The 46,402-nt window shown below is 70.5% G+C and carries 44 protein-coding genes and 2 pseudogenes; 27 read left to right on the forward strand and 19 right to left on the reverse strand.

All coding sequences use genetic code 11. The features are described 5' to 3' along the window. Together SD626R_RS09130 and SD626R_RS09135 are read right to left on the reverse strand one after the other, a co-directional pair. Positions 1 to 184: pseudogene (locus SD626R_RS09130) on the reverse strand (dihydroxy-acid dehydratase); the annotation flags it as partial. A 107-nt stretch (positions 185 to 291) separates the two neighbouring features. Next, positions 292 to 684, reverse strand: coding sequence for a VOC family protein (locus SD626R_RS09135; RefSeq protein WP_092565896.1), 393 nt, complete (start codon positions 682 to 684; stop codon positions 292 to 294). A gap of 97 nt (positions 685 to 781) precedes the next feature. Here SD626R_RS09135 and SD626R_RS17060 point away from each other — a divergent pair, with 97 nt between their 5' ends. Next, positions 782 to 1,231, forward strand: coding sequence for an SHOCT domain-containing protein (locus SD626R_RS17060; RefSeq protein WP_241996706.1), 450 nt, complete (start codon positions 782 to 784; stop codon positions 1,229 to 1,231). Positions 1,232 to 1,256: 25 nt separating this feature from the next. Here SD626R_RS17060 and purQ read toward each other — a convergent pair whose 3' ends face one another. Continuing rightward, positions 1,257 to 1,934 (reverse strand): phosphoribosylformylglycinamidine synthase I, encoded by a 678-nt coding sequence (gene purQ / locus SD626R_RS09145; RefSeq protein ID WP_092565898.1) that lies wholly within the window; start codon positions 1,932 to 1,934, stop codon positions 1,257 to 1,259. Next, positions 1,931 to 2,182, reverse strand: coding sequence for a phosphoribosylformylglycinamidine synthase subunit PurS (gene purS, locus SD626R_RS09150; protein WP_092565900.1), 252 nt, complete (start codon positions 2,180 to 2,182; stop codon positions 1,931 to 1,933). Before purS ends, purQ begins: the two co-directional genes overlap by 4 nt. Positions 2,183 to 2,363: 181 nt before the next feature. Here purS and SD626R_RS09155 point away from each other — a divergent pair, with 181 nt between their 5' ends. Together SD626R_RS09155 and SD626R_RS09160 are read left to right on the forward strand one after the other, a co-directional pair. Next, entirely contained in the window at positions 2,364 to 3,347 is a 984-nt protein-coding gene (locus tag SD626R_RS09155) for a formyltetrahydrofolate deformylase (protein ID WP_092565902.1), read from the forward strand. 101 nt (positions 3,348 to 3,448) lie between these two features. Further along, positions 3,449 to 3,637 (forward strand): hypothetical protein, encoded by a 189-nt coding sequence (locus tag SD626R_RS09160; protein ID WP_092565904.1) that lies wholly within the window; start codon positions 3,449 to 3,451, stop codon positions 3,635 to 3,637. A gap of 25 nt (positions 3,638 to 3,662) precedes the next feature. Here the strand turns inward: SD626R_RS09160 and SD626R_RS09165 are convergent, their stop codons facing one another. Continuing rightward, positions 3,663 to 6,494 carry an ATP-dependent helicase gene (locus tag SD626R_RS09165; RefSeq protein WP_092565906.1) on the reverse strand — a complete coding sequence of 944 codons (2,832 nt, stop codon included), beginning with the start codon at positions 6,492 to 6,494 and terminating at the stop codon, positions 3,663 to 3,665. A gap of 120 nt (positions 6,495 to 6,614) precedes the next feature. Between SD626R_RS09165 and cmk the strand changes: the two genes are divergently transcribed. Next, positions 6,615 to 7,229 (forward strand): (d)CMP kinase, encoded by a 615-nt coding sequence (gene cmk, locus SD626R_RS09170; RefSeq protein ID WP_092565908.1) that lies wholly within the window; start codon positions 6,615 to 6,617, stop codon positions 7,227 to 7,229. A gap of 7 nt (positions 7,230 to 7,236) precedes the next feature. Here the strand turns inward: cmk and SD626R_RS09175 are convergent, their stop codons facing one another. The 5 genes from SD626R_RS09175 to SD626R_RS09195 all read right to left on the reverse strand — a co-directional run bounded on the left by SD626R_RS09175 (position 7,237) and on the right by SD626R_RS09195 (position 12,396). Next, the gene (locus tag SD626R_RS09175; protein ID WP_092565910.1) at positions 7,237 to 8,253 is read right to left on the reverse strand and encodes a hypothetical protein; all 1,017 of its coding nucleotides are present in this window, start codon (positions 8,251 to 8,253) and stop codon (positions 7,237 to 7,239) included. A 145-nt stretch (positions 8,254 to 8,398) separates the two neighbouring features. Further along, positions 8,399 to 8,782, reverse strand: coding sequence for a SaoD/DsrE family protein (locus SD626R_RS09180; RefSeq protein WP_092565912.1), 384 nt, complete (start codon positions 8,780 to 8,782; stop codon positions 8,399 to 8,401). Between the two features lie 118 nt (positions 8,783 to 8,900). After that, on the reverse strand, positions 8,901 to 9,923 hold the full coding sequence (locus tag SD626R_RS09185) for a YncE family protein (protein ID WP_092565914.1): 1,023 nt from the start codon (positions 9,921 to 9,923) through the stop codon (positions 8,901 to 8,903). Continuing rightward, positions 9,920 to 11,047 (reverse strand): sulfurtransferase, encoded by a 1,128-nt coding sequence (locus tag SD626R_RS09190; RefSeq protein ID WP_241996708.1) that lies wholly within the window; start codon positions 11,045 to 11,047, stop codon positions 9,920 to 9,922. The genes SD626R_RS09185 and SD626R_RS09190 overlap by 4 nt, the downstream gene beginning before the upstream one ends. Next, the gene (locus SD626R_RS09195; protein WP_092565918.1) at positions 11,017 to 12,396 is read right to left on the reverse strand and encodes a beta-propeller fold lactonase family protein; all 1,380 of its coding nucleotides are present in this window, start codon (positions 12,394 to 12,396) and stop codon (positions 11,017 to 11,019) included. The genes SD626R_RS09190 and SD626R_RS09195 overlap by 31 nt, the downstream gene beginning before the upstream one ends. Positions 12,397 to 12,550: 154 nt before the next feature. Between SD626R_RS09195 and SD626R_RS09200 the strand changes: the two genes are divergently transcribed. Continuing rightward, positions 12,551 to 13,759, forward strand: a complete 1,209-nt coding sequence (locus SD626R_RS09200) for a YeeE/YedE family protein (RefSeq protein ID WP_092565920.1) — start codon at positions 12,551 to 12,553, stop codon at positions 13,757 to 13,759. 431 nt (positions 13,760 to 14,190) lie between these two features. On the opposite strand, the gene SD626R_RS09205 is transcribed toward SD626R_RS09200, so the two are convergent. Continuing rightward, positions 14,191 to 14,526 (reverse strand): rhodanese-like domain-containing protein, encoded by a 336-nt coding sequence (locus SD626R_RS09205; protein ID WP_092565922.1) that lies wholly within the window; start codon positions 14,524 to 14,526, stop codon positions 14,191 to 14,193. A 2-nt stretch (positions 14,527 to 14,528) separates the two neighbouring features. Continuing rightward, positions 14,529 to 14,828 carry a sulfurtransferase TusA family protein gene (locus SD626R_RS09210; RefSeq protein WP_092565923.1) on the reverse strand — a complete coding sequence of 100 codons (300 nt, stop codon included), beginning with the start codon at positions 14,826 to 14,828 and terminating at the stop codon, positions 14,529 to 14,531. 150 nt (positions 14,829 to 14,978) lie between these two features. Between SD626R_RS09210 and SD626R_RS09215 the strand changes: the two genes are divergently transcribed. After that, a complete protein-coding gene (locus SD626R_RS09215) occupies positions 14,979 to 15,998 on the forward strand; it encodes a PLP-dependent cysteine synthase family protein (protein ID WP_092565925.1) in 1,020 nt (339 codons plus the stop codon). Positions 15,999 to 16,032: 34 nt separating this feature from the next. Here the strand turns inward: SD626R_RS09215 and SD626R_RS09220 are convergent, their stop codons facing one another. Beyond that, positions 16,033 to 16,296 carry a MoaD/ThiS family protein gene (locus SD626R_RS09220; RefSeq protein WP_092565927.1) on the reverse strand — a complete coding sequence of 88 codons (264 nt, stop codon included), beginning with the start codon at positions 16,294 to 16,296 and terminating at the stop codon, positions 16,033 to 16,035. A 252-nt stretch (positions 16,297 to 16,548) separates the two neighbouring features. Here SD626R_RS09220 and SD626R_RS09225 point away from each other — a divergent pair, with 252 nt between their 5' ends. The 3 genes from SD626R_RS09225 to SD626R_RS09235 all read left to right on the forward strand — a co-directional run bounded on the left by SD626R_RS09225 (position 16,549) and on the right by SD626R_RS09235 (position 19,748). After that, positions 16,549 to 17,409, forward strand: coding sequence for an SAMP-activating enzyme E1 (locus SD626R_RS09225; RefSeq protein WP_092565929.1), 861 nt, complete (start codon positions 16,549 to 16,551; stop codon positions 17,407 to 17,409). A gap of 78 nt (positions 17,410 to 17,487) precedes the next feature. Beyond that, positions 17,488 to 18,912, forward strand: coding sequence for an APC family permease (locus tag SD626R_RS09230; protein WP_092565931.1), 1,425 nt, complete (start codon positions 17,488 to 17,490; stop codon positions 18,910 to 18,912). Further along, positions 18,912 to 19,748: a universal stress protein UspA gene (locus SD626R_RS09235; protein ID WP_092565933.1), complete on the forward strand. Its 837-nt coding sequence runs from the start codon at positions 18,912 to 18,914 to the stop codon at positions 19,746 to 19,748. Before SD626R_RS09230 ends, SD626R_RS09235 begins: the two co-directional genes overlap by 1 nt. Positions 19,749 to 19,776: 28 nt before the next feature. Here SD626R_RS09235 and SD626R_RS09240 read toward each other — a convergent pair whose 3' ends face one another. After that, positions 19,777 to 20,205, reverse strand: a complete 429-nt coding sequence (locus tag SD626R_RS09240) for a desampylase (RefSeq protein ID WP_092565935.1) — start codon at positions 20,203 to 20,205, stop codon at positions 19,777 to 19,779. Between the two features lie 126 nt (positions 20,206 to 20,331). Here SD626R_RS09240 and SD626R_RS09245 point away from each other — a divergent pair, with 126 nt between their 5' ends. After that, complete coding sequence (locus SD626R_RS09245; RefSeq protein WP_092565937.1) at positions 20,332 to 20,808, forward strand: DUF302 domain-containing protein; 477 nt, start codon at positions 20,332 to 20,334, stop codon at positions 20,806 to 20,808. A gap of 48 nt (positions 20,809 to 20,856) precedes the next feature. Here SD626R_RS09245 and SD626R_RS09250 read toward each other — a convergent pair whose 3' ends face one another. After that, positions 20,857 to 21,321 carry an MGMT family protein gene (locus tag SD626R_RS09250; protein WP_092565939.1) on the reverse strand — a complete coding sequence of 155 codons (465 nt, stop codon included), beginning with the start codon at positions 21,319 to 21,321 and terminating at the stop codon, positions 20,857 to 20,859. Between the two features lie 135 nt (positions 21,322 to 21,456). Between SD626R_RS09250 and trpC the strand changes: the two are divergent. The 4 genes and pseudogenes from trpC to SD626R_RS09270 all read left to right on the forward strand — a co-directional run bounded on the left by trpC (position 21,457) and on the right by SD626R_RS09270 (position 25,335). Further along, positions 21,457 to 22,263, forward strand: a pseudogene (trpC, locus tag SD626R_RS09255) (indole-3-glycerol phosphate synthase). Further along, the gene (gene trpB / locus SD626R_RS09260) at positions 22,260 to 23,564 is read left to right on the forward strand and encodes a tryptophan synthase subunit beta (protein WP_092565941.1); all 1,305 of its coding nucleotides are present in this window, start codon (positions 22,260 to 22,262) and stop codon (positions 23,562 to 23,564) included. The pseudogene trpC and the gene trpB overlap by 4 nt, the downstream one beginning before the upstream one ends. Further along, complete coding sequence (trpA, locus tag SD626R_RS09265) at positions 23,565 to 24,461, forward strand: tryptophan synthase subunit alpha (protein ID WP_092565943.1); 897 nt, start codon at positions 23,565 to 23,567, stop codon at positions 24,459 to 24,461. Positions 24,462 to 24,543: 82 nt separating this feature from the next. Continuing rightward, a complete protein-coding gene (locus SD626R_RS09270; RefSeq protein ID WP_092565945.1) occupies positions 24,544 to 25,335 on the forward strand; it encodes a 2-amino-3,7-dideoxy-D-threo-hept-6-ulosonate synthase in 792 nt (263 codons plus the stop codon). Positions 25,336 to 25,381: 46 nt separating this feature from the next. On the opposite strand, the gene SD626R_RS09275 is transcribed toward SD626R_RS09270, so the two are convergent. Next, the gene (locus SD626R_RS09275) at positions 25,382 to 26,953 is read right to left on the reverse strand and encodes an HTTM domain-containing protein (protein ID WP_092565947.1); all 1,572 of its coding nucleotides are present in this window, start codon (positions 26,951 to 26,953) and stop codon (positions 25,382 to 25,384) included. 125 nt (positions 26,954 to 27,078) lie between these two features. Here SD626R_RS09275 and SD626R_RS09280 point away from each other — a divergent pair, with 125 nt between their 5' ends. Next, positions 27,079 to 28,251 carry a 3-dehydroquinate synthase II gene (locus SD626R_RS09280; RefSeq protein ID WP_092565949.1) on the forward strand — a complete coding sequence of 391 codons (1,173 nt, stop codon included), beginning with the start codon at positions 27,079 to 27,081 and terminating at the stop codon, positions 28,249 to 28,251. 114 nt (positions 28,252 to 28,365) lie between these two features. After that, complete coding sequence (locus tag SD626R_RS09285) at positions 28,366 to 28,983, forward strand: hypothetical protein (protein ID WP_092565951.1); 618 nt, start codon at positions 28,366 to 28,368, stop codon at positions 28,981 to 28,983. A 1-nt stretch (position 28,984) separates the two neighbouring features. On the opposite strand, the gene SD626R_RS09290 is transcribed toward SD626R_RS09285, so the two are convergent. Then, positions 28,985 to 30,511 carry a carboxypeptidase M32 gene (locus tag SD626R_RS09290; RefSeq protein ID WP_092565953.1) on the reverse strand — a complete coding sequence of 509 codons (1,527 nt, stop codon included), beginning with the start codon at positions 30,509 to 30,511 and terminating at the stop codon, positions 28,985 to 28,987. A 97-nt stretch (positions 30,512 to 30,608) separates the two neighbouring features. Here SD626R_RS09290 and SD626R_RS09295 point away from each other — a divergent pair, with 97 nt between their 5' ends. The 9 genes from SD626R_RS09295 (at position 30,609) to SD626R_RS09335 (ending at position 42,529) form a co-directional block, all read left to right on the forward strand. Then, positions 30,609 to 31,658, forward strand: a complete 1,050-nt coding sequence (locus SD626R_RS09295; protein ID WP_092565955.1) for a threonine aldolase family protein — start codon at positions 30,609 to 30,611, stop codon at positions 31,656 to 31,658. 97 nt (positions 31,659 to 31,755) lie between these two features. After that, entirely contained in the window at positions 31,756 to 33,111 is a 1,356-nt protein-coding gene (gene hflX, locus SD626R_RS09300; protein WP_092565957.1) for a GTPase HflX, read from the forward strand. Positions 33,112 to 33,195: 84 nt separating this feature from the next. Beyond that, entirely contained in the window at positions 33,196 to 35,154 is a 1,959-nt protein-coding gene (acs, locus tag SD626R_RS09305) for an acetate--CoA ligase (protein WP_092565959.1), read from the forward strand. Between the two features lie 301 nt (positions 35,155 to 35,455). Next, positions 35,456 to 37,204 carry a bacterio-opsin activator domain-containing protein gene (locus SD626R_RS09310; RefSeq protein WP_092565961.1) on the forward strand — a complete coding sequence of 583 codons (1,749 nt, stop codon included), beginning with the start codon at positions 35,456 to 35,458 and terminating at the stop codon, positions 37,202 to 37,204. A 140-nt stretch (positions 37,205 to 37,344) separates the two neighbouring features. After that, entirely contained in the window at positions 37,345 to 39,339 is a 1,995-nt protein-coding gene (gene acs / locus SD626R_RS09315; protein ID WP_092565963.1) for an acetate--CoA ligase, read from the forward strand. A 113-nt stretch (positions 39,340 to 39,452) separates the two neighbouring features. Next, positions 39,453 to 39,956 carry a DUF4212 domain-containing protein gene (locus tag SD626R_RS09320; RefSeq protein WP_092565965.1) on the forward strand — a complete coding sequence of 168 codons (504 nt, stop codon included), beginning with the start codon at positions 39,453 to 39,455 and terminating at the stop codon, positions 39,954 to 39,956. Further along, positions 39,953 to 41,710, forward strand: coding sequence for a VC_2705 family sodium/solute symporter (locus SD626R_RS09325; protein ID WP_092565967.1), 1,758 nt, complete (start codon positions 39,953 to 39,955; stop codon positions 41,708 to 41,710). The genes SD626R_RS09320 and SD626R_RS09325 overlap by 4 nt, the downstream gene beginning before the upstream one ends. Positions 41,711 to 41,713: 3 nt before the next feature. After that, on the forward strand, positions 41,714 to 42,175 hold the full coding sequence (locus SD626R_RS09330) for a universal stress protein (RefSeq protein WP_092565969.1): 462 nt from the start codon (positions 41,714 to 41,716) through the stop codon (positions 42,173 to 42,175). A 96-nt stretch (positions 42,176 to 42,271) separates the two neighbouring features. After that, entirely contained in the window at positions 42,272 to 42,529 is a 258-nt protein-coding gene (locus SD626R_RS09335) for a DUF8119 family protein (protein WP_092565971.1), read from the forward strand. A 32-nt stretch (positions 42,530 to 42,561) separates the two neighbouring features. Here SD626R_RS09335 and SD626R_RS09340 read toward each other — a convergent pair whose 3' ends face one another. Next, on the reverse strand, positions 42,562 to 44,064 hold the full coding sequence (locus SD626R_RS09340) for an MATE family efflux transporter (RefSeq protein ID WP_092565978.1): 1,503 nt from the start codon (positions 44,062 to 44,064) through the stop codon (positions 42,562 to 42,564). A gap of 217 nt (positions 44,065 to 44,281) precedes the next feature. Between SD626R_RS09340 and SD626R_RS09345 the strand changes: the two genes are divergently transcribed. Together SD626R_RS09345 and SD626R_RS09350 are read left to right on the forward strand one after the other, a co-directional pair. Beyond that, positions 44,282 to 44,476 (forward strand): cold-shock protein, encoded by a 195-nt coding sequence (locus SD626R_RS09345; RefSeq protein ID WP_092565973.1) that lies wholly within the window; start codon positions 44,282 to 44,284, stop codon positions 44,474 to 44,476. 117 nt (positions 44,477 to 44,593) lie between these two features. Continuing rightward, complete coding sequence (locus tag SD626R_RS09350; RefSeq protein WP_092565975.1) at positions 44,594 to 45,154, forward strand: hypothetical protein; 561 nt, start codon at positions 44,594 to 44,596, stop codon at positions 45,152 to 45,154. Between the two features lie 14 nt (positions 45,155 to 45,168). Here the strand turns inward: SD626R_RS09350 and SD626R_RS09355 are convergent, their stop codons facing one another. After that, entirely contained in the window at positions 45,169 to 46,146 is a 978-nt protein-coding gene (locus tag SD626R_RS09355) for an oxidoreductase (protein WP_092565977.1), read from the reverse strand. Positions 46,147 to 46,402 lie beyond the last annotated feature (256 nt).

A 46,402-nucleotide genomic window follows, 5' to 3' on the forward strand; every position in this document is an offset into this window, starting at 1 on the left:
AGGAGAGGTCCTCGTCGTCGAACCCCATCGCCCGGAACATCGAGCGGTGCGGGGCGCGCTCGACGCCCTCGGTCACGTCCCTGCTCCGCAGGTCCTCGTCCTTCTCGCCGGCGAACCGGTCCGTGTCGCCCCCGCGTCGACGGGGGGACTCCCCCTCGTCGGATCGTGGCTGCTGTTCGCTCATACCCCTCCCTGTCGCTCGGGGGTCTTAAACGGCCGCAACGGGGCGAGGGTTGCTCGGGGCGGCGAACGGGTTCGGTCGGCGCCCGGGTCCGCGCGCTCCGGGCGGACTCACACCCGCGTCTTCAGCTCCACCCGATAGCCGAACGGATCCCTGACGTACACCGCTCCGGCCTCCCCGGTCGCGCCGAGCGGCGAGTCGAGCGTCTTCTCGACCTCGACGTCCGCCGCGTCCAGTTCGGCCTCGATCTCGTCGGCGGACTCCTCGACGACGACGGCGACGTGGTCGTAGTTCGTCGCCGTCGGCGGCTCGAACTCGTCGGTCGGCCAGCAGTGGATCACCGCCGTCGCCGACAGCCGCACGTCGAAGAACGGCTTCTCGCCGGCCGCGTACAGCGCGTCTTCGATGCCAAAGCCGAGCCGCTCGCCGTAGAACGCCCGCGCGTCGTCGGCGCCGTCCTCGGGGATCCGGAGGTTGACGTGGTCGATGTGGCGTGCCCGCATGGGATCCGATTCGGTGCGGGAGCGCAAAAGTCGACGGGAATCTTCGGGCGTGAGATCGGTCGCGTGGCATATACGGATAGAAGTGTCTGTATCACGCATGACCAAGCTCGATCGGTCTGCACGCGTCGCCGCCGTCGTCGGCATCGCCGCGCTCGCGGCCGTCGCGTTCCTCGCGCTCGTCGTCGGGTTCCCGGCCTCGAACGCGGCCGGTGGCACGGGGATGATGGGCGGCGCCGGGATGATGGCCGGGTCGGGGCTCCTCCCGTTCGTCTTCTTCCCGCTCACATTCCTCGCGTTCGCGGGCCTCCTCGCGCTCGGTTACGTCGGGGTTCGCGCGGTCGCGAGCGCGGGCGAGGACGGGGACGACCGGGTCGACGAGGGCGCAGGACGCGACCCGATCGCCCGACTCCAGCGTCGGTACGCCGAGGGGGAACTCACCGAGGCCGAGTTCGAGCGGGCGCTGGATCGCGAACTCGCCGACGAGACGGTCGACGGGGACGGGGCGCCCGAGGGCGCGGAGCGCTCGGCGTCGCTGCGAGAACGGTAGCGGAACGTCGTCCGGACGAGGCCGGTCAGGCGAACGCTTTCAGGATCCCCGCGCCGTCGGTGCTCCGGCCGAGGTCCGGGAGCGTGGCGCGCTCGGGGTGGGGCATGAGGACGGCCACCGTCTCGCGCTCGCCGAGGACCCCGGCGACGCCGTCTGTGGAGCCGTTCGGGTTGGCCGCGTCGGTGACGTTCCCGTCGGCGTCGCAGTAGCGGAAGAGCACGCGGTCGTCGGCGACGAGGTCGGCGTGGGCGTCCTCGCCGATCTCGAAGCGCCCCTCGCCGTGCGCGATGGGAACCTCGATCACGTCGCCCGCGTCGTAGGCGACGGTCCAGGGCGTGTCCGCGCGTTCGACGCGCAGGTGGACCGGCTCGCACTGGAAGCGCGCGGAGGCGTTGGTGGTGAACGCGCCGGGGGTGAGCCCGGACTCGGAGCCGATCTGCGCGCCGTTACAGACGCCGATCACCGGGACGCCGTCCTCGGCGGCCTCGCGGACCTCGCCCATGATCGGGGCGCGGGCGGCCATCGCGCCGGCGCGGAGGTAGTCGCCGTACGAGAAGCCGCCGGGGAGGACGACCCCCTCGGTGTCGTCCGGGAGCCCGTCCTCGTGCCAGACGCGCTCGGCGTCGATCCCGAGGTAGTCGAGCGCCCGGACCGCGTCGCGGTCGCAGTTGGAGCCGCCGAACTGGACGACGGCGACCGTCATCGCTCGGCGACCGCGACGTCGTAGTCGTGGATGGTCGGGTTCGCGAGGAGCCGCTCGGCCATCTCGTCGGCGCGGTCGGCGGCCTCGTCGGCGTCGCCCGCCTCCAGATCTACCTCGAACCGGTCGGCCGACCGCAGGTCCGACAGCTCGAACCCGAGTCGTTCGAGGGCCCGCTGGGTCGTCTCGGCCTCCGGGTCGAGGACGCCCCGCTTCAGGCGGACCGTCACCGTCGCGGTGTATGCCGTCATGGCCGGTACTGCGGAGTCGTGTGTAAAAACCGTTTTGGAACGCCTCTTCTATCCACGTGCGTGGATACATATCGGTCGATCGTGGGGGTGGCGTGGTCGGCGCGGAGCGAAAGGGGCAAACCCCTCCGTGACTTGGTGACGGGTGTATGCAGCCGCTCGAACCATCGGAGGTGATCGTCGCATGACCCGCGAACTGACCGAGATCACTGTCGTCGGAGGAGACAAGACCGGACTCATCGCGCGGGTCACCTCCCTGCTGTTCGAGCGGGGAATCAACATCGAGGACCTCGACCAGGCGGTCCGCGAGGGCGTCTTCCGGATGACGACCCGCGTGGACGCCTCCGAGATGGAGACCTCGCGGGGCGAACTCCGGCGCGCGCTCGCGGAGCTCGGCCGCGAGCTCGACGTCGACATCCAGGTGCGGTTCCCGAGCGACCGCGACGCCCGCCGGATCGCGCTCCTCGTCACGAAGGAGACCCACGCCCCCGAGGCGCTGTTGGAGGCCGAGGCCAACAACGAGCTCGCCGACGACGGCGAGGAGGCCGAGATACCGGTCGTCATCGGCAACCGCGGCGATCTCCGGTCGCTCGCGGAGCGCTACGACAAGCCGTTCTACGACGTGGGCGACGGGAGCGGGAACACCGACGAGGAGCGCCTGCTCGACCTGCTGGCCGAGTACGACGTGGACCTGATCGCGCTGGCCCGCTACATGCGGATCCTCTCGCCCGAGGTCGTCTTCCGGTACGAGGGCCGGATCATCAACGTCCACCCCTCGCTGCTGCCGGCGTTCCCCGGCGCGGAGGCGTACCGGCAGGCGAAAGACGCCGGCGTCCGCATCGCCGGCGTCACCGCCCACTACGTGACGACCGACCTCGACCAGGGGCCCGTGATCGCCCAGCGCGCCTTCGACGTGCCCGCCGGCGCCGAGGTCTCGGAGATCAAGCGCCGCGGGCAGCCGCTGGAGGCCGACGTGCTGCTCGACGCGGTCCGGCTCCACCTCGCCGACGCGATCGCGATCCACCGCGGCACGGTCCACGTCCGCGAGGACGCCGACGTCGACGCCCAGCTCGGGCTCAGCGAGGCCGCGATCGACGCTAACCCCGACGAACCGGTCGACGGCGAGCCGCTGTCGCGCTCCGAGACGCCGCCGGTCGAGAGCGACTGACCGGCGCCGGGCGGGAGCGCGGCGACCGAAATCGCGACGACCGGAAGCGGCCCACCGTCCCGTGCGACCCTTTTAAACCGCCGAGCGCGTAGGAACCGTCGATGCCGACGACCGGTCCCCCCTCGCGGTTCGCCGCCGATGCCCGCGCCGCCGTCGGGCGCGACGAGCGCCTGATCCTCCTGTCTCTCCTGTTGCTCTCCCTCGCGGCGCTCGCGGTCTTCCTCCACTACACGACGCTGATCCTCGGCGGCCTTCCGGACGTAATCCCCTCGGTAATTCCGGGGCCGTGAGGGCGTCGCAGCCGCGGGCGCCCGCTCACGACTCGTCGCCGTCGTCGCTCTCCTCACTCTCCTCGATCGACTCCGTGACGCGGGCGTGGAACTCTTGAAGCACCGCCGACTCGTCCTCGGCGAGCACCGTGTCGGAGTCGACGAGCGTCGCGAGCCCGAACGAGAGCGGCGTCGGCGAGTCGACGGCGTGGTGAACGATTTCGATGTCGCCGTCCGCGACCTCGCCGAGCACCTCCTGGATCCCGGCGACGTCGAGCCGGTCCTCTAACAGCTCCCGGTACGTCTCCTCGGCGACGGCGAACTCGTCGAGTTCGTCCGCGAACGAGAGCAGCATCTCGGCCGACACCTGCTGTTCGGCCGCGGTCTTCTCGTACCCCTTGTACCGCTTCAGGATGAGCAGCGACCGGGCCGCGTCGATCCGGAAGTAGCGCTGGTGGAGGTCCGTCCCCCGCACCGCCTCGCGGAGGTCCTCCCGGACCGTCTCGGGGTCGAGCCCGCGGAGGATCGCGGCGACGTCGACCTTGCGGTTCAGCGGGAGCGCGAGCGAGAAGCCCCGGTCCGCGACCGCGACGGCGACGTTCGCGTCCGTGCGGTCCGCGACCGCGGCGGCGACGAGCCGCGAGAGGCCGTCGTTGAATCGCCGGCCGTAGTTGGAGTGGACGTAGAATCTGCGCTTGTACTCGGCGCGGTCGAGCTCTTCCTCGACGACCAGCCGCGAGGGGGTCGGGACGCTCTCGGTGCCCGCGTACGCGACCTGCTCGTCGTAGGTCCGGGCGATCGCCCTGACCGCGTTCCCGTCGAGAGGGAACTCGCGGAGCCACGCGCGGACCGCGGGCGGTCCGCCCTCGGCGAGCCGGTCGAGCAGCTCGCCCTGGAACGCCAACACCTCCCGCGCGAGGTCGTACGAGAGGGGCAGCCGCTCGGAGTACCAGGAGGGAACGGTCGGGCGCTCGCTCGTCCGGTCGACGTACACCTTCGAGCCGCGCCGGTACCGGAAGGCGAACCGCTCGCCGCCGAGCGAGAACACGTCCCCCGACTCCAGCGTGTCGAGGTAGCTCTCGTCGAGCGTCCCGACCGGCTCCCCGTCGCGCGTGAGCACCTGACAGCTGAACGAGTCCGGGATGGTGCCGATGTTCGTCATGTAGATGACCCGCGCGAGCCGGCCGCGCTTCCCGACGAGGCGCTCGCCGACCGGGTGGCCCTCGTGGTGGTGCTCCCCGCCCGGCGGGTCGTTCTCGTCGCGCCACACCTTCGGGTAGACGTTCCTGTCGGCGAGCCCCTCGTAGTCGGCCGTGAGGTACCGCATCAGCCGCTCGTACTCGTCCTCGCCGAAGTCGCGGTACGGGTGGGCGCGCCGGAGCGTCTCGCGGACCTCTCGGTCGGGACGGATCCGGTTTATCGCCATTCCGTAGACGTGCTGGGCGGCCACGTCGTAGGCGCCCTCGGGGAGGAAGACGCGGTCGACGAAGCCGTCCTCGGCGCGGGCGAGCATCGCCGCGCACTCGACCAGCTCGTCGCGGTCGAGCGCGAACACCCGCCCCTCGACCGTCTCGCCGGGGCTGTGGCCCGCGCGACCGACGCGCTGGAGCAGCGCCGCGACCGACTTCGGCGACCCCACCTGTACGACCAGGTCGAGGTGCGGCATGTCGATGCCGAGCTCCAGGCTCGTCGACGTGGTCACCACGTCGAGCTCGCCCGCCTTCAGCCCCTCCTCGATCCGGGTGCGCTGGCCCTCGCCGAGGCTCCCGTGGTGACAGCCGGAATCCGACTCGTCGTAGCCGAAGCGCTCGCGGAGCTCTTGGAGGGTGCGCTCCGCACCCGAGCGGGAGTTCGTGAACACCAGCGTGTTCTCGTGGCCCTCGATCAGCTCGCGGAGGGACTCGTAGAACCGGTCGGTGACGACCGACCGGGAGGTGTGGATCAGGTCGGCCGCCGGCGTCCGGAGCTCCAGGTCGAACTCCCGGACGAACCGCGCGTCCACCAGCTCGTACGGCCGGGGTTCGAGTCCGGACTCGCCGCCGACCTCCCCGGAAACCCGTTCGCGCCCGACGAGGAACTCGGCGACCTCGTCGAGCGGCTCGACCGTCGCCGAGCAGCCGATCCGGGTCGGCGAGCCGTCCGCCAGCTCCGTGAGCCGCTCCAGCGAGACGGCGAGGTGCGCGCCGCGCTTGTTCGCCGCCAGCGAGTGGATCTCGTCGACGATCACGTACTCGACGGTCCGGAGCTTCTCCTTGAACTTCGGGGAGTTGAGCAGGATGGCCAGCGTCTCCGGCGTGGTGTTGAGCACGTGCGGCGTCTCCTCCAGCATCGCCTGCCGGTCGGCCTTGCTCGTGTCGCCGTGGCGGATCGCCTGGCGGACGCCGGGGTCGGCGTCGTCGCCCGGTTCGCCGGCCGCCGACAGCTCCGCCGCGATCCCCTCGATCGGAGCCTCCAGGTTGCGCTTGATGTCGTTCGCGAGCGACTTCAGCGGCGAGACGTATAGGCAGTACACCGAGTTCTCCAGCTCTCCCGCCCGCTCGCGGGCGAAGAGGTCGTCGAGCACGGCGGTGAAGGAGGCGAGCGTCTTCCCGCTGCCGGTCGGCGCGGCGACGAGGCAGTTCCGCCCCTCGTCGACGTGCGGGATCGCCTCGCGCTGCGGCGGGGTGAAGAAGCCCCCGTTCTCGCCGACGTACGCGCCGAACTCCGAGACCCACCACCGCCGGACCGGCGGCGAGAGCCGGTCGAGCACGCCGGCGTCCGGGAGCGGGACCGACTCCGGGTCGAACTCGACGGAGGGGGCGTCGCGTCCGGCGAGCGCCTCGCGGAGGAGCGCCCGCGCCGACGGGCGCTCCGCGCCGCGGTCCGTGAGTTCCGTCACTGTCGCGTACGTGGGCGCGCGCAGGGATATCGGTTGCGTCGGTGGCCGCGCGCTCGCTCGCGTCGGCGGCCGTACGCGAACCGCCTCGTTTATCCGCGGTCCGTCCGTGGCGCCGCACGTATGAGTGGAACCTCGCCGGCGACGGAGCGGGAGATAGACCGCAACCTGTTCGTCACCGTCTCGGGGCCGCCGGGGTGCGGGGCGACGACGCTGGTCGAGGGGCTCGCCGAGGCGCTCGACTGCGGCTACGTCTCCGGGGGCGAGCTGTTCCGCGAGATCGCCGCCGAGCGCGACATGAGCCTCTCGCAGCTGATCGCGAAGACCGGCGAGTCGGAGGAGATCGACCGCGCGCTCGACCGGCGGCTCCGCCGGATCGCCGAGAAGTGGGGGGCCGCGAACAAGGCGTTCATCTTGGAGTCGCGCCTCGCCGGGTGGATCGCCGGGAACCGCGCCGACGTCCGGATCTGGCTCGACGCGCCCGACGAGGTGCGCGCCGACCGGACGCTCGACCGCGAGGAGATGACCTCCGAGATGCAGGTCCGCGAGGTGATAGAGGAGAAGCGCTACAAGTCGTACTACGGGATCGACCTCTCCGACCGCTCCATCTACGACCTCGCGATCAACACGGGTCGGTGGAACGTCGAGACGACGCTCGACGTCGCGCTCACCGCCATCGAGGGGTACGACGTCGAGGCCGACGAGGGCGCGTTCGACACGCCCGACTTCGAGATCTGAGACGCCCCTACGCGTCGAACGCGAAGACCGCGCTGAAGTGGTTGACGTGCCAGGGGCCGGGGTAGACGCCCCATGTCTGGTCGTCGTAGTGGTAGGCGCCGACGAAGTGGATCTCGTCCTCCTCGCGCAGATCGTTGTCGATCCGGATCAGATCCTCGGCGTTCTGCTCGTAGTCGTCCGCCTCGCCGACGAACGGGACCGGACCGTCCTCGACCGGGTCGTCGATGTCCTCGCCCTTGAGCGGTCGGAACCCGGGGACACCGCTCAGCTCGCCGCCCTCCTGGAAGAGCTTGATCTCTCCGTCGCCGTCACCGTCGACGGTGAAGTCGTTCTCGGACTCGCCGTCGCTGTCGAACTTCGGCCCGAGGTTGTGGAAGCCGACGAGGGCGTTCCCCCGCGGCGTCACGAACGGGTCGTCCGGATCGAGGTCGCTGTCCTCGGCGAGGGCCGAGAACTTGACTACCCAGATCGTGTACTGCCCGTTCGGGATGCCGTCTTCGACCTTGATATTGACGCGCGTTCCCTTGTTCGGATTCGTCCCGCCGACGATGGCGTGACCGCCGACCTCACTGTACTCCCCCCAGGTTATCGGCTTCCAGCCCTCGTCGTAGCCGTCGTCGCGGTCGTACCCCTCGGGCGGCTCGACGATCTGGTGTTTCCCGTCGTTCAGCGGGCGGTTGAGTATCGCGTCGTACTCCTCGTTCTCCGCGATGATCTCGTTGAGCGGGACCGAGACCGGACCCGGATCGTACAGTTCGGTGTCGTCGCCGAACGGCGCCGCGTCGTCGGCGGCGTTCGTGATGAAGTTCGGGTTCGTCAGGACGTTGATGTGCGCCTTGTTCTTGGCGTCGCCGGCGTCGCCGTTCCCGCCGTTCTCGCCGTTTCCGTTCCCGTTGCTCGCGCTCGCCGCAGCGCTCGAGAGCCCGGCGAACCCCGCGGTGCCGAGGAAGCCGAGCGCGGCCCGCCGCGACGTCTGTCCGAACGCTGCTCCGTCTCGCTTGGATGGATGTGTCTCGTCGGTCATGGAATTCCGTCGGATACCGCATATGGACTGCGGAACCGGCGGATATTAGCTCTGGTTCAGTCGTGTGTCCGTAATAAACGATAGCGATCGATTTATGTTTCAACTCACCTGAATTAAAACTCCGCCAGCGGCCGGGAGAAACCGTTCACAGCGTGATCACGTGGTCGACGCCGACCTCGCCGAGCGCCGCGTAGAGGTCGGGGAAGCAGCCGACCGTCGCGCCCTCGACCGTGTTCGTCGGCTCGTAACGGTCCCGCCCGTGCTCGTCGGTGCGGTCGAACTCGGCGAGCCCGCGGCGGGTCGCGCACTGGTCGCACAGCATGAGGAGGATGTCCCGCTCGTCCGCCACGTCGGCGAGCCGCTGTCCCAGCGGGTCGTCCTCGCGGAGGGCGTACGTGTTGTCGTGGAAGAAGAACATGCCGACCACGTCGGCGCCGTGGGCCTCGGCCTCCAGCTGCGGGAGGATCATGTCCCCGAGCACGTAGTCGATGGTCTGTCCGGCCGTCGCGAAGACGTAGGCGACTTTCATACGTCGGGGACGACGGGAGAGGGGATTGCTCCGCGGGCACCGGCAGGGTTCCCCGCCGTCTGTGACGAGTGTCGACCGCGGCTGCGGAGCGTCGACCGCGGCGGAAGCGAGTCCGCCGTCAGACGACGACGGAGCCGAACGGATACCTTCCCGTCTCCGCCGTCCACACCGTCCCGTCCGCGATGTCGACCAGTGAGATCAGGTCGTCGTCGTAGTGCGAGACGACCAATCGGTCGCCGACCCGGGTCGCGACGAGTCCCGGCGCCGATGTCTCGACGACGCCGCCAGACAGCGACCGGAGCCCGGCGGCGGCCGCGTCGAGCACCCACCGCTCCCCGCCGATCTCGAACAGGTCGACTGGGCGATCGAACCCCTCGTGGACCGCGACGAGCCCGAGGTCGCTGTCGAACTCGTGGACGACGCCGTCCCCGCGGCCGGGAACGAAGACGCGGTCGGCGGTGACGACGAGATCGTACGGGTCCGCGCCGACCGCGGCCGCGCCGATGACGGGGTCGTCGGTCGGGGCGTCCGCCCCGTCGCGTCCGACGCAATCCTCGCTCGCATCGAACGCGACGACCCGATCGCCCGCCTGGTCGACGGCGTACCCGCGGTCGCCGTCGGGGCCGACCGCGACGCCCTGCACCCGGGCGCCGGCGCCGATGTCGACGGCGCCGGGTCGGTCGCGGGCGACGGGGTCCACGACGTCGACGACGCCCGCTCGTCGACTGCCGGCGTAGAGCCGGCCCTCGTCGGGGGAAACCGCGACCTCGTGGGGCTCGGCGCCGACCCCGATCCGGGTGACGAGCGTCAGCGACTCGGGGTCGACCACGGCGAGCGCGTCGCCAGCGGTACAGGAGACGAACAGCTCGCCGTTCGCGCTCGCGAAGTGGGATGGACCGAGCACGCCGGTCTCGATCCGCGAGACGGCACCGTCCGGGTCGACCGCGGTGACCGCCCGCTCGCCCATCGTCGTGACGAAGGTCCGACCCGCGGCGGTCGTCGCGTGAACCGGGTGGCTGCCGACCGGGACCTCGCCCAGCGGCTCCCCGTCGGCGAGCGCGAACAGCGCGAGGACGTCGTCGCCCTCGCAGGGGACGGCGACGAGACGGTCGGAACGTGGCTCGGAGCCGCCCTCGGTCATCCCGTACAGGAGAAGTCGCCGCTGCCGTCGTCGCCGCCGACGCTCCCCTCCGCCTCGATCACGACGCTCGTCGCGGTCTCGACGGGGTACCGGCCGCGGTCGCCCTCGACGTTCGCCCACTCGCCGAAGCCGCCGTCGTACACGCGCACGTCTTCGAAGCCGACCGCCCGGAGCGTCAGCCACGTCGACGTGGGATCGACGTTGTCGTCGCCGTAGACCACGACCGTGCCCGCGCGGTCCAGCTCCGCCTCGCCCTCGTACAGCTGCACGAGGCGCCCGGGCTCGGTCATCCGCCGGCCGGCGACGTTGCCGACCCAGTGGACGCCGATCGCGCCCGGGAGGTGGCCGTGGCGGTCGTTGTCGAGGTTCAGGGCGTCGGCGGCGGGCGCGCCGAGGTACGCCTCCGGGGCGCGAACGTCGACGAGGCCGGGGCCCTCACCGTTGAACGTCCCGACGCGCTCGGCGAGCCACTCGCGGGTGACCCACGCCGACTCGGCGGGGTCGGGCGCGTACTCGGTCGGCGTGACCCGGTCCCGAGAGCCCGTCCCGAGCCGGCCGTTCCAGCCGGAGAGGCCCCCGTTGAGGACGCGGATCGAGCCCTCGTGGCCCAGCGCCGCGAGCGCGAACGCGGTGCGCGTCACCCGCGACCCGACGCTCGCGCCGTAGACGAGGACATCGTCGTCGGGAGACACGCCGACCTCGCCGAACGCGGCCGCGATCGCCTCGACGTCCGGGACCAGGCCGGTGTCGGTCGACTCCCGGCTCGTGATCGCGTCGAACGGGACGCGTCTGGCGCCGTATATCCGCTCCTCGCGGAAGCGCTCGGCGTTTCGCGCGTCGAGGACGACGACGTCGTCGCGGTTGTCGGCGAGCCAGCTCGGCCCGACGAAGTGGGCGACGTTCCCGGTCACCTCGTTCCGCGCGGCGACGTCGGCGGGGGTCGTGACGCCGAGGCAGCCCGCCGTGCTCGCCGCGCCGGCGACCGTCGCGCCCGCCGCGGCTCGGAGGAGCCCGCGACGGGTCGACGCCGGGTCCGGCTCGCGCTCGTCGGGGTCGTCATCGGCATTCCCGTCATCGGGCGCGTCGTCGGGGATCATCCGCAGTAGCAGTGGTCGTCCATGCACCACGACGCCTCCATCTCGCCGAACGTGATGCCGAGCGAGGCGAGCGAGGCCTGCACCCGCGACACCGCGTCCTCCTCCGGACGGACGGTGCCGGCGACCGCGCCGGTGGGCGCCTCGCCGGCCTCGACCGTCGCGACGACCTCGCGGCTCGCGTGGTCGATCACGGCGACCTGGTTCGCGTCCTGCACGGGGACGTACAGCTTCTCGCGGTTCGGTCCCCACGCGCCGGCGATGCTGCTGCCGCCGACGTCGAGGGTCGTCTCGTACTCGTTCGCCTCCAGGTCGATCACGCCGACGCCCTCGCCGGGGATGAAGAGGTACGCGGCGGTGTTGTCCGGCGCGACCTCGCTCGTGATCGGCGCGCCCGGGAGCCCGTCGTCGCGGGTGACCTTCGCGACCTCCTCCGGGTTCTCCGGGTCGGAGATGTCCCAGACGCTCTCGGAGCCCTCGCGGGGCACCTCGGGGTCGCCGCCGAGCGTCCCCTCGCCGTTCTCGACGAGGAGGAGCTCCCCGTCGAAGGAGGCGGTACACATGAACGGGAGGACGTTCCCCTCGGTCACGGGCTCGCCGGCGTCGACGCGGTTCACCGTCTCGAACGGGTCGACGCTCAGCACGCGGATCGCCTCGTCGGCGACGTCGACGACGAAGGCGTAGTCGCCGTTCGGCCCGAGCGTCATGTCACAGGGGCCGACGTAGCCGGTCTCGATCTCGGCGGTCACCTCCCCGAAGGTGTCGCTGTCGCGGTTCGCGTCGACGCGGAAGATGGCGTGGTTCGCGTCCCCCTCGGGCTCCATCCCGGTCGTCCCGCCGGAGGCGATCAGGAGGTGTTCGCCGTCGGGGGTCACGTTCGGGTAGTTCGGGCCGTACCCCGTCTCGACGAAGGCGAGCTCCTCCAGCGTGCGCTGGTCGAACGCCCGGACGCCGCCCGAGACGTTCAGCCAGAGCACGTCGTGCTCGTCGTCGATTCCCGTGGAGTACTGGTTGGCCGGGAAGGAGGCTGTCGTGCCGAGGAACGCGGTCGTGAGCAGCTCGTCGCTCTCGGTGTCGATGACGCTCAGCGTCCGGTCGCCGTTGTTGAAGACGAACATCGTCGGCGCGGCCTCGTCTCCGGTCCCGCCGTCGCTTCCCCCGGAACAGCCGGCCAGCGCCGTCGTCGCGCCGACGGCGCCGGAGGCCTGCAGGAGGCGTCGTCGGTCGATCCCGTCGGCGAAGGGATTCCGCCGGTCGTCGTTGGCCAGCTCGCTCCCCTTCGCGGGACGCGGTCCCGCGCCGCCCGACGCGCCGGTCGCCCCGTCGGCCGGGGCGCCCGGCGTCGCGTCGTTCGATCCGCAGCCGCAGTCGTCGCTCATACCGTCACGACGCGGCTCGCGCGTAAAGGGCTCTCGGACGCGCGCTTCGTTGCCCCGTGTGTGATATAAGAGCAAATGTTGCTCGTTCCTCAGACCGGTGCGCACCGTTACCGTCTTCAGCGACGTTTTAGGTGCGGGCACACTCCCCCCGGTAATGATGCTCTCGCCCGTCGCTTACGTCGGGATATCGATCGCGGTCGGGCTCTCGTTCGGGGTGCTCTTACAGAAGGCGCGGTTCTGCTTCGTCAGCGCGTTCCGGGACTTCGTCGCGTTCAAAGACACCCGCGTGCTGAAGGGATTACTCGCCGGTATCGCCGTGATGACCGTCTTCTGGAGCGTTCAGGCGACGTTCGGCTACTTCCGCGGCTTCTGGACGCCCGCCTGGGGGCTCGGGTCGCTGTTCGGCGGCTTCGTCTTCGGGCTCGGCATGACCCTCGCCGGCGGCTGCGCCTCCGGGACCCTCTACCGCGCCGGGCAGGGATACCTCCAGTTCTGGCTCGTCCTCCTCTTCATGTTCGTCGGCTACGTCCTCTTCGCGTTCGCGTTCCCGGTCGCGGAGACGTACTACTTCCAGACGCTGAACCCGTTCGAGGGGCAGACGCTGTACCTCTCACTCCCGTTCTCGCCGGCGGTCACGGGCGCGCTGGCGGTCGCCGTCGGCACCCTCGCGTACGCGTTCGTGAAGGGAAAAAGCGCCCTCCCGGACGACCCGTCCGGCGGCACCGGCGTGGGGGCCGACACCCGCGCGCAGGCCGCGCTCGGCGCCTCCCGGACGGTCTCGGCTGTCTCGGTCGGCCTGCGCGGCATCGCCGACGGCACGGTCGAGTACGTCCGCGCGCTGTTCAACGACGACCGGCCGCTGAAAGCCCGGCTCCGCGACTCGTGGGACGCGCGGACCGCGGGCGTGGCGATGGCGCTCGTCGCGAGCCTCTGGTTCTACGTCCACGGCCACTGGGCGATCACCGGCAGCGAGGCGCGCTGGGCCGGCTACCTGCTCGCGGGCGCCGGCTTCGACGTGGCGAGCGTCGAGTACTGGGGGTCGATCCTGTTCCGCGACGGCGACATCTCGCTGACCATCGACATGGTGATGATCGCGTCGCTGATCGTCGGCTCCTTCCTCGCCGCGTACGCCTCCGGCGACTTCCGGGTCCGAAAGCCGAAGCTGAATCGCGTGCCGAACTACGCCGTCGGCGGGCTCCTCATGGGCGTCGGCTCGCGGCTCGCCGCCGGCTGCAACATCGCGAACCTCTTCTCCGGCATCGCGCTGCTCTCGGTCCACTCCTTCCTCGCCGGCGCGGGGATCATCCTCGGCGTCTACGTGATGACCCACTACATGTACCGCGAGGTCGGCTGCGCGATTTAAATGGGGTTCTCGATCGAATTCGGGTTCGGCAATTAGTACGGTAGCGGATCGATTTCCCGGTGCACAACTGCTGGTGGATCGTCAACGGACACCTCCAAAGCCCCAGCCGTGAGGGCGACGCACGCTCGCTGTGCTCCTCGGTCGCTCACTCCGTTCGCTCCCTGCGGTGCTTGGCGTCGCCTGCGTCGCCCTCACGGCTGCCCCTTTGAGTCCCGCCCCCGCACCGCTCCGCACAGCACCTCACGCCTCCCCAGCCTCGTCGCTCACTTCGTTCGCGACTCCCTCGCACGCGCTGATTCGCGGCCGCCGGGGGCGGCCGCTCGCAGGCGCGCGCCACCGCACCGGATAGTGAGTACCGAATCGGCGTCGACGACTCTCGGCCGTGAAGCCTCTCAAAGGCGAGAATAGCAGCAAAAACCTCGACCGCCGGCTCAGGCGTCAGCCGCCGCGCCGGTCTCCAGGTCGAAGTCCCACTCCTCGTAGCCGCCGGCCATGCTGGCGACGAGCACGCCGTCCTCGACGCCCTCGTAGCTCTGTATCAGCATCGCGGCCTGCTTCGACGACTGGCCGACCGGACACGCGCAGACCACGTCGGTGTCGTCCCAGTCGATGTCGGGGACGCGGGCGGGGAGCTCGCCCAGCGGCACGTTGATCGCGCCGGGGATGTGACCCTGCTCGTACTGTTCGGGCGGCCGCGTGTCGATGACGCGGACGTCGCCCTTCTGGACGCGCTCGTTGACTTCCTCGGGGGTGAGTTCCTCGACCATGATTACTCCTTCCGCATGAAGATGCGGTAGCGGCCGTCGCCCGACTTCCACACCTTGGCGGTGGCGTCGTCGCCGACCGCCTTCGGGACGTTCTCGGTGCTCGGGACGTGGTCGGTCTTCTGGACCAGCACGTCGCCGGGCGAGAGCCCCGCGATGGCCTTCTTCGCCTCAACCTGCGGGTACGGACAGACCTCGCCGGTCATGTCCTGTACCTCGGTCGCGTCCGCCAAGAGCGACTCGGCGGTCTCGTCGTCGAGTTCGTCGGGCATCTCGACGACGTCGTCCCATGATGGTTGGCTCATACGGGCCGATACGCGTCTCGCCCGGTAACCCCTTTCGTGTGCGGCAGGCTTCTCCCGTATCTCGGACGGGCGATCGCGGCGCACGACCGCGATAGGCGTCGAGACGACCGTTTCCGTCGGACTCTTATCGGGGAGCGATCTACGGGACCCATGAGCGAGTACGTCGTCGACGAGTCGACGATCTTCGAGACGCCCCTCGTGGGGCTCGACCTCGACATCGAGGCCGACGCGGACGTGTACGCGAAGGCGGAGTGGTTCAACCTCTACGACGCCCCGCACGGCGGCGGGTCGATCAAGTCCCGGATCGCGAAGGGGATGCTCGACGGCGCCGAGGGGCGCGGCGAGCTGGAACCCGGCGTCACCGTGATCGAGCCGACCTCGGGCAACACCGGCAGCGAGGTGGCGCGGCTCGCGGCCGCTCGCGGCTACGACGTGGAGATCGTCATGCCCGACAACGCGGCCGGCGGGAAGGTGGAAGCCGTCCGGGACGCCGGCGCGGAGATCCACTTCGTCGACGCCAACCTCGGCTACGACGCCGTCATCGAGCGCTGCGAGGAGATCATCGCCGCCGACCCCGACGCGTATTTCCGCCCGAACCAGTACGAGAACCCCGACAATCCGGGTACCCACGAGCGGACGACCGCCCGGGAGATCTACGAGGCGACCGACGGCGACGTGACCCACTTCGTCGCCGGCGTCGGCACGGGCGGGACGATCACCGGGACCGGACGCGGCCTGACCGACCTGAGCGACGGCGCGGTCGAGGTCGTCGGCTTCGAGCCGGACGAGCAGCTCCACGCCATCGACGGTCTGAAGTTCCTCAAAACGGGCGACCACTACCACCCGGAGACGTACGACGAGTCGGTGCTCGACCGGACGGAGTACGTCACCACCTCGGACGCCTACGACCGGGCGCGGGCCCTCCGGGAGCGCTACCTCGACGATCCGGTGCCGATCGCCGACCTCGGCCGGCACGACGAGGCGACGGTGCGTGAGCACCTCCGCGTCGACGAACAGTTCGTCGTGGGCACGTCCGCTGGCGCGGGCGCCGCGGTGGTGGCGAACCTCGACGCGGCCGGCGACCTCGCGGACGACGACGTGGTCGTCTTCATGCTGTGCGACCGCGGCGACAAGTACGCGGACATCCCGCTCTGGGAGGATTACTTATAAACCGACGGTCGTTGCGAGGACGGAAACGGAACCGTTATCGACCGCCGCTGGCGGCCGGGATGACGCGGACCTGCGCGTCGGCCGGGACCTCGGCGTCGACGCCGTCGACGGGCGTCCCCTCGACGTAGACGTTAATGAACTCCTTGATCTCGCCGTCGTCGAGCACGCTGTCCCGGAGCTCCGGGCCGTGCTCGTCGGCGTGGTTGTCGAACAGTTCCCGGACGGTGTCGCCCTCGACCTCGACCTCCGAGGTCGCGGACCCGCCGACGAGAACGGCCGGCAGCTTGATCGTTGCCATACGTCGCGTTCGCGTCCCAGTGCAAAAAGGGACGCGTCGACGGCAACCGCGGCCACGGTCTAACACGACCGACGAGCCGGATCGATCCGACCGCGACGGCTCCCGTCGGACGGTCTCCCCGTCGCCGACGAGACGAGCGTCGGTGCCGTCGGAGCCGTCGCCGGTCGTGCGGACGGGACGCACCTCCGAGATGCCGGCAGGACGCGCCGGTGGGCGGCCGGCTTATGCGTTCGTAGCGACAAGCAAGTGCGAATGAGTGACCTCGATCTCGACCCGACGCAGCTCGACCGCTACTCCAGACACATCATCATGGACGACGTCGGCCCCGAGGGGCAGAAGGCCCTGCTCGACGCCGAGGTGCTCGTCCTCGGCGCGGGCGGGCTCGGCGCGCCGATCATCCAGTACCTCGCCGCCGCGGGCGTGGGCACGCTCGGTATCGCCGACGACGACGAGGTCGAGCTGTCGAACCTCCAGCGCCAGGTGATCCACGGGAACGACGACGTCGGCCGCAAGAAGGTCGACTCCGCCGCCGACTTCGTCGAGCAGCTGAACCCCGACATCGACGTCCGCAAGCACGAGCTCCGGGTCACCTCGGACAACATCGAGGAACTCATCGACGGCTACGACTTCGTCGTCGACGGCACGGACAACTTCGCGACGCGGTACCTCGTCAACGACGCCTGCACGCTCGCCGGGATCCCCTTCTCGCACGGCTCCATCTTCAAGTTCGAGGGACAGGTGACGACGTTCGCCGGCGACGACGACTCGCCGTGTTACCGCTGTCTGTTCCCCGAGGCGCCGCCGGCCGGGATGGTTCCGAACTGCGCCACCGCCGGCGTCCTCGGCGTCCTCCCGGGCACCGTCGGCTGCCTGCAGGCGACCGAGACGGTGAAACACATCATCGGCGAGGGCGAGTCGCTCGACGGCTCGATGCTGTTCTTCGACGCGCTCGACATGGAGTTCGACAAGGTCGAGATCCCCAAGCAGGACGACTGCCCGGTGTGCGGCGACGACCCCGCCATCGAGTCGGTCCGGGACGTCGAGTACAACGCCTCCTGCGCCATCGACGTCGGCGGCGACGACGCCGAGCCGGAGATCGAAGCGGACGACTGACCGGCCGGGACCCGCGCCGACCCCCGAACCGGATCGCCTCCCCACACTTATCCGCCGGTCGTTCGTACCCGTCGTCACATGCCCGACGAGCCGAGCGGCCGCAACCTCGACGGCGACGCGCCGGTCGCGGAGGCCGTCGTCGAGACCGAGGAGGCGACGATCACCGGGGACGCCGAGCTCGAACGCACCATCGGGCTGACGGGCGGCCTCGCCATCGGAATCGGGACGATGATCGGCGCCGGGATCTTCGTGTTCCCGGGGCTCGCCGGCGGGGAGATCGGGACGGCGGCGACCGCCTCGTTCGCGGTCGGCGGGGTGATCGCCCTCCTCGTCGCGCTCCCGACCTCGGAACTGGCGACGGCGATGCCGCGGAGCGGGGGCGGCTACTACTTCATCTCGCGCGGGCTCGGGACGCTCGCCGGGACCGTCATCGGGCTGTCGCTGTGGCTCGGGCTGGTGTTCGCGACCGCCTTCTACCTCGTCGGACTCGGGTACTACGCCCTCGACGCCCTCGCGCAGGTCGGGATCGCGGTCGGCGTCGGCTCGGGCGCGATCGTCTCGGTCATCGCCGTCCTCGCCGGGGTCGGGTTCACCGTCCTGAACGTCACCGGCACCGAGAACGCCGCGAAGCTCCAGAACGGGATCGTCGCGCTGCTCCTCTCGATGCTCGTCGCCTTCCTCGGGTTCGGCCTGCTGGAGGCGTTCGGACTCGTCGCCGTCGACACGCCGCCCGGGCAGGCCGCGAACGTCTGGGGAGCCGGGCCGGTCCTCTCGGTCGCCGCGCTCGTGTTCACCTCGTACCTCGGGTTCGCGCAGGTGGCGACGGTGGCGGGGGAGATGAAGGACCCGGGACGGAACCTGCCGCTGGCGATGGTCGGCTCCGTGGTGATCGTCACGGTGCTGTACGTGCTGACCATCTTCGTCGCGACGAACATCTTCACGCGGGACGCGCTGCTTTCGGCCGGCGAAACCGCGATGGTCGAGGTCGGCCGCGCGCTGCTCGGCCCGGCCGGGGCGCTCGTGATCATCGTCGGCGGACTGTTAGCGACGATGTCGTCGGCGAACGCGTCGATCCTCAGCACCTCGCGGGCGATCTACGGGGTCTCGAAGGACGCGCTCCTCCCGCGGTGGGCGAGCCGGATCAACCTGCGGTACGGCACGCCGCACGTCGCGCTGGGGATGGCCGGCGGCCCGGTCGTCGTGCTGGCGGCCACGGGACAGGTACAGCTGCTCGCCGAGGTCGCCTCCTTCCTCCACCTGATCATGTACGGGCTGATGTGCGTCGCGCTCGTCGCGATCCGCCGGGACCGCCCCGAGTGGTACGACCCCGACTTCGTCGTGCCCGGGGGGCCCCTCATCCCCGTCGTCGGCGCGCTCGCCAGCTTCGGGCTGATCGCCTTCATGAACCGGCTCTCGATCCTCGTCGGGCTCGCGGTCATCGCCGCGACGGCCGGATGGTATTTCTACTACGCCCGCGACGTGTCGCTCAAGGGGGCCCTGTGATGACACGCGTACTCGTCCCGATCGCGGTGCTCGACGGAGAGAGCGTCTCGCCCGGCCTGATCTCGCTGCTCGGAACCGTCGACGTGACCGTGCTCGGCTACCACGTCCTGCCGGAGCAGACGCCGCCGGACCAGGCCCGGCTCCAGTTCGAGGAGCGCGCGACGTCCGCGCTGGAGGACATGGGCCAGGAGTTCCGGGCCGCGGGCGGCGCGGCCGATCATCGGCTCGTGTTCACGCACAACCGCGAGCAGACGATCGACCGGGTGGCCGGCGAGGTCGACGCCGACGCGTTCGCCGTCCCCGGGACGACCGGCGACGTCGACCGGCTCCTCGTGTCGCTCTCGGGCGACGTCGACGCCGACCGGGTCCTCTCGTTCGTCGAGGCGCTCGTCGGCGACCGGCCGATCGGCGTCACGCTGTTCCTCGCGCCCGGGGAGGACGCCCGCATCGCATCCGACGAGGCCGGAGACGCCGGCGGCCCCGAGAGCCCCGGTCCGATCGCCCCCGGCGACGCCGGCGACGCCGGCGACGCCGGCGACCCCCCCAGCGCTCGACTGGCGGCCGCGGCCGAGCGGCTCCGCGAGGCGGGGATCGACGTGAGCACGAAGTCGGGGGCCGAGGGGTCGCCGTTCGGCTCGCTGATCGACGCGGTCCCGGGCCACGACGCCGTCGTGCTGGGCGAGCGCGCGCCCTCGTTCCGGTCGTTCGTGTTCGGCGGCGAGGGCGAACGGGTCGCGGCCGCCTCCGTGGGGCCGGTCCTCGTCGTCCGCGGTCGTCGGGACGACGACGTCGACGAAGACGACGCGGACGGGACGGCGGAGGGAGACGACGAGTAGCGGGTGTCGCCGACGGCGCGAAGAGCGCCTACCGCTCGCCCTGCACCGAGACCGTCTCCTGTTCGAACCCCTCCTCGTCGCCCCGCCAGCGCCACGAGCCGACGAACGGGTAGCCGTCGAGCGCGCAGATGACGTACGAGTGGTCCGGCCAGGTCGCCCGCGCGGCGTCGGTCTCGCTCGGGTGGGTCGGGCCCGTGGGGTGCGAGTGGTAGAAGCCGACCACGTCGAGTCCGTCCTCCTCGATCGTTTCGATGAGCTCGAACTGCTCCTCCGGGTCGATGAGGTAGCGGATCTGGGGCGTCTCGGCGACGTTCTCGGCCTGGTACGTGTCGGTGACGACGCTCGGCTCGCCGTCGGTCCCGTGCGTCCCGGCGAGGACGCCGCAGATCTCCGCCTCGCCGCCGCCGTACGCGTGATAGACGATGTCGTCGTAGACCGCCCGCGAGAGTTCGATCATGGACGAGCGAAGGCGACTCCGACCGATAAGTCCGTCCCGACCGGCAAGGGCCGCGCTCCGTCACAGGTAGCGGCAGTCGTTGACGGGCTGGCGGACGGTTTTGCCGCCGCGGTCGGAGTCGGTGGCATGAGCGACGCTCAGCGCGGGTCACCGGCGCCCACGGCCGACGAGGCGCTCCACACGACCCTCGACATGCCGTTCGACGACGCGGTCCCCTTCGTGCAGATCGAACACGAGCTCGCCGACTTCGAGACGGTACGGGTCACGCGGCTCGACGAGATGATCGAGGGAATGCTCGGCCACGACGACGTCGAGCGGACCGCCCTCATCGTCGTCTGTCACCCCGAGATCGCGTTCGACGCGATCGAGATCGACCCGACGCTCGCCGGGATGCTCCCGTGTACCACCATCGTCTACGAGCGCGAGGGCGACGACCTGGTACACGTCCACCACACGTCGGCGACGAAGGCGATCCGCGACCTCGGCTGCGCGCCCGCGAATGCCGACGGCGCGGTCGAGGACCTCGTCGAGAAGACCGGCGAGCTGATGACGGTCGTCTGGGAGAACATCGAGGAGCACGGGCGAGAGCACGCGGCGGAGTAGACCGTCGGAACCCCGGCTTCGGATCGGTCCGGCTCCGGACCGTCCCCTCTACAACCCCTCGGCCCGCCGGAGGGCGTCGCGTACCGCCCCCGGTGTGGCGTGGGGGCCGCCCTGTACCCGGTGGTCCGGGAGGAGGAGCGGGACCGGGTTCTCGTCGAGCGCGCTCCGCACGAGTTCGAGGTCGTCGGGGTCGTCCGCGTCGAGCGCGGCCAGGCGCGTGAGCCGGCTCACCGACACCTCCTCTCCGTAGGGGACCGTCCGGAGCGCGTCGAGGACGTCGCGGCGGTCCGTCGGCACCGTGAGCCCGACGGCGACGTCGGCGAACTCGTCGCGCTCGCCGCGGACGTACGCGCCGATCCGGTCGAGCAGCTCGTGGTCCGGCTCCGCGTCCGCCGGCACGTCCGCCGGGAACGACACCGAGATGACCCGCCCGCCGGCGAAACCGACTTCCACCGCTCGGCCGAGGGCCTCGAACTCACGGGCGAAGACGCCCGACGTTCCCGTCGTATTCATACCCGTCATGCGACGGGCCCGACGGTTAAAACGAGGGGTCGAGGCCGCCGAGGGAACCTGGGCGGCGTTCGGCGCGCTTCACGGGCGGCCGGCCCCGCAAGCCTTATGAACAGATACGTGCATTAGTGTACAGTAATGGAGGATGCAACCGAGCTGGCCCCCGCGGTCAGGTCGATACTGTCGGCCGCGCGCGACCGGGCGGCCTAGGGCCGAACTGACCGCGTCGACGCCGACCCGCGCGACCTGCGCGCCGCGTTCGACCGCGCCGAGGCCGACGGGCGGGTCCCCCTGATCGCCGAGATCAAGCCGACGAGCCCGACCACCGACGGCACCCGCGGAGACGACCCCGTCGCGCTCGCCGAGGGGATGGTCGCCGGCGGCGCCGCGGCGCTCTCGGTGCTCACGGAGCCCGAGCACTTCGGCGGGAGCGTCGCGGTGCTCGAACGCGTCCGGGAGGCCGTCGACGTGCCGGTCCTCCGCAAGGACTTCGTCGTCGCCGAGTCGCAGCTCGACGCCGTCGAGAGCGACGTCGTCCTGTTGATCGCGCGGTTCGTCGGCGACGACCTCCCGGAGCTGTTGGCGGCCGCCCGCGACCGCGGCTTCCAGGTCCTCGTCGAGGTCCACGACCGCGAGGAGCTGACGCGGGCGCTCGACGCGGGGGCGACGACGGTCGGCGTGAACAACCGCGACCTCGCGGAGCTGGTCGTCGACCTCGGAACCTTCGAGTCCGTGGCGCCCCACGTCTCGGACGAGGTGACGCTGATCGCGGAGAGCGGGATCGGCTCGCCCGGCGACGTCCGCCGGATGCGGGCGGCCGGCGCCGACGCGCTGCTCGTCGGGAGCGCGATCATGGACGGCGACGTCGAGGCGAACACGCGGGCGCTGACGCGGGCGGAGGCGGACGACGGAGACCACCGAGACACCACGGAGACACCCACATGAGCGAAACCGAGTCAACGACGATCGAGACCGGAGAGCTGTCGCGACGCCCCGGCCGCCAGCGCGGCCGCGAGGACGGGAAGTTCGGCCGCTACGGCGGCCAGTACGTCCCGGAGGCGCTGATGCCGGCGATCGAGGAGCTGACGGACGCATACGAGCGGTACGTCCTGGAGAACGAGGACGGCTTCATGGACGAGTTCCGCGAGCGGCTCGCCGACTTCGGCGGTCGCCCGATCCCGCTTCAGCGGGCCGACCGGCTCTCAGAGCGCTACGACCGCGAGATCTACCTCAAGCGCGAGGATCTCCTCCACGGCGGCGCGCACAAGCTGAACAACGCCCTCGGACAGGTGCTTTTGGCGAAGTATATGGGCAAAGAACGGATCATCGCCGAGACCGGCGCCGGCCAGCACGGCACCGCGACCGCGATGGCGGCCGCCCACCTCGACATGCCCTGCGAGATCTACATGGGCGAGCGCGACATCAACCGCCAGCGGCCGAACGTCTTCCGGATGAAGCTGAACGGCGCGGACGTGAACCCGGTCACGGCGGGTCGCGGCACGCTGAAGGAAGCGATCTCGGAGACGATGCGCGACTGGGCGACCACCGTCGAGAACACCCACTACGTCATCGGGTCGATCGTCGGCCCGCACCCGTTCCCCGTGATGGTGCGGGACTTCCACGCGGTCATCTCCGAGGAGGCCCGGGCGCAGACGATAGAGAAGACCGGCGAGCTCCCGACCGACGTGGTCGCCTGCGCGGGCGGCGGGTCGAACACGATGGGCGCGTTCACCGAGTTCGTCGACGACGACGAGGTCGCGCTCCACGCGGTCGAGGCCGGCGGCTCGACGCTGGAGGTCGACGAGGAGGCCGGCGTCGCCCCGAACTCGGCGTCGCTGTACACCGGGGAGGAGGGCGTGCTCCACGGCGCGCGCACCAAGCTCCTGCAGGACTCCGACGGGCAGATCATGGAGAGCCACTCCATCTCCTCCGGGCTCGACTACGCCGGCGTCGGCCCCGAGCTCGCGTACCTCGTCGACGAGGGGCGCGTGAGCCCCGTCGCCGTCGACGACGACGCCGCCTTAGAGGGGTTCCACCGGCTCTCCTCGACGGAGGGGATCATCCCCGCGCTGGAGACGGCCCACGCGTTCGGCTTCCTGGAGGAGCGCCACGAGGAGCTCGGCGAGCGCGTCGTCGTGAACGTCTCCGGGCGCGGCGACAAGGACCTCGACGCCGCCATCGAGGAGACGGACAAGCGCGACATCGACGAGGCGCCGGACATGTCGATGTTCACGGGGGGGATCTGAATGCCCGAGACGGGGAACTCCGCGGCCATCGCGGCCGCCTTCGCCGACGGCCCCGCCTACGTCCCGTACCTCGCCGTCGGCGACCCCTCCTACGAGGCGTCGCTGGAGTACGTCCGCGCGCTCGACCGCGGCGGCGCGGACGTCATCGAGCTCGGGCTCCCGTTCTCGGAGCCCATCGCCGAGGGCCCGACGATCCAGGGCGCCCTCGTGCGCTCGCTCGACGGCGGGATGACGCCGGACCGGTTCTTCGCGTTCGCCGAGGAGCTGGACGTCGAGGCGCCGCTGGTCTGTATGACGTACTACAACCTGATCTACCAGTACGGATCGAGCGAGGCGCGGAGTGCCTCGGAGGCGAGCGGTGAAACCGCGAGCGCCGGCCCCCGTCCCTTCGTCGAGCGCGCCGCCGCGGCCGGCATCGAGGGGCTCGTCGTTCCCGACCTCCCGGCCGAGGAGGCCGACCCGCTGCGGGAGGCGTGCGACGAGTTCGGTCTCGACCTGATCTTCATCGTCGCGCCGACCACGGTCGGTGACCGACTCGACCGGATCATGGGCCGCGTGTCGGGGTACGTCTACGTCCAGGCGCGGCTCGGGACGACCGGCGCGCGCGACGACGTCTCCGACCAGACCACGGAGAGCCTCGACCGGCTCGCCGAGTACGACGTGCCGAAGGCCGTCGGGTTCGGAATCTCGGCGGGCGAACACGCCGAGCGCATCGTCGCCGGCGGCGCAGACGGGGTCATCGTCGGCTCGGCGCTCGTCGATATCGTCGCCGAAGGCGTCGAGAACGACCTGCCGACCGCCGAGGTCGCGGACCGGCTGGAGGCGCTCTCGCGTGAGCTGAAGGCGGGCGCGGAGCGGGGCCACGCCGCCCGCGTCGGCGCCGCGGAGTCGCGGTGAGCGCGGGTTCGAGCCAATACGACCCCGAACGAAACCCACTTACCTGCGATTGCCACACTCTCACACAACGACCGAACCCATCATGACAGCAGGACTCTCGGCACGACTCGACCGTATTTCCACAAACGACCGGTACCTCATCGTCCCGATGGACCACGGGATCACGATGGGCGCCGTCGACGGCCTCGTCGACATCGAGTCGACGATCGACGGCGTCACCTCGGGCGGCGCGGACGCGGTCCTCACGCAGCGCGGCGTCGCGGAGCGCGTTCACCCGAACAAGAACGGCGCGGGCTACATCGTCCACGTCAACGGGTCGACGACGATCGGCCCCGACGAGAGCGACAAGCGCGTCACCGCCACCGCCGAGGACGCGGTGCGCGCGGGCGCCGACGCGATCTCGTTCCACATCAACGTCGGCTCCGACCACGAGCCCGACCAGATCGAGGAACTCGCGGAGCTGACCGCCGACGCCGAGCGTCTCGGGCTCCCCGTGCTCGCGATGGCGTACGCGCGCGGCCCCGGCGTCGACGAGACCGATCCCGAGTCGCTCGGGCACGCGGTCCGGCTCGCCGAGGAGCTGGGCGCTGACGTAGTGAAGACCGGCTACTCCGGCGACGGCGACTCGTTCGCCCGCGTCACGGAGTCGACCCGGCTTCCGGTCGTCATCGCCGGCGGCTCGAAGGGGACCGACCGCGAGACCGTCGAGATGGTGCGCGGCGCGATGGACGGCGACGCGGCCGGCGTCTCGATGGGCCGGTCGATCTTCCAACACGACGACCCCGAAGGGATCGCCCGCGCCGTCTCCGCGATCGTCCACGACGACGCCGGCGTCGACGAGGCGCTCCGGGCGGGCGGGTTCATCGAAGCGTAGCGGCCCGTCGCGCCGCCCGAGTCGGGACGGCGGATCTGGCGAGGCCTCAGCAGGCGGTGCTGATCCGCTTCTGCGGCTCCGGCTCCCCGATCGGTCCGCTCGGACTGACCTCCTGTTCGACGTGGAAGACGGTCACGGACTCCACGCTCGGGTCCGCCCGTTCGCACACGTACGCCGCCACCGGACGGTACTGCGTCTCGCCGGCGTACCGCATCCTGTGTCCGAACTGATGCCAGAGGGTCGTCGGGTACGTCTCCGCGGCGTCAGGGGGACGGTCGAACGCGACCGCCCCGCCGTCGAGCGCGTCGATCGACTCGCCGGAATCGAGGGTCCCTCGAACGACGTACCAGCTTGACGTGTCGGGCGGGTTCGGCGCGAAGAACGACCAGCTCACCTCCGACAGCCCGCCGGTCGCCTCCGACGCCGGGAGGTCGACGAGGCCGACCCCCGCGGCCTGCCACCACACGAGCGCGACGAAGAAGCCGACGAGCAGGACGGCGGCGGCGACCCGGACCCCGCGGCGAACCCCCGACGGAACCGACGCCGAGAGGGCGGCCCCGTCCGCGCTGCCGCCGTCGCTCCGAAGCGCGGGGTCCGCGACCCGAGCGGGGACGCGGACCTTCGAGGCGACCGCCTCGGCGGCGTCCCAGGCCCGCGGCGGGAAGAACAGCAGGAGGATCGCGACCATGACGAACGGGAAGACGGCGAGGCGCATCGTCGCGGCCATCCCGAGGTGCGCGGCGACGAACGACAGGGCGACGCCGGACCTGAGTCGCTCGGACGGGACGAGCAACAGGACGGACGCCGCGAGGAGCGCGATCCAGAGCCAGTTCATCGCCGCGAGGAGCGCGGCCCATTCGGAGACGAGCGGGCCCAGTCCCACCACGAACTCCTCAACCTGGTATATCCGCGGGACCGCGACGCCGGACATCCAGGCGTCGCTCCGGTACTTGGAGACCGCGTTCGCCGCGTAGATCGACACGAGCGTCAGGAGGGCGACGGCCGTCCCGAGCGAACAGACCCGCCGGTCGCTCCCGGCTCCCCGTTCGCGGCCAGCCCCCTTGTCGAGGTCGTCTCGTCCGTCGAGACCGCCTCGACCGCGACGGTCGGTCTCGCGGCTCGCGCCGAGCGACCACCGGGCGTCGAGCGGGAGGAAGAGGGCCAAGAAGAGGAACGCGACCAGGATCGTGTTCCCGCCGTTGATCACGAGCGGGTTCCGGGCGTACAGCGACGCGAGCAGGACGAACGAGACCCCCGTCGAAGCCCGCGTCCGATAGCCGACGAGCAGGCAGACGGCGGCGAACGCGGCGACCGCGAGCAGCGCCGTCTGGACCCGCGCCGACCCGGAGATCGCGTGGATCGAGGCGGCCTCCAGCGCCGGGTACACCTCGGCGAGCGTCGAGCGCGGCAGGACGCCGTCGTCGGTGTAGAACGCGCGCACCGCCGGGAGCCGGTAGACGAGCAGGTCCCAGAGGAGCACGAGCGCCACCGCGATCCGGAACGCGCCGAGCGCGCGCGGGTCGATCCCGAGGTACGGCGCGGCGCGCTCGCGGAGGGCGTCGCGCGTCGCGGCGTAGCGAGAAGCCGCGTTCGAGAGCCGCTCGCGTGATGGCGTCATTCGGTTCTTCGAGTCGTAGGTGCTATCTCAGCGATAAGTGCTTTGTCGTCTCCGGGAGCGCGCCGTCGCCCGCAACGCGCGACCCTTCCGCAGTTTTCAAGCCCGCCCGCCGCGAGGTTCCGACAATGACACGCACGGTCTGGGTGAAGGCCGACGGGAGCGTCGGCGACTGGGAGACGCGAAAGCGACGGATCACGGCCGCCATCGAGGCCGGCGCGGACTGGGTCCTCGTCGACGAGGCGGACGTGGGGCGCGTCCGCGAGCTGGGCGACGTCTCGGTCGCGGCGTTCCGCTCCGACGCGGACGTCATCGACGACGCCGAGAGCGACGCCGAGGCCGACGCCTACTTCGTCGGGAAGGGTGGCGAGGGCGACGGGACGATCGACCTCCCGGACGACTTCTCCGGCTCGGCGGACCTCACGACGGTCCGCCGCCGCGACGACCGCGCGCAGGGTGTGTACGTCCGCGTGCTCGGCACCGAGTACGAGCGGTTCGCGGAGGAGGCGGCGAACGACGCCGAGTACACGATCGTCGTCGGCGAGGACTGGTCGATCATCCCGCTGGAGAACCTGATCGCGCGGGTCGGCGAGGAGACGCACCTCGTCGCCGGCGCGACGACCGCGGCCGAGGCCCGGACCGCCTTCGAGACGCTGGAGATCGGCGCGGACGGCGTCCTCCTGGACTCCGACGATCCCGACGAGATCCGCGGCGCGGTCGACGCCCGCGACGCCGCCGACCGCGAGACGCTCGACCTCCGGCACGCCGAGGTGACCGCGGTCGAGCGCACGGGGATGGCCGACCGCGTCTGCATCGACACCGGCTCGCTGATGGACGACGACGAGGGGATGCTCGTGGGATCGATGTCGCGCGGGCTGTTCTTCGTCCACGCCGAGACCGCGGAGTCGCCGTACGTCGAGTCGCGCCCCTTCCGCGTGAACGCCGGCGCGGTCCACGCCTACGTGCGGAACGCCGAGGGCGGCACGAACTACCTCGCGGAGCTCTCCAGCGGCGACGAGGTGCAGGTGGTCGACACCGGCGGCCACACCCGCGAGGCGATCGTCGGGCGCGTGAAGATCGAGAAGCGCCCGATGTTCCGGATCCAGGCCGAGGTGGAGACCGAGGAGGGCGTCGACCGCGTCGAGACGCTGATCCAGAACGCCGAGACGGTGAAGATCGCGACCGCGGACGGGAAGAAGGCGGTCACCGACCTGGAGGAGGGCGACGAGGCGCTCGTCTACTACGAGGACGTGGCGCGGCACTTCGGCGAGGCGGTGGAGGAGAGCATCATCGAGAAGTAGCGGGGCCGAGCGAACGCAGTGAGACCACTTGACTCGAGCCGGCCCTGGGCCGCGAGAACCGGCCGAGATCGTGTCGACCAGAACGCATTTTACGTCGGTTCGTGATCGGCTCACATGGCTGTCGCTAACGAGGGCGGTCGTCGCGTCGCGGAGTTGGGGTTCGTCGAGCGGGTTCGGCACCTGGCAGAGGCCGCGAATCCGGCGTTCGCGGCCGGAAGCTTCCTCGTGCCGCTTGCCTTCTTCGCCGCGAGCCTCGCGCTCGCGAGCACCGAGCTGCTCTTTTACACGCACGTCGCCGCCGGCGGAGTGTGGTTCGGCTTCGCGCTGATCTTCCCGGCGCTCATCGGGCCGACCCTCGGCGGGCTCGACGAGGAGGCGTCGGCCGCGGTGAACGCGACGCTGATCCCGAAGGCCGTCTTCTTCCTCGTCGGCTTCTCGCTGACGACGGTGTTGTCCGGGACGGTCCTGCTCACGCCCGACCTCGGGCTCGGCTACGGCTTCGGCGGCGCGTGGTCCGGACTCGCGCTCGGGCTCGGCTGGGGGCTGTTCGCGTTCGGCCTGGCGGTGCCACACCGGCTCCAGCTCAGCGCGTACTACGAGACGATGTCTCCGGATCCGGACGCCTCCCGGCTCGAATCGATCGAGAAGAAGAACCTCGTGGTCGGGCTGTTCGAGGCGGCCGTCATGCTCGCGCTCATCGTGCTGATGACCGGGTTCCGGCTGGGCGTCTGACTCAGATCCCGTACAGCTCGCCGTACTTCGCCTCGACGTAGTCGGTGAACGCGTCCGCCGAGAGCGCCTCGCCGGTCGCCCGCTCCACCAGCTCGTTCGTCTCGTACCGGGAGCCGTGCTGATGGACGTTCTCGCCGAGCCACGCCCGGAGGTCGCCGAAGTCGCCGTCTGCGACCTTCGCGTCGAGGTCGTCGATCTCCTCCTCGGCGGCCGCGAACAGCTGCGCGGCCATGACCGAGCCGAGCGAGTAGGTCGGGAAGTAGCCGAAGTTCCCGTGGCTCCAGTGGATGTCCTGGAGGCAGCCCTCGGCGTCGTTCTCGGGGCGGATCCCGAGGTACTCCTCGTACTTGTCGTTCCAGGCCTCCGGCACGTCCTCGACCGCGAGGTCGCCGCGGACCAGGTCGCGCTCGATCTCGAACCGGACGACGATGTGGAGGTGATAGGTGAGCTCGTCCGCCTCGACGCGGATGAGGTTGTCCTCGTACACCTGGTTGACCGCCTCGTAGGCGTCCTCGACGGTCGCCTCGTCGGTCCCCGGGAACCGCTCCTGGAACCGCGGGAGGAACAGCTCCCAGAACGGCCGGCTCCGGCCGACGTGGTTCTCCCAGAGCCGCGACTGCGACTCGTGGACGGAGAGGTCCCGCGCCTCGCCGAGCGGGGTGCCCCACTCCGCTTTCGGCAGCCCGAGGTTATACTGCGCGTGGCCGAACTCGTGGATCGTCGAGCCGATCGCGCCGAGGGGGTCAGACTCGTCGAAGCGAGTGGTCACGCGGCAGTCGAACTGGTTGCCGGCGGTGAACGGGTGCGAGGAGACGTCGAGCCGACCGCGGTCGAAGTCGTAGCCGACCAGCTCCAGCGCCTCGCGGGCGAGCGCCTCCTGGTCGTCCTCGGGGAAGGTCCCCTCGAAGGTGTCGACGGCGAGGTCCGCGTCGGAGTCGCGGATCGCGTCGATCATGGGGACGAGCGTCTCGCGGAGCTCCGCCAGGATCGACTCGGCGCGATCGATCGAGAGGCACGGCTCGTACTCCTCGAAGAGGACCGCGTAGGGGTCCCGGTCGGGGTCGATATGTTCGGCGTACTCCCGCTTGAGCTCGACGTGTTTCTCCAGGTAGGGGGCGAACGCCTCGAAGTCGTCCTCGGCCTTCGCCTCCTCCCACGCCTGGAGCGCCTCAGAGCCGGTCTCGGAAATCTCCTCGACCAGTTCGACGGGCACGGCGTCGGCGCGCTCGTACTCGCGGCGGACCTCGCGGACGACCGCCGCTCGTTCGTCCGTGAGCTCGGCGCCGTCAAGCGCGTCGAGCAGCTCGCCGGTCTCCTCGTCCGTGATCATATCGTGGCGGACCGACGAGAGCGCCGAGAGCTGTTTCGACCGGGCGGGCGTGCCGCCCTCGGGCATCATCACCTGCTGGTCCCACCCGAGCACGCCGGCGGCGCTCCCGACCGCGTTCCAGCGACGAACCCGGTCCAGGAGGGCCTCGTACGGCTCGGGGGCGTCGGTCGCGTCGTCGGCCGCGGCTTCCGTTGCCATGTCACAGGGATCGGTCGCGCGGATTATGAAGGGACCGACTCGGAACCGGGCGCGAGCGCGACCTATTTCCGACCGGCCGCCGAATTGCCGGCAACGGATGGACATCGACGAGGACACCATCGACCTGCGATCCGACACCGTCACGGCGCCCTCGGACGAGATGCGCGAGGCGGCCGCGACCGCCGAGGTCGGCGACGACGTGTACCGCGACGACCCGACCGTCAACGAGTTAGAGCGCCGCGCCGCCGAGTCGGTCGGCGCCGAGGCCGCCCTCTACGTCCCCTCCGGGACGATGGCCAACCAGATCGCCGTCCACGTCCACACTGAGCCCGGCGAGGAGCTCCTCTTGGAGCGCGAGTCGCACATCTACCGCTGGGAGCTCGCCGGCGCGTCGAAGCTCTCGGGCGCCCAGACCCGGACGGTCGACGCCGGCGAGCGCTGCGTCCCGACCCCCGACGAGGTTCGCGAGGGGCTCGTGAGCGAGGACCTCCACCGCCCCGGCACCGGGCTCCTGTCGCTGGAGAACACCCACAACTACCGCGGCGGGGTCGCGGTCCCGGTCGAGGGGATCGCCGCGGCCGCCGACATCGCCCGCGACGCCGGCGTGCCGGTCCACCTCGACGGCGCCCGCCTGTTCAACGCCGCGGTCGCGCTCGGCGTCGACGCGAGCGAGATCGTCGACCCGGTCGACAGCGTCACGTTCTGCCTCTCGAAGGGGCTCGGCGCGCCCGTCGGCTCGGTCCTCGCCGGCGACGAGGCCTTCGTCGAGGAGGCCCGCCGCGTTCGGAAGCTGTTCGGCGGCGGGATGCGACAGGCCGGGATGATCGCCGCGCCCGGGCTGCTCGCCTTGGAGAACGTCGACCGCCTCGCCGACGACCACGCCAACGCCGAACGGCTCGCCGCCGGGCTCGACGCGCTCGACGGGGTGCACGCGCCGGCGCCGGACACCAACATCGTCGTCGCGCACACCGACGAGGCCGGGATTCCGGCCGCCGACCTCGTGGAGGCCTGCAAGGCGGCCGGCGTCGGCTGCGTCGAGTTCGACGACCACACGACCCGGTTTACGACGCACTTGGACGTCGACGCCGACGATGTCGCGGAGGCAGTCGATCGGATAGAGGAGACGGTCGCCGAACTGTCGGCCTGAGCTTCCGACCCGAGTTTAAATACGTCGAGAGCGTAGGAGTTCGCGAAACAGTGCCGGCAACACACCACGCCGCGTCCGCCGCCCCAGAGCTCCTCGTATGACCGGGAGCGTCGAGGGGGCGGGCGCCGACGCAGACGCCGAATCGGTCCCCCGAGAGCGGCGGGCGGTCGTCGCCAAGCGAGTCGACTCCGGGGAGGCCGACCTCGCCGAGATCCGCCAGCTCGCCGCGGCCGCGGGCTACGAGGTCGTCGGCGAGCTCACCCAGACCCGCACCGAGGACGCCGCGTTCATGTTCGGCGAGGGGAAGGTCGCGGAGCTGCGCGAACTCGTCCGCCGGACCGACGCCGGCGCCGTCATCGTCGACAACGACGTCGGGCCGTACCAGACGTTCAACATCGGCGGGGAGCTCCCCGAGGGCGTCGAGGTGATCGATCGGTTCACGCTCATCCTCGAGATCTTCGGCCAGCGCGCCGACACCCGGAAGGCGCAGCTCCAGGTCGATCTCGCCGAGCTCCGGTACGAGCTGCCGCGCGCCGAGGCGAAGGCGAGCCTGGCGAAGCGGGACGAGCGCCCGGGGTTCATGGGGCTCGGCGAGTACGACGAGAGCGTCGAGCGCGACATCAAACGCCAGATCTCCGAGATCCGCGACGAGCTGGAGTCGATCGCGGAGAAGGAGGAGGCGCGCCGCGAGCAGCGCCGCGACTCCGGCTTCGACCTGGTCGCGCTCGCGGGGTACACGAACGCCGGCAAGTCCACCCTGATGCGCCGGCTCGCGGCCGAGATCGACGTCGACGAGAACGCCGACCGCCACCCCGACCTCGACACCACGGCCGAGTCGCAGGACATGCTGTTCACCACGCTCGGCACCACCACTCGGCGGGCCGAGATGGAGAAGCGCGACGTGCTGCTCACGGACACGGTCGGGTTCATTGCGGACCTCCCCCACTGGCTCGTGGAGTCGTTCGAGTCGACGCTCGATTCCGTCTACCGCGCCGACCTCGTGTTGCTCGTCGTCGACGCGAGCGAGCCCGTCGAGGAGATGCGCGAGAAGCTCGTCACGAGCCACGACACCCTCTACGAGCGCAACGAGGCCCCCGTCGTCACCGTCTTCAACAAGATCGACCGGCTCGACCCCGGCGAGCTGGCCGACAAGCGCGGCGCGCTCTCCGGCGTCGCACCCGACCCGGTCGCCGTCTCGGCGGAGACGGGCGCGGGCGTCGCTGAGCTGCGCGACCGCGTCGAGGCCGAGCTCCCCGACTGGGAGCGCGAGCGGCTCGTCCTCCCCGTCTCCGACGAGGCGATGAGCCTCGTCTCGTGGATCCACGACCACGGCCACGTCGACGAGGAGTCGTACGCGAGCGACCAGGTGACCGTCGGCTTCGAGGCCAAGCCCTCGGTCGTGGCCCGCGCCCGGTCGAAGGCGGCGGGACTCGTCCCCGCCGAGTCGACGTAGGCGGCCCGCCGCCGGCTCGTCGACTCGGCTCACCGACCGGGATTCCGGACAAAGTATACATTCCTTCACTTGCGAACAGATACCATGGACGACGCCGGAGTCGACGGCCGACGGCGGGACCGACTCGTCGCCGACGACGACGCGGTCGAGCCGCCGCCCGGGTTCGGCGAGCGGGCCGTCGCGAGCGACGCGGGGGTGTACGACGCGTTCGCGGCCGAGGGGCCGGCGGCCTGGCGCCGCGCCGCGGACCTCCTCGACTGGGAGCGGCCGTACGAAACGGTGCTCGACGACGGCGACCCGCCGTTTTACGAGTGGTTCCCGGACGGCCGGCTCAACGCCGCGGTCAACTGCGTCGACCGGCACCTCGACGAGCGCGGGAACCAGCTCGCGATCCGGTGGTTCGGCAAGCGCGGCGAGCGGCGGTCGTACACCTATCGCGACCTCCACCGCGAGGTGAACGCGCTCGCGGCCGGGCTGCGGGAGCTCGGCGTCGAGGAGGACGACGTGGTGACGCTGTACCTCCCGATGGTCCCGGAACTGCCGATCGCGATGCTGGCGTGCGCCCGGATCGGCGCGCCCCACAACGTCGTCTTCGCGGGACTCTCGGCGGAGGCGCTGGCGACCCGCCTCGACGCGGCCGACTCCTCGTATCTGATCACCTGCGACGGTTACTACCGGCGCGAGGACGCGTTCAACCAGAAGTCGAAGGCGGACAACGCCAGGCTCCGGGCCGACGCCGACCTCGCGGCGACCGTCGTCGTCGACCGGCTCGGGGACGCGCTCGACGTGTCGCTCGGCGACGACGAGCACGGGTACGAGCCGCTCGTCGACGCGCACGACGGCGAGACGGTCGAGCCCGTCGCGCGCGACGCGACCGACCTGCTGTTCGTGATGTACACCTCCGGGACCACGGGGCGCCCGAAGGGCGTCGAGCACGCGACCGGCGGCTACCTCTCGCACGTCGCGTGGACGACCCGGAACGTCCTCGACGTGCGCCCCGAGGACACCTACTGGTGCGCCGCCGACATCGGCTGGATCACGGGCCACTCATACGGCGTGTACGGTCCCCTGTCGGTCGGGACCACGTCCGTCCTCTACGAGGGGTCGCCCGACTACCCGGACCGCGACCGCGTCTGGGACCTGATCGAGCGCAACGCGGTCAGCGTCTTCTACACCTCGCCCACCGCGATCCGGTCGTTCATGAAGTGGGGCGCGGAGTACCCCGACGCCCACGACCTGTCGTCGGTCCGCCTGCTGGGCACCGTCGGCGAGTCGATCACCCCGAAGGCGTGGCGGTGGTACCGCGAGCACGTCGGCGGCGGCGAGGCGCCGGTCGTCGACACCTGGTGGCAGACCGAGACGGGCGCCATCGCGCTCGCGACCCTGCCGGGCGTCACGCCGATGAAGCCGGGGAAGGTCGGCCCCCCGCTGCCCGGCATCGACGCGCGCGTCGTCGACGAGGACGGGGAGCCGGTCGACCCGGGCGAGCCGGGGTACCTCACGATCGGGTCGCCGTGGCCCGGCATGCTGCGGGGGCTCCGCGAGGGCGACGAGCGCTACCGCCGCGAGTACTGGGTCGAGGCCGAAGACGGCTGGCGGTACCGCACCGGCGACGGCGCGACGGTCGACGAGGACGGCTACGTAACCATCCTCGGTCGCGTCGACGACGTGATCAACGTGCGGGCGCGGCGGTTCAACACCGCCGAGCTGGAGTCGGCGATCGTCGGCGTCGAGGGCGTCACCGAGGCCGCGGTCGTCGGCGACGGCGACGGCGACATCGTCGCCTACGTGACGACCCGGAGCGACGTCGAGCCCGACGAGGCCCTCAGGGCGGCGATCGGCGACGAGCTGGCCCGCTCAGTCGGCGACCTCGCCCGCGCGGACCGGACCGTGTTCACCCCGGACCTCCCGAAGACGCGCTCGGGGAAGATCATGCGCCGCCTGCTGGAGGACATCGCTCGGGGCGAGGAGTTCGGCGACGTCAGCGCGCTCCGGAACCCGGAGGTCGTCGGCGAGATCGAGTCGTCGGTTCGCGAAGGATAACCATTTACAATTCCTTCAAGAACATTTAGAAACTACTCAAGGTTTCTTATAGGAGTGCATGTACGACCGACTGGACCGCGTCGCCTGGGGGATCGCCGACGGCGTCTGAGCGGGTCGTTCTCGTCTCGTCGGAGCGGGAATTGTTTCGGAAATATTTCTGAAACCGAAACAAAGCGCGATCTGAGTCATCTGTTCAACACCGGAATTCCGGGTCTGCCGAGAGTAAATTAGCGTCAAAGCCGTTCTGAGTGGAGACGAGCGGAACTCTTTTACTTCGTTTTTTCGTGTTTCTACGAAACTGATGGTCGCCGAGCTTGACGCCGACGCGTACGACGCGCTCGTGGCCGCCGCCGAGACGTACCGCGCCGCGGTCGCGGTTCGGCTCGCCGGCGAGGCCGGGCTGCGGACGGCCGAGATACCCCGCGTCGCGCCGCGGCACCTCCGGGGCCCGGGCGTCGCCTCGGAGGTGTGTCTCCTCGCGGTTCCGGCCGACGACACGGGGGAGACGGTCGACCGCGAGACCGCCGTTTCGGCCTCGCTGGCGGCCGAGCTCAGACGGTACGCCGAGAGCGAGGGGCTCGGTGCGGGAGAGCCGTTCGTCGACGTCTCGCCCCGCCGCGTCCAGATGATCGTGAGCGAGACCGCCGAGCGGGCGGCGGTGCGGAGCGGCGGCGCGGTCCCGCCCGATGTCACGCCCCGCGACCTCCGCGACGCCTTCGCGCGCCGGCTCCTCGTCGACCGCGGCGTCGATCCCCACGCCGTGCGCGAGGCCGGCGGCTGGGAGACGATGGGGACGCTGGACCGGTTCCTCGGCCCGCTCGACGGGCGGGAGGTCGCCGAGGCGTTCGCCGCTGCCGGGGCCGTCGGCGGCGCCGGATCGGACGGGGGTGCCGGTGCGAACCGCGCCCCGGACGGGCGGGAACCGACGGCGCTTGGCGGGTTCGAAGCCCTCGCCGACGGCGAGGACCGAGGCTCGCCGCTCGCGACCGTCCCGGGGCGGCTGGCCGAGTCGGACCGGTGGGCCGAGGCGTGGGTGGTCCGCGGGTCGACCGACGGCGGCCGGACCGAGGTCGTCGGGGCCGCGGGCGTCGAGCGGGAGGTCCTCGTCGACCGCGGCGTCACCGGGGAGGGCCCGTGGCTCGACGCGATCGAGACCGGCGACCCGGTCCTGACGGACGACGAGCCGACCGCCGACGGGCGACCGGGAATCGCCGTCCCGGCGAGCTACAGGGACGTGACGCACGGCGCGCTCTGCGTCGTCGCCGCCGACGGAGCGTCGGTCTCGGCCGTCGAGCGGCGGGAGCTGGTCGCGCTCGGTCGCTGTCTCGGCTGGGCGGTGACGGCCGGCCGGTGGCGGGACCTCCTCCACTCCGACGCCGTCACCGAGGTGGAGTTCCACACCGCCGACGACGGGGCGTTCCTCGCCCTCGCGAGCGACGCCCTCGGCTGTCGGATCGAGCTCGACTCCACCGTCGGGGTCACCGACGAGGCCTCCCGGCTGTACCTCTCCGCCGCGGGCGCGAGGCCGCAGGGCGTCGCCGACGTCGTCGACGACGCGGACGGCGTCTCCGACCTGCGGGTGATCGAGACACGGGAGGACGGCTGCTCGGTGTCCGTGCGCGTCGAGGGCGGGTCGGCGGTGCGCACGCTCACGGAGCACGGCGCGACCGTTCGCGGCGCGACCGCGGAGGAGGGCCGCGTGCGGGTCGTCGCCGATCTGCCCGGGGGGGCCGACGTTCGGCCGGTGGCCGACGGGCTCCGGGCGGCCTTCGACGACGCTCGCCTCGCGAGCAAGGAGTCCGCCGCCCGGTCGTCACGCTCCGAGTCCTCGTTCCGCGAGGGGGTCGCGGAGCGGTTCACCGACCGTCAGTGGGCCGCGCTGTCGGCCGCGTACCACGGCGGCTACTTCGACTGGCCCCGCGGGAGCACGGCCGAGGAGGTCGCCGACGCGATGGACGTTTCGTCCCCGACGTTCCACAACCACCTCCGGAAGGCCCAGCGCGCGCTCCTCGACGGCCTCTTCGAGGAAGACCACCGAGAGCGCCCCTGACGCCGGCGTCACGGCCTCCCGAAGCGGGTGCCGCACACGCTCCGGGTCCGAAAGGCCGGGAGCGGGGCCGCGAATCCTCACGATTTTTCGTATTTAGCGCCAGCGTTTATATGGTGAGATCGGTTGGATACGACCGTACCATGACAGAGGGTGACGGTCAACTGGAAGCGAGACTGGAAGAGCAGGAGGTGTTCGAGCCGTCCGAGTCGTTCTCGGCGCAGGCCAACGTCTCCGACCCCGAGATCTACGAGGAGTTCGACGAGAACTGGCCGGAGTGCTGGGAGACCGCGGCCGACCTCCTCGACTGGGAGTCCGACTACGACCAGGTGCTGGACGACAGCGACCCGCCCTTCTACGAGTGGTTCACCGGCGGCGAACTGAACGCGTCGGCCAACTGCCTCGACCGCCACCTCGACGAGCGCGGCGACGAGGCCGCGATCGAGTGGGTCGGCGAACCGGTCGACGAGGACGATCGCACGTACACGTACGCTGAGCTCCACCGCGAGGTGAACGAGTTCGCGGCCGCGCTCCGGGCGCAGGGCGTCGAGGAGGACGACGTCGTGACGATGTACATGCCGATGATCCCGGAGCTTCCGATCGCGATGCTGGCGTGCGCCCGGATCGGCGCGCCCCACAGCGTCGTCTTCGCCGGGTTCTCGGCGGACGCGCTCGCGACCCGGATGAACTCCGCGGAGTCGGAGTACCTCGTCACCTGCGACGGCTACTACCGGCGGGGCGACCCCCTCGACCACCTCGACAAGGCGAACGAGGGGCTCGCGGGCGTCGATCACGACACCACGACCGTCGTCGTCGACCGGCTCGGACCGAACGGCGACGACTTCGGCCACGAGCTCGGCGACGACCAACTCGACTACGGCGACCTCGTCTCAGAGCACGAGGGCGCCGAGGTCGAGCCGGTCACCCGCGACGCCGAGGACATGCTGTTCCTGATGTACACCTCGGGGACGACGGGCGAGCCGAAGGGCGTGAAACACACGACCGGCGGCTACCTCTCGTGGGTGTCGTGGACCTCGCAGTCGGTCCTCGACATCAAGCCGGATGACACGTACTTCTGCTCGGCCGACATCGGCTGGATCACCGGCCACTCCTACATCGTCTACGGGCCGCTCGCGCTCGGGACGACGACGATGATGTACGAGGGGACGCCCGATCACCCCGAACAGGACCGCCTCTGGGAGATCGTCGACGAGTACGACGCGACCCAGCTGTACACGGCGCCCACGGCGATCCGCGCGTTCATGAAGTGGGGCTCGAAGTTCCCGGACCGCCACGACCTCTCCTCGCTGCGGCTGCTCGGCACGGTCGGCGAACCGATCAATCCGCGGGCGTGGAAGTGGTACTACCAGCACATCGGGAACGAGGAGTGCCCGATCGTCGACACGTGGTGGCAGACCGAGACGGGCGGGATGATGGTGACGACCCTGCCGGGGATCAAGGACATGAAGCCGGGAGCGGCGGGGCCGCCGCTGCCAGGCCTCGACGTCCAGATCCTCGACACCCTCGGCGACGAGGTAGAGCCCGGGAAGGCCGGCTACCTCACGGTACAGAAGCCGTGGCCGGGCATGCTCCGGACGCTGTACAACAACGACGAGCGGTACATCGAGGAGTACTGGGCTGAGTACTCCGACACCGACAGCGACGACCCCGACGACTGGGTGTACTTCCCGGAGGACGGGGCGAAGATCGACGACGACGGCTACATCACCGTGCTCGGCCGGGTCGACGACGTGCTCAACGTCTCCGGCCACCGGCTGGGGACGATGGAGATCGAGTCCGCCATCGTCGGCGTCGAGGGGGTCGCGGAGGCCGCCGTCGTCGGCGGCGACCACGACATCAAGGGCGAGGCGGTGTACGCCTACGTCACCACCGAGGACGGCTACGAGGGCACCGACGAACTCCGCGACGCGATCGTCGCGGGCGTCGAGGACGCCATCGGCCCGATCGCCCGGCCGGAACAGGTCGTGTTCACGCCCGACCTGCCGAAGACGCGCTCGGGGAAGATCATGCGCCGCCTGCTGGAGAACATCGCCGACGGCAAGGAGCTCGGGAACACGAGCACGCTCCGGAACCCGGAGATCGTCGAGGAGATCCAGCAGAAGGCGAAGGGCGAGTAACCGAGAACATCCCCGTTTTCCGAGCACCGAACGAGAGATCCCCCGCACCACACCGGACGTAAATATCACGATAAAACCGCACAAACGGACCACGACAATACACACCACAACACATGACAGACAGTAGCTCACGAAGCCCAGACGACGCGGCGACCGACGGTGGTCGCACAACTGACGACGCGGCGACCGATGGTGGCCGCGCAGCCGACGACGCGGCCACCGACGGCGGCGTCGCCGCGACCGCGGCACAGGAGCACAGCGACACCGACTACCTCGGGGCGGAGGTGAACATCTTGAACCCGAGCACGCCGTACATGCGCGATCACCTCCGCATCGTCTGGACGGGGTTCGCGATCTGGGTCCTCGCGGTGTGGGGACCGGTGACTCTGACCCGGCTCGCGCCCGGCCCGATGACGAGCCAGATGCCGATCCTCGGCTTCCCGATCCACTACTTCCTCGTCGCGTTCGGCGCGCCGACCAGCGCGCTGGTCCTCGCGTTCTGGTACTCGCGCAAGCGGGACGCGCTCGACGAGAAGTACGGTATCGAACACGCGACCGTCACGGAGACGGGCAGCGGTGCTGACGTCGCGGCGACCGACGGAGGGACCGACGAATGACGGCGAGCTCGTTCCTCCTACAGAGCGACCTCCTCCCGGAGGCCCTCGACATCTCGTTCAAGATCGGGCCGGCGCTGCTCGTGATCGGGATGCTCGGGCTGTTCCTCACGATCGGGTTCGTCTTCCGCGTCGCCGACACCGACGACATGTGGGTCGCCGGCCGGTCAATCGGGAACGTCGAGAACGGGATGGCGATCGGGGCGAACTGGATGTCGGCGGCGTCGTACCTCGGCATGGCGGCGTCGATCGCGCTCGCGGGGTTCTACGGCCTCGTGTTCGTCGTCGGCTGGACGACGGGGTACTTCATCCTGCTCATCTTCCTCGCCGCGCAGCTGCGCCGGTTCGGGAAGTACACGGCGCCGGACTTCGTCGGCGACCGCTTCAACTCCGACACCGCGCGCGCCATCGCGGCCGTGACGACGTTCCTCATCGGCTTCGTCTACGCCATCGGGCAGGCGAAGGGGATGGCCCTGGTCGGCCTGTACATCTTCGGTAACTACGGCGGCCTCATCCCCGGCCTCGACGGGTACCAGGTGATGGTCGTCGCCATGATGGTCGTCACCGTCGGCTACCTGACGCTGTCCGGGATGCTGGGCGCCACGAAGAACCAGGCGGTCCAGTACGTCATCCTCATCCTCGCGTTCGTCGTCGGGCTGTTCGTCGTCGGCTACACCAACGGCTACTCGACGGTGCTGCCGCAGCTCGAATACGGCATGCTGATCAGCGAGCTCGGCAGCGAGTTCTCCGAGCCGTTCGCGACGTCGAGCTACTACCTCTGGGTCGCCACGACGTTCTCGCTCATCGTCGGCACCTGCGGGCTCCCGCACGTGCTCGTCCGTTTCTACACGGTCGAGAGCGAGCGGACGGCCCGCTGGTCGACGGTCTGGGGGCTGTTCTTCATCTGTATCCTCTACTGGAGCGCGCCCGCGTTCGCCGCGTTCGGCACCGACCTCTACTCGCAGAACGTCGGTGCGACGTACGGTGACCCCGGGATGACGAGCGCGGCCAGCGAGGTCATCGTCGTGCTGGCGGCGCAGCTGTCCGGGCTCCCGGACTGGTTCGTCGGCATCGTCGCGGCGGGCGGTATCGCCGCCGCGATCGCGACGGTCGCCGGGCTGTTCATCGCCGGCTCGTCGGCGATCAGCCACGACATCTACACGAACATCATCAACGAGGACGCGACGCAGCGCCAGCAGATCCTCGTCGGCCGCCTCTCGATCGTCGCGCTGGGCGCGCTGACCACGCTGGCCGCGCTCAACCCCGCTTCCTCGATCGCGGCGCTCGTGGGGTACGCGTTCTCGCTCGCCGGCTCCGTGCTGTTCCCGATGTTCTTCCTCGGCATGTGGTGGGAGAACGCCAACCGGCAGGGCGCGCTCGCGGGCATGACGACCGGGCTGACGCTCTGGTCGATCCCGATGATCAACCAGATCGTCCCGACGTACGTCGGCTCCCTCGAGGCGCCGCTGTCCGCGGGGCTGGCGCAGTGGATGCCGGCCATCGGGTCGGCGCTCGTCACGCTGCCCGTCGTGATCGTGGTCACGGTCGTCGTCTCGATGGCGACCGACGAGCCGTCGCTCGAAACGAAGCGGATCGTCCGGCAGTGTCACAGCCCCGAACCGATGGGGCAACAGCAGACCGCCGAGGACGTCGTCGCCGCGGACGGCGGCGAGGACGTGGCGACGGACGGTGGCCGCGCAACGGACGACGCGGCCGCCGGCGACCGCGCAGCTGACGACGCGGCCACGGAGGAGTAACCCATGTACGAACGCATCCTCGTTCCCACGGACGGAAGCGACGTCGCGGAGGCCGCCGTCGATCACGCGCTCGACCTCGCGGAGAAGTACGGCGCCGAGGTCCACGCGCTGTACGTGGTCGACATCGACTCGGTGAACTTCAGCCTCGGGACCGAACAGGTCGACCGGCTCAAGCAGGGGCGGTTCGACGAGATGGGGGAGCTGAAAGAGAAGGCCGACGAGGCGACCGGCGTCGTCGCCGATCGCGGCGCCGAGCGCGCCGTCGAGGTCGTCGAACACGTCTCCGGCGGCCGCCCGCACAAGGTGATCGGCGACTACGCCGAGGACCACGGCATCGACCTCATCGTGATGGGGAGCCACGGCCGCGCGGGCGTCCGGCGCGCGCTCCTCGGGAGCGTCACCGAGCGTACCCTCCGCTCGACGCACGTACCGATCCTCGTCGTCGACTACCTCGACGAGGACTGAATCGGGGGCCGCGGCCCGTCCCCGCCTCTCGGTCGCACCGGTCTCCGACCGACCCGCTATCGGTACACCCACGTACTCCGACCGACACGCTCGCCCATGACCGAGACAGATCCGACCGATGATCCTGACGAGGAGGGCCTCGCTGACCGCGTCCGATCGCACGTCAGCGAGAACCGGGGCGGTATGCTCCAGGACCTCGTGTTCGCGATCGCTTGGGTGACCGTCGTGTCGCTCCTGTACGACTTCGCGTTCGCGGACACCCCGCAGTGGGTGCTGTACATGTTCATGCTCGCCGGGATCCCGGCGTACTTCGGTTTCTTCATCTCGCTGAACATGGCGAGACAACAGCGGTAGTCGCGGATCTCGCTCGGATCCCGTTCTCGTCGTCAGCCGTCGAGCGCCTCGGCCGAGTCGTCCGGGCTCTCTCCGCCCTCCTCGTCGACGGGGTGCGCGTCCGGTTCGACCGCGGCGCCGTCGGGCTCGTCGACGACCCCGTCGGTCCACGTCCCGCGCAGGAACCACGCCGCGCCGACGGCGAAGGAGGCCACGGCGGCCGTCGCGTACGCCCACCACAGCCCCACGACCCCCCAGTCGAGACCGACGTAGCCGACCTCGATCGGGGGCACGTCGACGGGGCCGACCGCGACCCCACCGAGCGTGACCCCGACGGCCCCGAACGCGAGCAGGGCGGCGAGGGGGATCCGGACGACCCACCGCGAGAGCAGTGAGAGCGCCAGCGCCGCCTTGGTGTGACCCGCCCCGCGGAACGCGCCCTGGATCACCATGAGCCCGCCGAAGAAGGCCCACGACAGCGCGATGACGCGGAGGAAGACGACCCCCTCCGCGATCGTCGCCGGATCGCCGATGAAGACGCCGATCGCGGCCGCCGGGAAGAGCCAGACCGCGCCGCCGGCGACGCCCAGGAGCGCCATCGTTCCGAGGGTGGCGACGCGGGTGACGGCGACGGCGCGGTCGGGCGTCCCGGCGCCGAGGTTCTGGCCGACGCCGGTCGCGGTCGCCTGCCCGACCGCGCCCGCCACCGACCACGAGACGGACATCAGCCTGACGCCGATCCCGTAGGCCGCGGTCGCGGCCGGGCCGAACCGCGCGACGAGCGCCGCCATGAAGACGGCGGCGAACGACCGCGCCCACCCGTCGAGCGTCGCCGGATACCCCACGTCGACCAGTTTCCGGAGGATCTCGGGGTTCGGGACGAGGTCGCGGACGTACAGCTTCACGCCCCAGTCGCCGCGAAGCAGGATTCCGACGCCGACCGCGGTCGCGAACAGGCGCGCGAGCAGCGTCGCGATCGCGGCCCCTCGGGTGCCCAGCGCGGGAACCGGCCCCCAACCGAGGATGAAGACGGGGTCGATGACGATGTTGATCCCGGCCGAAATCCCGACGAGCCACATCGCGGTCGTCGTGTCGCCCGCGCCCTGCAGCGAGGCGCGGAACGCGAAGAAGAGGAAGGTGAGCGGTAGGGTGAGGAGGATCACCTCGATGTACGCGAGCGCCTCGACGAACACCGCGTCGCGCGCGCCGATCCAGTAGAGCAGCCGGTGGCGCGCCGCGAACCCGACGACCGCGAGGGCGACCGAGACCGCGACCGCGAGCAACACCGTCTGTCCCACGACCTCGTCGGCGCGCCGGTCGTTCCCGGCCCCGACGTGCTGGGAGACCAAGGCGATCGTCGCGGCCGTGAGCCCCATCGCGGTCGACACGAACAGCCACGAGAGCGGGAACATGAGCGAGACGGCGGCGACGGCCTCAGTGCTCACCCGCCCGACCCAGAACATGTCCGCGAGGTTGTACAGGGTCTGGAGGAGGTTGCCGAGCACCAGCGGCCACGCGAGGTCGAACAGCTTCGGGGAGATCGCCCCCGTCGTCATGTCGACTCGGGCGTCGTCGTTTCCCACGGCGAATTCTGTTCGGGACGAGGGCCGCTCGCGACCTAACGTTTCGGGACGGTGTCGACGGTACAGATTCCACCCATTATAGATTCGAAAAATACTGTTTTGAGGGTTTTGAGAGCGGTAGAGCGTCGAATCGGACGCGCTCAGCGCGCACGCAACACTTATCACCCAGTCGGGAGTGGTTCCGGGTGCGATGGCGACAGGCAAGGTCGACTTCTTCAACGACACCGGCGGCTACGGATTCATCGAGACCGACGAGGCTGACGAGGACGTGTTCTTCCACATGGAAGACGTCGGCGGCCCCGACCTCGAGGAAGGCCAGGAGGTAGAGTTCGAGATCGAGGAGGCGGACAAGGGTCCGCGCGCGACGAACCTCACTCGGCTGTAGCTCGCTCGGCCGCACCCGCGACCGGCGACGGCGGACAGCTCTCGAAACGCGTTCCGCGTATATGACCCGCCGAGCGGCGGCGCCGGTGTTTTGGCTTCGGAGCCGGACGAGGCCGACATGGACACCGACGACGGCGACGCGGAAGTCGCCGACCTCGACGCGTTCGTCGCCGAGAACCTCGACCGCTACGCCGAGACGCAGGGCGTCCTCCCCGAGCGGCTCGACGAGTTCGGCGAGCGGTACCGGTCCCAGGGGTACCTGACGCGCGAACAGCTGTACGAGATCGCCTACGAGTCGTCGACGCGGAGCGCGTATCACGTCGAGAAGAACCCCGAGGCGCGCTGTCGTGAGGTGACACGTAACGCCCGCGCCGTCGACGGCGACTTCTCGGCGATCCACCTGATCAGCGGGCTCTCCGGATTCAAGGCGCCGACGGCGTCCTGTGTCGTCGCCGCGCTCGACGGCGACCGCCACGCCGTCGTCGACACCCGCGTGTGGGCGTCGCTGGAGCGGCTGGGGTACCTCGACGGGCGGAAGGAGTCGTTCGACGCCGCCGACTACGTCGCGATGATCGAGCCAATCCGCGAGATCGCCGACGAGACCGGCCACCGCGCGGTCGACGTGGGGTACGCGCTGTTCGCGCACGACGCGTACGTCCGACAGGGGACGCTACATTAGCCCGCGGCTCCCGGCTATATCGGGAACTCGACGCCCGTCACCTCCTCGGAGTACTCCCAGAGCTTTCGGGCGTCCGCGCGGTCGTATGAGGCGTCGTTCGACCGGCCCACGGTCGGCGTCCCGCGCATGTTCATGAAGCCGCTCGGCTCGACGTAGGCGCCGCCGTCGACGTCGGCGGTCGCGGCGTACAGCATGGGGAGCGCGCCGGTCGCCGCGTCCTGTCCGAGGGCCGCGTTCGCGGCCGTCATGGCGACCTTCATGAGGGGGTTGCCGCTCTCTTCCGCGGTGCGGTGCTGGAGGTTCGTGGCCGCGTAGCCCGGATGACAGGCGACGCTGCGGACGGCGGGGTCGACGGTCACGCCCTGCCCGTCGCCCCCGTCGGCGTCGTCGATCCGGCGCTGGAGCTCGTAGGCGAACAGCAGGTTCGCGAGCTTGCTCCGCCCGTACGCCTTCCACTTCCCGTACGAGCGCTCCCAGTTGAGGTCCGTGAAGTCCATCTCGCCCTGCTCGTGGGCGCCCGACGACTGCGTGACGACGCGAGCCTCCCCGCCCACACCCTCGGCACCGTCGAGCAGCGGGAACAGGCGCCCCGTGAGCGCGAAGTGGCCGAGGTGGTTGACGCCGAACTGGGTCTCGAAGCCGTCCTCGGTCTCGCCCCGCGGGATCGCCATCACGCCGGCGTTGTTACAGAGGACGTCGACCGCGTCGTAGCCGTCGGCGAGCCCCTCGGCGAAGGCCGCCACCGAGTCGAGGGAGGCGAGGTCGCACTCGCGGACGTCGAGCTCGAGGTCGGCGCGGTCGACGCCGCTCTCCCGTCGGATCTCGTCGGCGGCTCGCTCGCCCCGTTCCACGCTCCGGCACGCCATCACGACGGTCGCGCCCCGCTCGGCGAAGGCGCGCGTCCCCTCGTAGCCGAGTCCGCTGTTCGCCCCGGTGACGACGACGGTCTTCCCGTCGAGCCGCGGCATCTCGTCCGCCGTCCAACCTGACATGACCGATCGTAGGGGTCTCGCGGTGAGAAAGCTGTCGGCGGGCGAACCGGTGGGCGTCGATCCGAGCGGAGCGCGCGGCCGACCGTTACACCGGTGCGAGACGGCGTCTGACGCCGGTATCCACTTCCACCGCGCCGGCGGTGCGTTTTTAGGTGCCTCGGTGGAAGGGAGGGACACCGAATGACGTCCTTCCAGTCGACCATCGGCGACGAGGAGGGGATCGCGGAGGAGCTGGCCGAGGGCCAGCGCGAGATCT

Origin of the sequence: Halorubrum sp. SD626R, from assembly GCF_001261915.1 — an archaeon.
Taxonomy (GTDB): domain Archaea; phylum Halobacteriota; class Halobacteria; order Halobacteriales; family Haloferacaceae; genus Halorubrum.

Bases quoted from the DNA above. Each gene is read 5' to 3' on its own strand.
- SD626R_RS09135 (WP_092565896.1), bottom strand. From the start codon at position 684: ATGCGGGCACGCCACATCGACCACGTCAACCTCCGGATCCCCGAGGAC.
- SD626R_RS17060 (WP_241996706.1), top strand. From the start codon at position 782: ATGACCAAGCTCGATCGGTCTGCACGCGTCGCCGCCGTCGTCGGCATC.
- purQ (WP_092565898.1), bottom strand. From the start codon at position 1,934: ATGACGGTCGCCGTCGTCCAGTTCGGCGGCTCCAACTGCGACCGCGAC.
- purS (WP_092565900.1), bottom strand. From the start codon at position 2,182: ATGACGGCATACACCGCGACGGTGACGGTCCGCCTGAAGCGGGGCGTC.
- SD626R_RS09155 (WP_092565902.1), top strand. From the start codon at position 2,364: ATGACCCGCGAACTGACCGAGATCACTGTCGTCGGAGGAGACAAGACC.
- SD626R_RS09160 (WP_092565904.1), top strand. From the start codon at position 3,449: ATGCCGACGACCGGTCCCCCCTCGCGGTTCGCCGCCGATGCCCGCGCC.
- cmk (WP_092565908.1), top strand. From the start codon at position 6,615: ATGAGTGGAACCTCGCCGGCGACGGAGCGGGAGATAGACCGCAACCTG.
- SD626R_RS09175 (WP_092565910.1), bottom strand. From the start codon at position 8,253: ATGACCGACGAGACACATCCATCCAAGCGAGACGGAGCAGCGTTCGGA.
- SD626R_RS09180 (WP_092565912.1), bottom strand. From the start codon at position 8,782: ATGAAAGTCGCCTACGTCTTCGCGACGGCCGGACAGACCATCGACTAC.
- SD626R_RS09185 (WP_092565914.1), bottom strand. From the start codon at position 9,923: ATGACCGAGGGCGGCTCCGAGCCACGTTCCGACCGTCTCGTCGCCGTC.
- SD626R_RS09195 (WP_092565918.1), bottom strand. From the start codon at position 12,396: ATGAGCGACGACTGCGGCTGCGGATCGAACGACGCGACGCCGGGCGCC.
- SD626R_RS09200 (WP_092565920.1), top strand. From the start codon at position 12,551: ATGATGCTCTCGCCCGTCGCTTACGTCGGGATATCGATCGCGGTCGGG.
- SD626R_RS09205 (WP_092565922.1), bottom strand. From the start codon at position 14,526: ATGGTCGAGGAACTCACCCCCGAGGAAGTCAACGAGCGCGTCCAGAAG.
- SD626R_RS09210 (WP_092565923.1), bottom strand. From the start codon at position 14,828: ATGAGCCAACCATCATGGGACGACGTCGTCGAGATGCCCGACGAACTC.
- SD626R_RS09215 (WP_092565925.1), top strand. From the start codon at position 14,979: ATGAGCGAGTACGTCGTCGACGAGTCGACGATCTTCGAGACGCCCCTC.
- SD626R_RS09220 (WP_092565927.1), bottom strand. From the start codon at position 16,296: ATGGCAACGATCAAGCTGCCGGCCGTTCTCGTCGGCGGGTCCGCGACC.
- SD626R_RS09225 (WP_092565929.1), top strand. From the start codon at position 16,549: ATGAGTGACCTCGATCTCGACCCGACGCAGCTCGACCGCTACTCCAGA.
- SD626R_RS09230 (WP_092565931.1), top strand. From the start codon at position 17,488: ATGCCCGACGAGCCGAGCGGCCGCAACCTCGACGGCGACGCGCCGGTC.
- SD626R_RS09235 (WP_092565933.1), top strand. From the start codon at position 18,912: ATGACACGCGTACTCGTCCCGATCGCGGTGCTCGACGGAGAGAGCGTC.
- SD626R_RS09240 (WP_092565935.1), bottom strand. From the start codon at position 20,205: ATGATCGAACTCTCGCGGGCGGTCTACGACGACATCGTCTATCACGCG.
- SD626R_RS09245 (WP_092565937.1), top strand. From the start codon at position 20,332: ATGAGCGACGCTCAGCGCGGGTCACCGGCGCCCACGGCCGACGAGGCG.
- SD626R_RS09250 (WP_092565939.1), bottom strand. From the start codon at position 21,321: ATGAATACGACGGGAACGTCGGGCGTCTTCGCCCGTGAGTTCGAGGCC.
- trpB (WP_092565941.1), top strand. From the start codon at position 22,260: ATGAGCGAAACCGAGTCAACGACGATCGAGACCGGAGAGCTGTCGCGA.
- trpA (WP_092565943.1), top strand. From the start codon at position 23,565: ATGCCCGAGACGGGGAACTCCGCGGCCATCGCGGCCGCCTTCGCCGAC.
- SD626R_RS09270 (WP_092565945.1), top strand. From the start codon at position 24,544: ATGACAGCAGGACTCTCGGCACGACTCGACCGTATTTCCACAAACGAC.
- SD626R_RS09275 (WP_092565947.1), bottom strand. From the start codon at position 26,953: ATGACGCCATCACGCGAGCGGCTCTCGAACGCGGCTTCTCGCTACGCC.
- SD626R_RS09280 (WP_092565949.1), top strand. From the start codon at position 27,079: ATGACACGCACGGTCTGGGTGAAGGCCGACGGGAGCGTCGGCGACTGG.
- SD626R_RS09285 (WP_092565951.1), top strand. From the start codon at position 28,366: ATGGCTGTCGCTAACGAGGGCGGTCGTCGCGTCGCGGAGTTGGGGTTC.
- SD626R_RS09290 (WP_092565953.1), bottom strand. From the start codon at position 30,511: ATGGCAACGGAAGCCGCGGCCGACGACGCGACCGACGCCCCCGAGCCG.
- SD626R_RS09295 (WP_092565955.1), top strand. From the start codon at position 30,609: ATGGACATCGACGAGGACACCATCGACCTGCGATCCGACACCGTCACG.
- hflX (WP_092565957.1), top strand. From the start codon at position 31,756: ATGACCGGGAGCGTCGAGGGGGCGGGCGCCGACGCAGACGCCGAATCG.
- acs (WP_092565959.1), top strand. From the start codon at position 33,196: ATGGACGACGCCGGAGTCGACGGCCGACGGCGGGACCGACTCGTCGCC.
- SD626R_RS09310 (WP_092565961.1), top strand. From the start codon at position 35,456: ATGGTCGCCGAGCTTGACGCCGACGCGTACGACGCGCTCGTGGCCGCC.
- acs (WP_092565963.1), top strand. From the start codon at position 37,345: ATGACAGAGGGTGACGGTCAACTGGAAGCGAGACTGGAAGAGCAGGAG.
- SD626R_RS09320 (WP_092565965.1), top strand. From the start codon at position 39,453: ATGACAGACAGTAGCTCACGAAGCCCAGACGACGCGGCGACCGACGGT.
- SD626R_RS09325 (WP_092565967.1), top strand. From the start codon at position 39,953: ATGACGGCGAGCTCGTTCCTCCTACAGAGCGACCTCCTCCCGGAGGCC.
- SD626R_RS09330 (WP_092565969.1), top strand. From the start codon at position 41,714: ATGTACGAACGCATCCTCGTTCCCACGGACGGAAGCGACGTCGCGGAG.
- SD626R_RS09335 (WP_092565971.1), top strand. From the start codon at position 42,272: ATGACCGAGACAGATCCGACCGATGATCCTGACGAGGAGGGCCTCGCT.
- SD626R_RS09340 (WP_092565978.1), bottom strand. From the start codon at position 44,064: ATGACGACGGGGGCGATCTCCCCGAAGCTGTTCGACCTCGCGTGGCCG.
- SD626R_RS09345 (WP_092565973.1), top strand. From the start codon at position 44,282: ATGGCGACAGGCAAGGTCGACTTCTTCAACGACACCGGCGGCTACGGA.
- SD626R_RS09350 (WP_092565975.1), top strand. From the start codon at position 44,594: ATGGACACCGACGACGGCGACGCGGAAGTCGCCGACCTCGACGCGTTC.
- SD626R_RS09355 (WP_092565977.1), bottom strand. From the start codon at position 46,146: ATGTCAGGTTGGACGGCGGACGAGATGCCGCGGCTCGACGGGAAGACC.